Source organism: Methylobacterium sp. CCH7-A2 (assembly GCF_001557075.1).
Lineage (GTDB): Bacteria > Pseudomonadota > Alphaproteobacteria > Rhizobiales > Beijerinckiaceae > Allobosea > Allobosea massiliensis.
Genome location: NZ_LSKN01000033.1, coordinates 1 through 55,391, shown reverse-complemented (window position 1 = coordinate 55,391; position 55,391 = coordinate 1). Strand labels below are relative to the sequence as shown.

Sequence of the window (55,391 nt, the reverse complement as noted above, 5' to 3'; positions counted from 1 at the left end):
GCCCGCGGCGCGAGCGACGGCGGCAGCCTCTCGGCGGTGTCCCGACCGGGCGCGCGACGGCTGCCTCGCTGGTTCAGGACGAGCTGCGGCGCGCGATCCTCTCGATGGAAGCAGTTCCCGGCTCGGCGCTGGTCGAGAAGGAGCTGACCGCCCGGTTCGGCACCAGCCGGACGCCGGTTCGCGAGGCCCTGATCCGGCTCAAGGAGGAGGGGCTGGTCGAGATCTTCCCGCAGGCGGGCACCTTCGTCGCGCGGATCCCGACCGAGGCGATCCCCGAGGCAGTCTTCATCCGCCAGGCGCTCGAATGCGCGACGGTCGATCTCGTGGCTCGCATCGCGACGACGGACGCCATCGGCCTGCTGGACGCCGCGATCGCCCGGCAGCACGAGGCGTTCGAAGCGGGTGAGCAGGAGAGCTTCCACATCGCCGACGAGGATTTCCATGAGGCCCTGGCGATGGTTGCCGGCTATCCCGGAATCTGGAAGATCGCTCATGCCGCCAAGAGCCAGATCGACCGCTGCCGCCGCATGACGCTGCCGGTGCCGGGGCGCATGGCCATGGTGATCCGCGAGCATCTCTCCATCGTCGATGCCGTCCGCAGGAAGGACGCACCGGCAGCGGTTGCGGCGATGCGCAAGCATCTGGGCACGCTGCTGCCGGACCTGGTGCATCTGAAGGCGGAGCACCCCGACTACTTCGCCTGACGCGTCGCCGCGGCGCGGTGCTTGCTTGGTCGCGATGCGGCACGGGTCTGGGGGAGGCGCCCCATGCCACCTGCCGCTCCTTCGCGGCTCGTGTCATGCACGAGGCGAGCCGCCGCCTTAGCCGACCGGAGCCTGCGCCATGCCGAACCCCGCCGATCTCAGTGCCGTCGAGCTGCTCGACGCCTACAGCGCCCGAAGCCTCTCTCCCGTCGAGGTGCTGGAGGCCGTGATCGCGCGGATCGCGCGGTGGGAGCCTCGGATCAAGGCGCTCTATGCCTATGATCCCGAGGCGGCCCTGCGGGCGGCGAAGGCCTCCGAGGCGCGCTGGATGAAGGGCGAGCCGCTGCCGCTCGATGGCGTGCCGGGAACGATCAAGGAGAACATCGCCACCAAGGGCACGCCGATGCCCATCGGCACAGCCGCGCGCGATCTGTCGCCCATGCCGGAGGACGCCCCGGTCGCGGCGCGGCTGGGGGAGGCGGGCTTCGTGATGCTCGCGAAGACGACGATGCCCGATTACGGGATGCTGTCCTCGGGCCTGTCGAGCTTCCACGAGCTCGCCCGCAATCCCTGGGATGTGACGAAAAACCCGGGCGGCTCCTCGGCCGGGGCCGGGGCGGCGGGCGCAGCCGGCTACGGGCCGCTTCATGTCGGGACCGATATCGGCGGCTCGATCCGGCTGCCGGCCGGCTGGTGCGGGCTGGTCGGTCTGAAGCCGAGCTTCGGCCGCGTGCCGATCGACCCGAGCTATTACGGCCGCGTCGCCGGGCCGATGACCCGAACGGTCGCGGATGCCGCGCTGATGATGCGTGAGATCGCGAAACCCGATGCGCGCGACGGCATGAGCCTGCCACCGCAGGAGATCGACTGGCGGTCCCTCGACATCGACGTGAAGGGGCTGCGACTCGGCCTGCATCTCGATCCGGGCATCGGGATCCCCGTCGAGCCGGAGACGAGGGCAGCGATCGAGGCGGCTGGCTGCGCCTTCGCGGCGGCGGGCGCGATCGTCGAGGAGGCGCCGGCCTTCCTGACGCGAACCATGCTGGACGGGCTCGACGATTTCTGGAGCCAGCGCGCCTGGGCCGATATCGGTGCGCTCTCGCCGGACAAGCAGGCGCAGGTGCTGCCCTATATCTTCGCCTGGGCGAAGCGGGGCGACGGGCTCTCCGGCGAGCGCGTCTATCGCGGGATGAGCCAGATGCTGGCGATCAAGGACGCGGCGCTGAAGCAGAGCGCGCCCTTCGATTTCGTGCTGTCGCCGGTTGCGCCGGTGCCGAGCTATGCGGCGGAGCTCGCTTCGCCGATCCATGATCCGGACCGGCCCTTCGAGCACATCGTCTTCACCCTGCCCGCCAATATGTCCGACCAGCCCTCGATCGCCGTGCCCGCGGCGATGACGGCGGGCGGACTGCCGATCGGGCTGCAGATCACCGGGCGGCGCTTCGACGATCTCGGCGTGCTGCGGCTGGCGCGCGCCTGGGAGAGGCTTCGCCCGCCGCTGCCGGCCTATCCCGGCGCGGAGGCCTGATCAGAACAGCAGGCGCGGGGCGACAAGCGCCAGCGCCATGAAGACCAGTGAGAGCGCGCCGAGGCCGCCCGCGGCATAGGCGAGGACTCCGACGCCGGTGATGATCGAGGCCGAGGCGACGACGATGCCGATCTGCAGCAGACCCGAGGCGATCTCGAAATTCTCGCTGCGGGCCTTCTGGTCGTCGCGGATCTGCTCGGTCGCCTTGGCGCGGGCCATCAGCTCCTTGCGGCCCTCCTGCGTCTCCGGCTCGGATTCGTAGCGGGCGACCGTCGCCTTCCAGCTGTCGATGCGCTTCTGCAGCCGCTCGCGCGTGGCGGCGTCGGTGGTGCCGATCAGATCGATCTCCATCGCCTCGGCGGCGGTCCGAACGGTGGTGCCGCGAATGGTCTTGGCCTGGAAGAAGGACCAGAGATTCGAGGCGTCGATGTTCTTGGCGATGGCCTCGTTCTCGGCCTGCTTGCCGCCGATTTCCGACAGCGAGAGCAGTAGCGCCAGCACTGCGATGAGCAGCGCGATCTTCTTGTTGCCGCCCTCGGGCGGCTCGATGTGAGCAGACACGAATCATCCCCCAATGCCGTGGCGCAGCGTCTTATGCCGAAACGGCAGCCAAGGGGAGCGGAAGGGGGTCAACGCCCCGCCTGCGGATGAGCGGCGTCATAGGCCGCCATCAGCCGGGCTGAATCGATGCGGGTGTAGATCTGCGTCGTCGAGAGCGAGGCGTGGCCGAGCAGTTCCTGGATGGCGCGCAGGTCGCCGCCGCGGCCGAGCAGGTGGGTGGCGAAGGAATGCCGCAGCGCGTGCGGTGTCGCGGAATCGGGCAGGCCGAGTGCACCGCGCAAGCTCTCCACCGCGAGCTGGATGATGCGCGGGGAGAGGGGGCCGCCCTTGGCGCCGACGAAGAGCGGGCCCTGCGGCGGCAGAGTCCACGGACAGAGCGCGAGATAGGCGGCGATGGACTCGACGACCACCGGCAGGACCGGAACCATGCGGGTCTTGCTGCCCTTGCCGATGACGGTGAGCGTATCGCCCGCACGGGCCGGGGCCTGAGCGCGGGCCAGGGACAGCGCCTCCGAGATGCGCAGGCCGCAGCCATAGAGCAGCGAGAGAACGGCGGCGTCGCGGGCGAAGATCCAAGGATCGCGGATGTCGCCGGCCCGCGTTTCGGCTTTGGTGACGGCGCGCGCCGCGCGTGCTTCCAGCGGCCGGGGCAGAGCCTTGCCGATGCGGGGGCCGCGTGTCGCGGCGAAGGCGGCGGCGGTGAGCCTTCCCGTCCGCTCGCCGAAGCGGGCGAAGGAGCGCAGCGCTGCGAGCTGGCGCATCAGCGTGCGGTTGCCGACCTCCTCGCGCCGGCGCCGGCCCAAAAAGGCGCGCAGATCGGCCGGCTTCAGGGCGGCGATGTCGGCGACGCTCGGGGCGCCGCCGAGATGGTCTGTGAGGAAGTTCGCGAACTGGCGCAGATCGCGGGAATAGGCTTCCAGCGTCTTCGGCGAGAGCCGGCGCTCATGGGCGAGATGATCGAGCCAGGCGCGGGCGAGGGTATCGAAATCGGACATGATCAGCCTGAGCCTCGCATCGGCGCGGAGCATGACGGCGCAACCTTAACGCCTCGCGAAGGGGCGACCTCAACGCTTCGGGCAGGCGAAGGGCATGAAGGTGCTGGCCATGCCCTGGTTCATGCCCATCACGACCATGATGTTGGCGAGGTTCAGTTCCTCGGCGCTGCGCGGGCAGACCTCGCCCTTGATGCTGCAGCCGGAGGCGAGAAAGGCCTCATGGGCGTCGAGAAAATCCTGGCCAAGTCCTTTCCGCCCCAGCCTCGACAGCGCCTCGGCATAGGCCTTGGTGTAGCGCTCGCATTTGATCGCCGGCCAGTTTTCGGGGGGCGTCGGCTGGGCCTGCACCGGAGCGGCGAAGGTGGCAGCGGAAAGCAGAATGGCGCCGGAGAGGCGGGCGGCGAAGGGCATGGCGGTCTCGGATCTGCGGCCGGAGGGCGGCAGACATCATGCGATCGGGGCCATGGCAAGGCAGGCGGTTGTCGCCATGGCGGGCAGAGGCTAGGCACGGGCGATGAGCGGCGAAGCGGATCGGGCGGAGGATGGTGGCACCGTCGAGGTGCTGATCCCGCTCGCGCTCGACCAGGCCTATAGCTATGCCGTGCCGCCCGGTCTCGTGCTGGCGCCCGGAGATGTGGTGCAGGTGCCGCTCGGGCCGCGCCAGACGGTCGGCGTCGTCTGGGAGCGGGGCGCGGGGCGCGGCGGCAATCTCAAGGCCGTGACGGCCAAGCTCGACATGCCGCCGCTCGACGGCGCGCTGATGAAGCTGGTCGACTGGGTCGCCTGGTACACGCTCGCTCCCAAAGGATCCGTGCTGGCGCTGGCGTTGCGTCGGCCGCCCGAGGACGGCCCAGAGCGCCCGAAGCTGGGCGTCCGGCTCGTCGGCGCGCCCCCGGCACGGATGACGCCGGCGCGGGCGCGGGCGATCGCGGCCGCGGAAGGCGGGCTGCTCATCGCCAAGAGCGCGCTCGCGGAAGCGGCTTCGGTCAGTGCGGCGGTGATCGATGCGCTCGTCGATGCCGGGACCTTCGCCGTCGAGCCGCTGCCACGCGAGGCGGTGGCGGCCATGCCCGATCCGGACCATGCCGCGCCGGCGCTGTCGGAGGACCAGGCGGCGGCGGCGGCGGCGCTCGTCGCCTCGGTCAGGGCCGCGACCTATGGGGTGACGCTGCTCGAGGGCGTCACCGGTTCGGGCAAGACGGAGGTCTATTTCGAGGCGGTTGCCGAGGCGGTGCGGCTCGGGCGCCAGAGCCTGATCCTGATGCCCGAGATCGCGCTCACGGCGCAGTTCATCGACCGCTTCGAGGCGCGTTTCGGCGTCCGTCCCGGGCTGTGGCATTCGGCTGTGACGGGCCGCAGGCGCGAGCGCCTGCAGGCGGCGATCGCCAGCGGCGAGGCGAAGGTGGTGGCGGGCGCGCGCTCGGCACTGTTCCTGCCCTATCGCGATCTCGGCCTGATCGTGGTCGATGAGGAGCACGAGGCCGCCTACAAGCAGGAGGACGGTGTCGCCTACCACGCCCGCGACATGGCGGTGGTGCGCGGGCGCATTGAAAACGCGCCTGTGATCCTGACCTCGGCGACGCCGTCACTGGAAACCCGCGTCAATGCCGAGCGCGGCCGCTACACCCATCTCAAGCTGCCCGAGCGCTTCGGTGGGCGGACGCTGCCGACGCTCGGTCTCGTCGATCTGCGCCAGGACAAGCCGCCGCGCGGGCGCTGGATCTCGGACACGCTGGCGAAGGCGATGACCGCCAATCTGGAGGCCGGCGAGCAGTCCCTGCTGTTCCTGAACCGGCGCGGCTATGCGCCGCTGACGCTGTGCCGCGACTGCGGCCACCGCTTCCAGTGCCCGAACTGCTCGGCCTGGCTGGTCGATCATCGCTTCCGGCGCGCGCTGGTCTGCCACCACTGCGGCCATGTCGAGCGCCGGCCGCATGAATGCCCGCAATGCCATGCGCAGGAGAGCCTAACCGCCTGCGGGCCGGGTGTGGAGCGTCTGGCGGAGGAGGTGGCGACGCTGTTTCCGCAGGCGCGGGGCATCGTGCTGTCGAGCGATTTCCCGGGCGGGACCGAGCGCCTGAAGACCGAACTGATGGCGGTCGCCTCGGGTGAGTTCGACATCGTCATCGGCACGCAGCTCGTGGCCAAGGGGCACAACTTCCCCGGCATGACGCTGGTCGGCGTGGTCGACGCCGATCTCGGCCTGACATCCGGCGATCCGCGCGCGGCCGAGCGCACCTTCCAGGTGCTGCGGCAGGTGACGGGCCGGGCCGGACGTGGCGAAAAGCCCGGCCGCGCCCTGCTGCAGACGCATGACCCGGCCCATCCCGTGCTGAAGGCGCTGGTCTCGGGCGATCCGGAGCGGTTTTATGCCGCAGAGATCGCCGCGCGCGAGGCGGCGGGGCTGCCGCCCTTCGGGCGCCTGGCGGCGCTGATCGTCTCGGCCAACAACCAGCCCGAGGCCGAGGCGCATGCGCGCGCTCTGGCGCGCTGCGCCGAGGCGCCGGAGGGCGTGGCCGTGCTCGGCCCGGCCGAGGCGCCGCTCGCCGTGCTGCGCGGGCGCCACCGCATGCGGCTGATCGTGAAGACGGAGCGGGGTGTGGATCTCCAGGCCTATCTGCGCGGCTGGCTCGCCCGCTGCGGCAAGCCGAAGGGCTCGGTGCGCGTGGCGGTCGATGTCGATCCGCAGAGTTTCCTCTGAAGGTCGGTCGGTTCCGGCCGGCCCTGTCGCCACGCCTCCGAAAGGACCGGCAAAACCGTGTCTTGGATCGGCATCAACGGATTGCGCGCCCCAAAACCACATGCTAGTGCACCGCCACATTTAGGTCGCGAAGCCGTCTTGCCGGGTTCACGTCCGTGATACATCGCAGCGCCGGGACCTTGCACTCCGCCTTCGCCCGAAGGCCGCCGGGGCGGTCCCATGAAACGAGAGATTTGACGCGTGGCTGAAGGCGGATCGCAAGGATCACTGGTTTCGGGCGTGGCCGGTCGCTACGCCACGGCCCTGTTCGAACTGGCCAGCGAGGCCAATGCTGTCGATGCCGTCACTGCCGATCTCGACAGCTTCTCGGCCCTGCTGGCCGACAGCGAGGATCTGCGGCATCTCGTCGGCAGCCCCGCCTTCTCGGCGGAAGAGCAGACCGGCGCGATCAAGGCCGTGCTCGCCAAGGCCGGCCTCACGGGTCTCGCCGGCAATTTCATCGGTCTCGTCGCCAGCAAGCGCCGCCTGTTCGCGCTGCCGGGCATGATCACCGCCTACAAGGCGCTCGTCGCCCAGGCCAAGGGCATCGTCAGTGCCGAGGTCACGCTGGCCGAGACGCCGGCGCCCAAGCGCGTCGACGAGATCCGGGCCGCGCTGGCCGCCGTCGCCGGCAAGGATGTGGACGTCGCGATCAAGGTCGATCCGTCGCTGATCGGCGGGCTCGTCGTGAAGATGGGCTCCCGCATGGTCGACGCCTCGCTGAAAACCAAGCTCAATTCAATTCGTCTTGCCATGAAAGAGGTCGGCTGATGGAAATCCGCCCCGCTGAAATCTCCGCGATCCTGAAGGCCCAGATCTCCAATTTCGGGTCCGAAGCTTCCGTCACCGAAGTCGGCCAGGTTCTCTCCGTCGGCGACGGCATCGCCCGCGTCTACGGCCTCGACAAGGTCCAGGCCGGTGAGATGGTCGAGTTCGAGACCGGCGTGCGCGGCATGGCGCTCAACCTCGAGAGCGACAATGTCGGCGTCGTGATCTTCGGTTCCGACCGCGAGATCAAGGAAGGCCAGACGGTCAAGCGCACCGGCGCCATCGTCGACGTGCCGGTCGGCAAGGAGCTGCTCGGCCGCGTCGTCGACGCGCTCGGCAACCCGATCGACGGCAAGGGCCCGATCAAGGCGACCCAGCGCGCCCGCGTCGACGTCAAGGCGCCCGGCATCATCCCGCGCAAGTCGGTTCACGAGCCGATGGCGACCGGCCTGAAGGCGATCGACGCCCTGATCCCGATCGGCCGCGGCCAGCGCGAGCTGATCATCGGCGACCGCCAGACCGGCAAGACCGCGGTGGCGCTCGACACGATCCTGAACCAGAAGGCCAACAACGAGACCGGTGACGAGAGCCAGAAGCTCTACTGCGTCTATGTCGCGATCGGCCAGAAGCGTTCGACCGTCGCCCAGTTCGTGAAGGTGCTCGAAGAGCGCGGCGCGCTGGAGTACTCGATCGTGATCGCGGCGACCGCCTCGGACGCGGCCCCGATGCAGTTCCTGGCGCCCTTCGCCGGCTGCGCCATGGGCGAGTATTTCCGCGACAACGGCATGCACGCCGTGATCATCTATGACGACCTCTCTAAGCAGGCCGTCGCCTACCGCCAGATGTCGCTGCTGCTGCGCCGCCCGCCGGGCCGCGAGGCCTATCCGGGCGACGTGTTCTATCTCCACTCCCGCCTGCTCGAGCGCGCGGCGAAGATGGGCGAGGACGCCGGCCTCGGCTCGCTGACGGCGCTGCCGGTCATCGAGACGCAGGCGAACGACGTGTCCGCCTACATCCCGACCAACGTGATCTCGATCACCGACGGCCAGATCTTCCTCGAGACCGATCTGTTCTACCAGGGCATCCGCCCGGCGGTGAACGTCGGCCTTTCGGTGTCGCGCGTCGGCTCGGCCGCGCAGACCAAGGCGACGAAGAAGGTCGCCGGCAAGATCAAGGGCGAACTCGCGCAGTATCGCGAGATGGCCGCCTTCGCGCAGTTCGGCTCGGACCTCGACGCCGTGACGCAGCGCCTGCTCAACCGCGGCGCCCGCCTGACCGAGCTCCTGAAGCAGCCGCAGTTCTCGCCGCTGAAGATGGAAGAGCAGGTCGTCGTGATCTATGCCGGCGTCAACGGCTATCTCGACGCCCTGCCGGTCGCCAAGGTCCGCGCCTTCGAGGACGGGCTGCTGGCGCTGGTTCGCGGCAAGCATGCCGACATGCTGGCCGAGATCGGCAAGTCGAAGGATCTGTCCGACGCCAATGCCGCGAAACTGAAGGACATCGTGAGCGACTACGCCAAGTCGTTCTCGTAACCGCCGATACGGGCGCAGCGGGGCAGGCCGTCTCGCTGCGCAGTCGCTCTGGATTGCTTCGTCGCTGAACAGTGACGGGTAGAGGGTCAAGACCGGATGCCGTCCCTTAAGGACCTACGAAACCGCATCGCTTCCGTGAAGGCGACGCAGAAGATCACCAAGGCCATGCAGATGGTCGCGGCCGCGAAGCTGCGCCGGGCGCAGGCCGCGGCCGAGGCCGCCCGCCCCTATGCCGAGCGCATGGAGACGGTGCTGGCCAATCTCGCCTCGGGCGTGACCGGCGCGAGCGCGCCGCGCCTGATCGCCGGCACGGGCTCGGACAAGGTGCATCTGCTCGTCGTCTGCACCGCCGAGCGCGGCCTGTGCGGCGCCTTCAACTCCTCGATCGCCCGCCTGGCGCGCGACAAGGCGGTGGCGCTCAAGGCCGAGGGCAAGACGGTCAAGATCATCTGCGTCGGCAAGAAGGGCTATGACCTGCTTCGCCGGCAGTTCGAGAAGGACATCATCGAGCTGATCGACCTGCGCTCCTTCAAGCAGGTCGGCTACGTCAATGCCGAGACGATCGCCCAGAACGTGCTGTCGCGCTTCGCGGCCGGCGAGTTCGACGTGGCGACCCTGTTCTTCTCGAAGTTCAAGTCGGTGATCTCGCAGATCCCGACGGCCCAGCGGATCATCCCGGCCGAGATCCCCGCCGGGACCAAGACGACCGAGGCGGTCTACGACTACGAGCCGGACGAGGGCGAGATCCTCGAGACCCTGCTGCCGCGCAACCTCACCGTCCAGGTGCTGCGCGCGCTGCTCGAGAACGCCGCCTCCGAACAGGGTGCCCGCATGTCGGCGATGGACTCCGCCACGCGCAACGCCGGCGAGATGATCAAGAAGCAGACGCAGCTCTACAACCGCTCGCGCCAGGCGATGATCACCAAGGAACTGATCGAGATCATCTCCGGCGCGGAAGCGCTCTAACCGCCTGAATTGAGGCCGGCGCGCCGGCTTTGTCGACACGCTGAACGCGAATCCGAGGTTATCACCATGGCCAAAGCCGCTACGAAGAAGACCGCCGCCGAGAAGCCCGCCAACACCGGCACCGGCCGCATCGCGCAGGTCATCGGCGCCGTCGTCGACGTCCAGTTCGACGGCGCGCTGCCGGAGATCCTGAACGCGCTCGAGACGACCAATCTCGGCAACCGGCTCGTCCTCGAGGTCGCCCAGCATCTCGGCGAGAACACGGTCCGCACCATCGCGATGGACTCGACCGAAGGCCTGGTCCGCGGCCAGTCGGTGACCGACACCGGTGCCCCGATCGCCGTGCCGGTCGGCGACGAGTGCCTCGGCCGCATCATGAACGTCATCGGCGAGCCGATCGACGAGGCCGGCCCGATCATGACGACCGCCACCCGCGGCATCCACCAGCCGGCTCCGTCCTATGCCGAGCAGGCCACGGATGCGCAGATCCTGGTCACCGGCATCAAGGTCGTCGACCTGCTGGCTCCCTACGCCAAGGGCGGCAAGATCGGCCTGTTCGGCGGGGCCGGCGTCGGCAAGACCGTGCTGATCATGGAGCTCATCAACAACGTCGCGAAGGCCCATGGCGGCTATTCGGTGTTCGCCGGCGTCGGCGAGCGCACCCGCGAGGGCAACGACCTCTATCACGAGATGATCGAGTCGGGCGTGAACAAGAAGGGCGGCGGCGAGGGCTCCAAGTGCGCCCTGGTCTACGGCCAGATGAACGAGCCGCCGGGCGCCCGCATGCGCGTCGCTCTCTCGGGCCTGACCGTCGCCGAGGACTTCCGCGACAAGGGCCAGGACGTGCTGTTCTTCGTCGACAACATCTTCCGCTTCACGCAGGCCGGCTCGGAAGTGTCGGCGCTGCTCGGCCGCATCCCGTCGGCGGTGGGTTACCAGCCGACGCTGGCGACCGACATGGGCAACCTGCAGGAGCGCATCACCACCACCAATAAGGGCTCGATCACCTCGGTGCAGGCGATCTACGTCCCCGCGGACGACCTGACCGACCCGGCGCCGGCGACCTCGTTCGCCCACCTCGACGCCACCACCGTGCTGTCGCGCTCGATCGCCGAAAAGGGCATCTACCCGGCGGTCGACCCGCTCGACTCGACCTCGCGCATGCTCTCGGCCGACATCGTCGGCGCCGAGCACTACAGCGTGGCGCGTCAGGTCCAGCAGATCCTCCAGCGCTACAAAGCACTGCAGGACATCATCGCGATCCTGGGCATGGACGAGCTCTCGGAAGAGGACAAGCTCACCGTTGCCCGCGCCCGCAAGATCGAGCGCTTCCTGTCGCAGCCCTTCTTCGTCGCGGAAATCTTCACCGGCTCGCCGGGCAAGCTGGTCGCGCTCGAAGATACGATCAAGGGCTTCAAGGGCCTGGTCGAAGGCAAGTACGATCACCTGCCGGAGGCCGCCTTCTACATGGTCGGCTCGATCGACGAAGCCATCGAGAAGGCCCAGCGCCTGGCGGCGGAAGCGGCCTGAGGATCGTCATTCTCGGGCTCGGCCCGAGAATCTCACGACCAGACGACGCTGGTTTCCGGGATGGCCGGGTCAAGCCCGACCATGACGAGCCGAGGAGAGATATACGATGGCCACCTTCAAGTTCGAACTCGTCTCGCCGGAGCGCATCCTGTTCTCGGGCGACGTCGTCAGCGTCATCATCCCGTCGATCGAGGGTGAGATGACGGTTCTGGCCGGCCACGCGCCGCTGGTCGCGACGCTGAAGGCGGGCATCGTGTTCGTCCAGACGACCGGCAACAACGGCAAGGAATTCTTCGTCAATGGCGGTCTCGTCGAGATCAACGCCGCCTCGACGACGATCCTGGCGGAGCAGGGCCGCTTCCTCGAGGACGTCAACGCCGCTGTGCTCGACCAGGAAATCCTGAGCGCCGAGACCAAGCTGACCGGCTCGAAGGACGAGGACGAGAAGAAGCGCCTGCATGACACGCTGGTGCAGCTGCGCGAGTTCAAGCACGTCTTCGAGACCCGCAAGGCAGCCTGAGAGCTACCGCAGGCAAGACGATCGAGGGGCCGCGCGAGCGGCCCTTTCTCGTTGTCAGGCGTAGCTGATGAACTCTAGCAGGGAGCCGTCGGGATCGCGGAAATAGACGCTGGTGCCCGCGCCGCCGCGGCCGAAGCGCTGCACGGGGCCAAGTTCCACCGGCACATTGCAGGCGGCCAGATGCGCGACCGCGTCCGCGATCGGCCCGTCCCAGCGAAAGCACAGATCGCTCCCGCCGGGTGGGACGGGGAGCCTCGCCTTCGGTTCCGGCTGGAGCCCCGGACCGTGGCAGTTCAGCTGCGCGGCTCCGATCCGGTAGACGAAACCCGCCCCGTTCAAGACCACGGCCGCCCCGAGAACATCCCGATAGAAGGCGTTCGAGCGCTCCCAGTCCGAAACATGGATGACGCAATGGTCGAAGCTGATCGCGTCCATGGCCATCCCTCGCTGAACTCGTGCAGTGCCGCCGCCGAGCTTGCGCCTACTCACCCATCGCGATCAAGCTGGCGTTGCCCCCGGCTGCGGCCGTGTTGATCGTCACCGTCTGTTCCGTTGCGAAGCGCATCAGATAATGCGGGCCGCCGGCCTTCGGCCCGGTGCCCGAGAGGCCATGGCCGCCGAAGGGTTGCACACCGACCACGGCACCGATGATGTTACGGTTGACATAGATGTTGCCGGTGGAGAGCCGGCTGGTGACCTGTTCGATCGTGGTCTCGATGCGCGAATGAACGCCGAGCGTGAGGCCGTAGCCGGTCGCCTCGATGTCGTGGATGACCCTGTCGAGTTCGCCGGCCTTCCAGCGCACGACGTGCAGGATCGGGCCGAAGTGCTCGCTTGTGAGGTCGGCGACGCTGCCGAGCGACACGACATGCGGCGCGACATAGGTGCCGCCGAGGGCGGGCGTCTGGCCGGCCCATGCGACGCGGCCGAGCTTGCGCATGGCGTCGATATGGGTGTCGAGCCGGTGCTTGGCGGCGGCGTCGATGACCGGGCCAATATGGGTGTCGATCGCGCGCGGGTCGCCGAGCTTCAGCTCGCGGGCGGCGCCGGTGATCATCTCGATCATCTTATCGGCGACATCGTCCTGGACGACGAGCAGGCGCAATGCCGAGCAGCGCTGGCCGGCCGAGCGGAAGGCCGACATCACGACGTCGTCGGCAACCTGTTCGGCCAGCGCGGTGGCGTCAACGATCATGGCGTTGAGGCCGCCGGTCTCGGCGATCAGCGGGACGATGGGTGAGTCCTTGGCCGCAAGCGCGCGGTTGATCGCGCGGGCGGTCGTCGTCGAGCCGGTGAAGGCGACGCCAGCGACCTCCTTATGCGCGACGAGGGCCGCGCCGACCGCGCCATCACCCGGCACGAGATGGAGCGCAGAAACGGGAATGCCGGCCTCGTGCAGGAGGCGCACGGTCACGGCCGCGATGAGCGGCGTCTGCGGCGCCGGCTTGGCGACGACGCTGTTGCCGGCGACGAGCGCGGCCACGATCTGGCCCGCGAAGATCGCGAGCGGGAAGTTCCAGGGCGCGATGCAGAGGAAGGCGCCGCGCCCGCGGAGGATCAGGCGGTTGTCCTCGCCGGTCGGGCCGGGCAGGGCGGTCGGCGTCGCGAGCTTCGCCTCGGCTTCGGCCGCGTAGTAGCGGCAGAAATCGACCGCCTCCCGCACCTCCGAGAGGGCATCGTCGAGCGTCTTGCCCGCTTCGGCCTGAAGCAGGGCGAGCAGCAGGCCGCGCCGCGCCTCCATCAGGTCCGCGGCCTTGCGCAGGGCGGCGGCGCGCGTGCGGGCCGGGGTGGCGTTCCAGGCGGGGAAGCCCGCCGTCGCCGCCGCCACGGCGCGTGCCGCCGTCGTCGCGTCGGCTTCCGCGACGCGGCCGATGACGTGGTTGTCGATCGGCGAGCGCACATCGCGGGCCGTGCCGCCGGCGCTCGCGCCATCGATGATCGGGGTGGCCTCCGGGAAGGGCTTGGCGACCGCCGCCGCGATCTCCGCCAGCAGGGCTTCCAGGCTCTCCGCATGGCCGAGTTCGACGCCGGCCGAGTTCTTGCGGGAGGGCCCGAAGAGGTCCGCCGGCAGCGGGATGCGGCGATGCCGGGCCGCGCCGGGCTGGCCGATGATGTCCGCCGGCGGGACGAGCAGCTGCGCCACGGGCACGTCGGGATCGCCGGAGACGCTGACGAAGGAGGAGTTGGCGCCGTTCTCGAGCAGGCGCCTCACCAGATAGGCGAGCAGGTCCTGATGCCCGCCGACCGGCGCATAGGTCCGGCAGGCGAAGCCCTCGGGGCCGGCGAGGAGTTTTTCGTAGAGCGCCTCGCCCATGCCGTGCAGGCGCTGGAACTCGAAGCCCTCGGACGATCCCGCCATCTCGGCAACGGTCGCGACCGTTTGGGCGTTGTGGGTGGCGAACTGGGGAATGATGCGCGGCCGCAGGGCCAGCAGCTGGGCGGCGCAGGCCTCGTAGTTCAGGTCGGTCATCGCCTTGCGGGTGAAGACCGGATAGTCGGCCAGGCCGCGCTCCTGGGCGCGTTTGAGCTCGGTGTCCCAATAGGCGCCCTTGACGAGCCGCACCATCATGCGCCGGCCATGGGCCTCCGCGAGCCTGCCGATATGGTCAATGACCGCCGAGGCGCGCTTCTGATAGGCTTGGATGGCAAGGCCGAAGCCGTCCCACTCTGCCAGCGAGGGATCGGCGACGACCGCGTCGATGATGTCGAGCGACAGCTCGAGCCGGTCGGCCTCTTCGGCATCGACGGTAAAGTTGAGGTCGTAGCGCTTGGCCTGGCGGGCGAGCTCGATGACCTTGGGCGTCAGCTCGGCCAGGACGCGCTCGCGGTTGGTGGCGTCGTAGCGCGGATGGAGCGCCGAGAGCTTGACAGAGATGCCCGGCCGGTTCGGCAGCGGGGCATTGCCGGCCGAGCGGCCGATGGCGTCGATGGCCGCGGCGTAGGAGGCGAAGTAGCGATCTGCGTCTCCTTGCGTCCGGGCGCCTTCGCCGAGCATGTCGAAGGAGTAGCGGTAGAGCTTGCCGCTCTTCGAGCCGGCACGCTTCAGTGCCTCCTCGATGGTCTGGCCGAGCACGAAGTGGTTGCCCATGACGCGCATGGCCTGGCGGGTGGCGGTGCGCACCGTCGGCATGCCCAGCCGCTTGGCGAGACCGCCGATGATGCTGGTCGGGGTCTCGCCCGGCTGGATGACCCGGGCCGTGATGCCGAGCGCCCAGGCCGAGGCCGAGACGAGGAAGGCATCCGATTTCGATTCGTGATGGGCGAAGTCGCCCTGGCCGAGCTTATCCTCGATCAGCCGGTCGGCGGTGGCGGCGTCGGGCACGCGCAGCAGGGCCTCGGCCAGGACCATCAGGGCCAGGCCCTCGCGGGTGGAGAGCGAATACTCCCGCAACAGCTCCTCGATGCCGCCGAGCCCGACCTTGCGGCTCCGGATCGCCTCGATCAGCTCCGTCGCGCGGGCATCGATGCGGGCCTTGGCCGCCGGTTCGCGGCGCGCACCGGCCAGCAGCCTTGCGGCGATCGCCCCGTCATCTTCGGCATAGGGGGCACGGAAGGGCGGAAGAGGGGCGGCCATGAAGGGCTCCGAACCGGTGCGGCGGATGATCTGAAGAATCGTCCGGCTTGGACCTCATTTCAATTGGCTGTTTCGGCCATAGAGCTTTATCTTTTCCGGTCTTATCGGCCTCCAGCAGAGTTTCATCCCATGCTCGATCGAACCGACCGCCGCATCCTGTCGCTGATCCAGGGGGATGGCCGCATGGCCGGCGTCGAGTTGGCCGAAAAGGTCGGGTTGTCGCCGACGGCAGCCGGAGAGCGGCTGAAGCGGCTGACGCGCGAGGGCTACATCACCGGCTATCGCGCGGCGCTGGATCCGCTGAAGCTCGGGCTCAACCTGCTCGTCTTCGTCGAGGTCTATCTGGACAAGACCACGCCCGATGCGTTCGAGCGTTTCGCCGCGGCGGTGAAGCGAGCGCCGGAGGTTCTGGAGTGCCACATGGTGGCAGGCGGGTTCGACTATCTGGTCAAGACCCGCGTCGCCGACATGAACGCCTATCGCCGCTTTCTTGGCGAGGTGCTGCTAGCGCTGCCGGCGGTGCGCGAGACACGTACCTATGCGGTGATGGAAGAGGTGAAGACCGACGGCGCGCTGCCATTGTGAGCCGCGCGCCGCCGGGAAGGCGTCACTCCGCTTGATGCGTGACGGCGGGCTGGTTGCGGGTCTTCCAGAGCGAGAAGACCACGCCGCCGAGGATCAGCGCCAGCGTCACGCCGAGCGAGATCGCGGGGTCGACCTTGCCGAAGATCTGGTTCCAGAAGATCTTGCCGCCGATGAAGACCAGGACAAGGGCCAGCGCCGTCTTAAGATACTCGAAGCGGTGAACCATCGCGGCCAGCGCGAAATAGAGCGCACGCAGGCCGAGGATCGCCATGATGTTGGCGGTAAAGACGATGAACGGATCCGTCGTGATCGCGAAGATCGCCGGCACCGAGTCCACCGCGAAGATGAGGTCGGCGATGTTGATCACCACCAGCGCCAGGAACAGCGGCGTGGCGTAGATCAGCGTGCGGCCGGTCACAGAATCCGGCAGCCGGACGAAGAAGCGCTCGCCATGCAGGCTGTCGGTGACCCGCATGTGCTTCTTGAAGAAGATGATGAGCTTGTTCTTCGACATGTCCGGCTCGGCCTCCGGCACGACCAGCATCTTGATGCCGGTCACGATCAGGAAGGCGCCGAAGATGAAGAGGATCCAGTCATACTCCTGCACCAGCGCCGCGCCGATGCCGATCATCAGGCCGCGCAGGATGATCACCGCGATGATGCCCCAGACCAGGGCGCGGTACTGATAGCGGCGCGGGATTGCGAAGAAGGTGAAGATCAGCGAGATGACGAAGACGTTGTCGATCGACAGCGCCTTCTCGATGAAGAAGCCGGTGAAATAGGTCACGCCGGCATGGGTGCCGTCGGTCGTCTTGAGGTTGCCGGTTTCGAAGGCCCACCAGACGACGGCGCCGTAAAGACAGGCGAAGCCGATGTAGAACGCCGACAGCCGCAGGCTCTGGGCGATGCCAATCTCACGGTCGCCCCGGTTGAGCAGGCCGAGGTCGAAAGCGAGCAGGGCGAAAACGATTGCGAGGAAGCCGCTCCACATCCAGAGCGGCTTGCCGAGCCAGTCGGCAAGCAGAAATTCCATGTCCGGGCGCCTATGGGTTTGGGTTGATGTCGAAGGCGGTTCCGACATCGCGGCCATGTCATCCAGACATGCTCCGCCAGAGGGGCCCGGTACCGCCGAGTCGGCAGATGGGGTCGTCCGACCGGACCGACAAGAGGTTCCTCGCCAAATTTTTGCCATGGAGTCGCCTCGCGGCCGGCGCAGGCGGTGATTGGCGCTTGACCGGCGCGGCGGCTCCGTCAGTGTGGAGATCACGGCACGACATTTGCTCCTCGCGCCGACCGATCAGTTTTCGAACCCGACAGGAGAGATCGATGCCCGCCCCGTCCCGCCCGACCGTTCTCGGACGCCTGCGCGCCTGCGCCGGGCGCCTCGTCCTCGCTGCCGGGCTGGCTTCCGCGCTGGGAGGCCTCGCCTCCACCGCGCAGGCGCAGACGCCCGTCCGCTTCACGCTAGACTGGCGCTTCGAGGGCCCGGCCGCGCTGTTTCTGATGGGGATCGAGAAGGGCTACTTCAAAGCCGAGGGGCTCGACGTCACCATCGACACGGGCAACGGCTCGCGCGAAGCGATCCCGCGGGTGGCCTCCGGCACCTATGATGTCGGCTTCGGCGACGTGAACTCGCTGATCCGTTTCCGCGACGAGAACCCGACCATCGACCTCAAGGCGGTGATGATGGTCTATGACAAGCCGCCCTTCTCGATCGTCGGGCGCAAGAGCCGCGGCATCACTTCCGACGCCAAGAGCCTCGAGGGTAAGAAGTTCGGCGCCCCCGCTGCGGACGCCGCCTTCGCGCAATGGCCGATCTTCAAGGCGGTCAACAAGCTCGACGACAGCAAGATGCGGCTGGAGAATGTCGGCTTTCCGGTGCGCGAGCCGATGCTCGCCTCGGGCGAGGTCGACGCCGTCTTCGGCTTCGCCAACTCCTCCTACATCAATCTCAAGTCGCGCGGCGTCCCGGTCGACGATATCGTCGTGATGCTGATGTCGGATTACGGCGTCGAGCTCTACGGCAACGTCATCATGGTCTCGCCGAAATTCGCGGCCGAGAAGCCCGAAGCCGTGCGCGGCCTGCTGCGGGCGATCACGAAGAGCGTGAAGGATACCGTCGCCAATCCCGAACTCGGCGCGCAGCTCGTGATCAAGCGCAACGACGTCGCCAAGGTCGATGTCGAACTCGAGCGGCTGAGGATGACGCTCCAGCAGAACGTGATGACGCCCTGGGTCAAGGCCAACGGCTTCGGCGGCATCGACAAGGCGCGCTGGGCCAAGGCGCTCGACCAGATCGCGCTCACCTTCACCTTCAAGGACAAGGCCAAGGCCGGCGACGCCTTCACCGACGCCTTCCTGCCGGCCTCGGCCGAGCGGGTGTTTTGAGTTTCTGCAAGACGGATCCTCACGAAGACCGACCCTCAACGGTCATCCCGGACAAGCCGCTTCAGCGGCGCCGATCCGGGATCCACGCCTGAACCTTTCCGGCATGGATCCCAGGTCTCCGCGGAGTTCATCCTTGGGCCGATCGACGATCGGACCCCGAGGGCTCCGCCCGGGGTGACGGCGCTTGGAAAGAGCCCGATTGACCGCCTTCGTCGAACTTCACGATGTCACCCATGTCTATGGCGGCGGCGAGGGGCCTCCGGCGGTCGCCGGCCTGTCGCTGAAGGTGCGCGAGGGCGAATTCGCCGCAATCGTCGGCCCCTCGGGCTGCGGCAAATCGACGATGATGAAGCTTGCGACCGGGCTGCAGCGGCCGAAAGCCGGCAGCGTGATCGTGGATGGGCGCGAGGTCGCCGAGCCGATCAAGATCACCGGCATGGCCTTCCAGAACCCGGTGATGCTGCCCTGGCGCACGACGCTGCAGAATCTGCTGCTGCCGCTCGAGATCGTCGAGCCGCATCGCTCGCGTCTGCGCGCGAACAAGGCCGAATATGTCGCCCGCGCCGAGATGCTTCTGGAGACGGTCGGGCTCAAGGGCATGGGCTCGAAGTTCCCCTGGCAGCTCTCGGGCGGCATGCAGCAGCGGGCCTCGCTCTGCCGCTCGCTGATCCACGAGCCGAAGCTCCTGATGCTGGACGAGCCCTTCGGGGCGCTCGACGCCTTCACGCGGGAGGAACTCTGGTGCGTGATCCGTGATCTCCACGCCCAACGTGGGGTCACCGTCATCCTGGTGACGCATGACCTGCGCGAGGCGGTGTTCCTGGCCGACCGGGTTTTCTGCATGTCGGCCCGGCCCGGCCGGATCATCGCCGAGCGCGAGATCGGCTTTGCGCGGCCGCGCGACCTCGACGTGACCTACACGCCCGAATTCGCCGAGATCGTTCACGAACTGCGCGGGCATATCCGCGAGGCGAGGGCCGTGGCATGACCCGCTCGACCTGGCTCAAGCTCGCGCCCTATCTCTTCACCTTCGCCTTCTTCGCGATCTGGGAGATCGCCTGTCGCGCCTTGGCGATCTCGGCCTTCATCCTGCCGCCGCCCTCGGCGATCTGGGCGGCGCTGGTGCAGTACCAGAAGCCGCTCTACACCAACGCCTTCCACACGCTCTGGATGACCTCGCTCGGTTTCGGACTGTCGATCCTGTTCGGGCTGGCGCTGGGGCTGCTGGTCGGCTCCTCGAAGCTGATCTATGCCGGGCTCAACCCCCTGCTGGTCGGCTTCAACTCGATCCCGAAGGTCGCGGTCGTGCCGATCCTGGTGATCTGGTTCGGCGTCGGCTGGCTGCCGCCGGTGCTGACCGCCTTCGTGATCTCGTTCTTCCCGATCGTGGTCAATGTCGCGACGGGGCTCGCCACGATCGAGCCGGAGACCGAGGACGTGCTGAAGGCGCTCGGCGCCAGCCGCATGGACATCATGACCAAGGTCGGCATCCCGCGCTCACTGCCCTATCTCTTCGGCGCGCTGAAGGTCTCGATCACCCTGGCCTATGTCGGCTCGGTGATCGGCGAGCAGAACGCCTCCAATCTCGGCCTCGGCAATCTGATCACGCGCGCCTCGGCGGATTTCAACGTGCCGCTGATCTTCGCCGCGCTGATCGTGCTGGCGATCCTGGGCGTGTTCCTGGTCGCGATCGTCGATGTCGTCGAGAGCCGGATGACGGGCTGGGCGAAGCGCTCGCAGCTCGGCAACGCCTGAGTCACGAAGGGGCGGTGCCCCTTCAGACCATGCCGGTCGATTTGAGCTGCTGGTAGGCCTTCAGGATTTCCTGGAGCGTGCCCTCGCGCGAGCGGTCGCCGCCATTTGCGTCCGGATGGAAGCGCTTCACCAGCTCCTTGTACTTCGCCTTGATCGCCGCGGCGTCGGCATTCTCGTCGAGGCCGAGCGCCTCCAGAGCCTTGCGGGCGACCACGCCGACGCGCGGCTCCGGCTGCGACGCGGTCTGGGCCCGCCGCGCGCCGAAGATGTTGAAGGCGTCCTGGACATCGGGCTGCTCGCCGCCGCCCGCGACCCGGCCGCGCTGCGCCATCCGCGCCGCCTTGGAGTTGACGCCGAGTTTCCAGGTCGGCCGGTGCCCGATCGCCGCCTCCTTGGCGTAAGCCGCCAGCGCGTCGTCATCCATGCCGGCGAAATAGTTGTAGGTCGCGTTGTAGGCCTTCACATGCTCCAGGCAGAACAGGAAGAACTTGCCTTCGCGGCCGCGGCCCTGCGGCGCGCGGAACTCGCCGGCGCGCGTGCAGCCGGGATGGTCGCAGCGTGGCGCATCGCCGTCCTCGACCGCTTCTGCTTCGGAAGGGCCGATCCTGATGCGGTCGAACAGGCGCGAGTTGAAGTTCATGGTCGAACGGTTATGAGACTCGGGAAGCGAACCGGCAAGTGCGACGCAGCATGCATCTGCGGGGCTTGACGGCACGGGCACGAACAGAGGGCGAAAGCCCGACGGACTCGTTCAGAAGGGTGGCGCGATCATGACCGGAATGGCCGAACGGATCGCCGCCAAGCTCGAGGCGGCGCTGTCGCCGGAGCGGCTCAACGTGATCGACGAGTCGCACCAGCATCAGGGCCATGGGGGCTGGCGCGAAGGCGGCGAAACCCATTTCAGGGTCGATATCGTGTCGCAGGCCTTCGCCGGCAAGAGCCGGCTCGATCGTCACAGGCTGGTCAACGCCGCCCTGGCGCAGGAACTCGCCGAGCGGGTCCATGCGCTGGCGATCGTGGCGCGCGCGCCGGGCGAGGGCTGACGGCTCCCTCTCGGGAGACTCGGCGCTCAGACTTTCGGCCGCTCCGGCGTGAAGGCGTAGATCGCCGCCGAAGCCAGCAGGAGCCCCGCGAAGGCCCAGTGGAGATGGGCGAAGGTCGTGGCTGCGTCGAGGCCGGCGGCGCGCTGGCTGGCGATGAACCAGCCGGAGCCCGACTGGGCCAGGGCCGCTCCCGCGATGAAGAGGAAGTTGACCGCCGTCATGCCGCGCCCGAGCAGATGGGCCGGGAAGAACAGGCGCGCATGGGCCATCAGGATGGCATAGGTGAAGCCGACGGCGCCGATCAGGGCGAAGAGGGCGACCGCGAGCAGCGACGAGCCCGCGCCGAAGGCCGCCAGCAGCGCGAAGCAGCCTGCCGTACCCAGCGTGCCCCAGAATACCAGCGGCTTGACCCGCCCGAGCGCCTTTTCGAGGCCGCCATAGATGAAGGCGCCGGCCACCATCGTGACGGCCATCGCGGTCGCGGCGTTGCCGGCCGAGACGGCGTCGAAGCCGTGGATGGACGCCATATAGGGGCCGACCCAGAGGCCGCGTGCGGTCGCCAGGATCGCATAGGCCGTCAGCGTGATCGGCGCGAGCAGCCAGAGCGGACGCAGCTTCAGGATGCTGGCGAGGCCGGTGAGGAGGCCTTCCGCCTTGCCCGATGCGCTCTCGGCGCGGGCAGGGTCGCGGATCAGCAGCGCGGCCAGCGCGGTGGCGAGCAGGAAGCAACCTGCCATGACCAGCATCGAGGGGCGCCAGCCGAACCGCGCGGCGGCGATCGCAAGCGGCGCGGCGCCGACGAGGTTGCCGAGAGAGCCGAGGCCGATGAAGACCGAGGTCAGGAAGGCGAAGCGGCCGGGTTCGGCGGTGCGCGCGAAAAGGAACAGGCTCGCCATGAAAATCGGTGCGCAGCCGATGCCGATCAGAGCCATGGCGAGCGTGCCCGACACGGCGCCGGTCGCCTGCGCGAACAGAAAGGCGCCGGCGCTGCCCACCGCCATGGCGGCGGTCACCGTGCGGCGGGGCCCGAGCCGGTCGAGCGCCCAGCCGATCGGGAACTGCGCGATTGCGAAGGTGGTGAACCAGGCCGCACCGAGCAGACCGAATTCGCCCGCGCCGATCGCGAGATCGCTCATCACCGGCTGGGCGATCACGCTCAGGAACGACCGGTAGAAGATCGACAGGAAGTAGGCTGGCAGCAGCGCGAAGAAGACGATCAACGGCCGACCAGCCTCTGAATTCCGGCGGGCCTCGAGCGGATCACTTGATCCGCTCGAGCACCGAGACGTAGTTCGCCACCGCCGAACCGCCCATGTTGAAGATGCCGCCGAGCCGGGCATCCTTCAGCTGCATGCCTTCCGGCGCTTCGCCGACAAGCTGCATGGCGCTGAGCACATGCATGGAGACGCCGGTGGCGCCGATCGGGTGGCCCTTGGCCTTCAGGCCGCCGGACACGTTGACCGGCAGCTTGCCGTCCTTCTGCGTCCAGCCCTCCTTGATGGCGCGGGCGCCGTCGCCTTCCTTGGTCAGACCCATCGCCTCGTATTCGAGCAGCTCGGCGATGGTGAAGCAGTCATGCGTCTCGACGAAGGAGAGGTCGTCGAGCGTGACCCCGGCCTGCGCCAGCGCCTGCTGCCAGGCGCGCGTCGCGCCCTCGAAGCGCAGGATGTCGCGCTTGGAAACGGGGAGAAAATCCTGGACATGGGCCGTGCCACGGAAGCCGACGGCGCGGCGCATGGTCAACGCCGTCTCCTCGTCGGCCAGCACGAGCGCGGCCGCGCCGTCCGACACCAGCGAGCAATCGGTGCGCTTCAGCGGGCCGGCGACGTAAGGGTTCTTCTCGCTCTCCTCGCGGCAGAAGGCGAAGCCGAGGTCCTTGCGCATCTGAGCGTAAGGATTGTCGACGCCGTTTTTGTGGTTCTTTGCGGCGATCATCGCCAGCGCGTCGGACTGGTCGCCATGGCGCTGGAAATAGGCGGCGGCAATGCCGCCGAACACGCCGGCGAAGCCGCCCTGGGTGCCACCTTCCTCGGGAAGATAGGACGCCTTGAGCAGGTTCTTGCCGATCTCGGGTCCCGGCGTCGTGGTCATCTGCTCGACGCCGACGACGAGCACGATCTTCGCCGCGCCGGCCTTGATCGCGCGCACGCCCTGCTGCACGGCGGCGGAGCCGGTCGCGCAGGCGTTCTCGACGCGGGTGGCGGGCTTGAAGCGCAGCGCCGGGTCGGCCTGGAGCACGAGCGAGGCGGTGAAGTCCTGCGCCGAGAAACCGGCGTTGAAATGGCCGAGCACGATCTCGTCGACCTGGTCGGCGGTGATGCCGGCATCGACCAGCGCATCGGTCGTCACCCGAACGATCAGGCTCTCGATCGTCTCCGCATCCTGCTTGCCGAACGGCGTATGGGCCCAACCGACGATCGCAGCGCTCATGACTTCTCTCCCTGCCGACATTCTTCAGGCGTTGGCCGACTTTACCGTCTCATGTGCGCTTGACGCCCGCACCTCGCAAGCGGGCAGGCGCGCATTTCCGGCGTGCATGGAAAGAGGGACCACAATGCGGAACGAGGACGCCTAAAGGGCGATGGAGAGGAGCAGCGCGACACCGCCTACGATCATCGCCATCCCCGCCATTTCGCGTCGGCTGGTGCCCTCGGCGAAGATGCGCCGCGAGGCGATCTGCGCCAGCGGCACCTCGATCAGGGCGAGCGTGCGGACATTGGCGGCGCTCGTCAGCGAGAAGCCGATGAACCAGCATTGGGAAGCCGCCGCGCCGAGGAACCCGGCCGAGAGCGACTTGCGCCAATTGCGCAGACTGGAGATCAGGGCCGGGCGGTTTGCGGCCAGCATGTAGAGCGTCAGCACCAGCGTCTGGAGGAACAGGCCGAGCGCCAGGATGGTGGTCGCGCGGAGGAAGAAGCCGCCTTCCGGCAAGGCCTGGATGGCGCCGCGATAGCCGATCGCCGAGAGCGCGAAGAAGGCGCCGGCGCCGACGCCGAGCAATGCGGGGCGAAGCCCGGCGCGGGTCAGCTTCTCGCCCGGCTTCCAGGACACCACGACGACGCCGGCGGTGGCGATCAGAACCGCCAGGAACTTCAGCGGCGTCAGCGCGTCGCCGAGCAGCAGCGCGCCGAAGATCGCGACCTGGACGGGCTCGGTCTTGGTATAGGCGGTCGTCACGGCGAATGAGCGCTCACGCATCGCCGCCAGCATCAGGGCCGTGGCCGCGATCTGGGTGAGGGCGCCGGCAATGGTGTAGGCCAGGGACGTTCCGCCGACGGCAGGCGGCAGCCGCCCTGCCACGGCACAGACAATGGCCAGAAACAGCAGCGCGAAGGGCAGGCCGAACAGGAAGCGCACCTGCGTCGCGCCGACGACGCCGATGATGTCGGTCAGCGAGCGCTGGGTCAGGTTGCGGGCGGTCTGCAGCAGCGACGCCGCGATTGTCGCGGGAATCCAGAGAAGGGCGAAGCTCACGCGGAAGGTCCGGGGGGCGAGGTATGGCTGAGCTGTAGTGAACCCTCTGCGGCGGCTAGGCAAATCGCTCCGCTGGGGGTAGGTATGCGTGCCAGGGCGGGACATCGTGCCGGCCGTCTCGAAAATGCCGCACGCGTCGCGTTGAACCCTCTTGCCTTCAACCCTCGTCAAGCCAGGTTCAAGACCCGCCCGATGATCGTCTCCCGCCTCACCGCCGCCCTCGTCTTCGGTTCCGTGCTGGTCGGACCGGCCCATGCCGGCACCAGCCTCGTGATCGATGCCGCCAGCGGCGCGGTGCTCTCGGCGGAAAATGCGGGGCAGCCCTGGCACCCGGCCTCGACCACCAAGATGATGACCGCCTATCTCGCGCTGAAGGCGGTGCGGGAGGGGCGCCTCGGGCTGGAGACCGCGATCCCGGCCTCGAAGCTGGCCGCGAGCCAGCCGCGGGTGAAGGTCTACATCAAGGCCGGCCAGGAGGTGACGCTCGACAACGCCCTGCGGATCATGATGGTGAAGTCGGCCAACGACATCGCCTATGTGATCGCCGAGGGCGTCGGCGGCGATGTCGAGCGCTTCGTCGCGATGATGAACGCGGAAGCCGCACGGCTCGGCATGCGCGACAGCCATTTCGTCAATCCCAATGGCTGGCACCATCCTGACCAGCAGACCAGCGCGCGCGATCTCGCCATCCTCGCCATGGCGCTGATGCGCGAATTTCCGGACTATGCGGATTACTGGAACACGCCTGCCGTGCAGCTGGGCAAGCAGGTGCTGAACAACACCAACGGGCTCGTCGGCCGCTATCCCGGGATCGGCGGCATGAAGACCGGCTATGTCTGCGCCTCGGGTTTCAATGTCGTCGCGACGGCGACCCGTGGCGGGCGCACGCTGATCGCCGTCGTGCTGGGCGCGCTGTCGGGCACCGAGCGCACGATCAAGGCGGCGCAGTTGCTGGATGACGGCTTCTCGAAATGGGGCGGAGGCGGATATACCGTCGCGTCGCTGCCGTCGCAGGGGGGGCGCGCGACCAGCATCTGCGGCGATGTGCAGAGCAGGGGTGGCGGGGTCGCCCTCGCCGACGACGCCGACAGCGCGGGTCCGATCGCGGCCCCGGCCAGCGGCGTCGGCGGCAATGCCGATGATGGCGGACGCTTCGCCACCGCCTCTGCGCCGGCCGTCGGCAGCCCTTCCTCCGTCCTGACGCGCCTGCCCTCCGGCAAGATCTCGCTCGGCCCGCGAGCGGAAACCATTCCGGTTCCGGTCGCCTTCGGTCGCACGCCGGCCTCGGCCAGCGCGCCGCTGGCGGCCAATGTCACGGGCGGTGGCGACAGCCGTGTCGCGCGCGGCGGGTCGCCCGTGATCTCGCCTTCGGCGCCGGTTTCGGCCAGCCTGTTCGGGGCTCAGGGCAGCGGGCTCTTCGCCGATCGCGGACGTACGCCCTCGAGCAATGGCGCGATCCCCGGGGCCACGACCGCCTTTGCGCCGAGCGACCCGGAAACGGCGCAGCCCTCGCAGGCCGGCGGCCCGATGCGGCTGCAGGGTGCGATCCAGCCCGGCGCCGCGGCGCCGGCCAGCCTGCGCGCGGGTGCGGCCTCCGGCATCAAGCCACTGCCGCGCCCACCGGCGAAACCGCTGCTGGTGAAGCCCTCCGGCAAGGCCACCCCCGCCACCGCCTCGGCCAAGCCCGCGGCCGCCAAGCCCGCGCAGGCGTCGGCCAAGCCGCAACCGGCCAGGCCGCCAGCCAAGCCCAAGCCCAAGCCCAACAACGACGCCTGAGCATGACGTCTTGAGCGCTGCGGGGGTCGAAACCGCCCGACGGCAGGGCATGGCGATGGCGCTGGTGGCGGCGGCTGCCTATGGCACCAACATCGTCAGCGCGCAGATCGCCGGCCAAGCTGGGCTGAGCGGGCCCCTGCTGGTCTTCTATCGCGTCTTCATCATGCTGGCACTGGTGGGACTGGGGCTGCTGATCTGGCGCTCGTCGCTCTCGGTTCCGCGCGGGGAGCGGCGGGCGCTCCTGCTCTTCGGCGTGATGAGTTCGCTGGTCGGCTCGGCCTATCTCTCATCCGTCGCCTTCCTGCCGGTCACGGTCGCGGCCGTGGTGTTCTTCACCTATCCGGTGCTGATCGTGCTGGCCGAGCCCTTCGTCACCCGCACTCCCTTCCGGCTCGAACGGCTGCTCGCGGCTTGCGCGGCCTTCGTCGGTGTCGCCCTCGTGGTGGGGCCGGATTTTCATGGGCTCGATCCGCGCGGACTGGTGTTGGCGATACTGGCGAGCCTCGGCGCCGCGACCCAGTTCTTCGCCGGTGCCGCGCTGGCGCAGACACCGCTCGCGGCCCGGCTGTTCTGGTCGCACCTGCTCATCCTGCCCGTGACCGCGCTGATCCTGGCCATCACCGGCGGGTTCCAGTCGCCGGCGGCCTTTGCATTGGCCCCGCTCGCCGCGGCGGTGACCATCGGCGGCTATCTCATCGGCTTCCTCTTGCAGGTGGCCGCGATGACGCGGATCTCGCCGGGGGCAGCCGGGCTCGCCTTCTGCGCCGAGCCGGTCTGCGCCGTGCTGATCGCAGCCATAGTCATCGGCGAGCGGCTGGGGCCGCTGCAATATCTCGGCTGCGCCCTTGTCGTGGCGACGCTGGTCATTAATGTAACATTAGAACATAGGCGGCGCCCGGTGGCGCCGGCCTGAACCCCGCCCGAGGCGAGTGCCGTCGTCATGTCTTCTCCGCAAACCTGTCCCGAGCCGTTGCCGCTGACCCTGCTGACCGGGTTTCTGGGGGCCGGAAAGACGACCCTGCTCAACCGCCTGCTGAAAGATCCCGCGCTCGCGCAGACCGTCGTCATCGTCAACGAGTTCGGTGAGGTCGGGCTCGACCACCTGCTGATCCAGGGTGTCGAGGACGGTATGATCCTGCTCGATTCCGGCTGCCTGTGCTGCACGATCCGCGACGACCTGATCGTGACGATGGAAGATCTGCTGCGACGGCGGGACAATGGCCGCATCAGCCCGTTCAACCGGGTCGTGATCGAGACGACGGGACTCGCCGACCCGGCGCCGATCCTCAACGTGCTGATCAACCACCCCTATCTCGCCATGCGCTTCCGGCTCGACGGGGTGGTGACGCTTGTCGATGCGGTCAATGGCATGGCGACGCTTGACGCCCATGAGGAGGCGCGCAAGCAGGTCGTCGCGGCGGACCGCCTCGTGCTGACCAAGACCGAACTGGTCGAGCACCCGGCCGAACTGGCTTCGCTGCGGCAGCGCTTGGCTCTGCTCAACCCCGGTGTCGCGGTGCTCGGCCCGCAGGCGGCGGCGCGTTCGCTCTTTGGCGCCGGCCTCTACGACCTGGCGCTGCGCCCGGCCGAGATCGGCCAGTGGCTGGCCCGCGAAACCCTGCCGGGCGAGCGGCCGCAGCATGATCACGGTCATGGCCATCACGGTCACGGACATCATCATGACCACTGCGGCCACGATCACAGCCATGATCATCACAGCCATGATCACGATCACGATCACCATCACCATCACCATCACCACGACGTCAACCGGCATGACGCCAGCATCCGCGCCTTCGCGCTGACGGCGGAGAATCCGATCCCGCAGGCGACGGTGGACCTGTTCTGGACGCTGCTGCGCTCCGTCCATGGGCCGAAGCTTCTGCGCATGAAGGGGCTGGTGAAGGTCGCCGAGCACCCCGACCAGCCGTTGCTGCTGCATGCCGTCCAGCAGATCCTGCATCCGCCGGTGATCCTCGAGGCCTGGCCCGATGCAGACCGCCGCTCGCGTCTCGTGGTGATCGTCAAGGACATCGAGGAGAGTGTCGTGCAGCGGCTCTGGGCCGCCTTCCTCGGCCAGGCGGGCCAGACAGCAGCCGCCGGCGGCTGAAGCTGGGGCCGTGCGGCCCCGATCTTGAAGCGACCCTCCCGAACGATCGCGGACGGCGCTGGACCTTGCCGATTCGGCACAGCCCCGCCCCAGATCGACCCAGCGCGGCGGAGGCAGATCGCATGGATCGGGTCATGGCGTTGAAGGGCGCGCCCGCCGCGGGCGTGGAGGGCAAGGCGGCGTCGATGGCGCCGCATCAGCCGGACCAGCCCGTTGTCATCGAGGCCAGGCCGCTCTCGTCCTGCGGCGACATCGTCGAGGCCTGGTCGCATCTGGCTGCACGCGCCCTCGAGCCCAACCCCTTCTTCGAGCCAGGCTTCCTGCTCGCGGCCGCGCAGCATCTCGTCGCGTTCCGGGACGTCACGGTGCTCCTCGCCTGGCAGGGAACCGCGGAGGGCCCGCAGCGGCGCCTGCTCGGCTTCGTCCCGGTCTTTCCCCGCCATGGTTTTTTCCTGCCCGATGCGTTGATTGGGCTCTCGGACCGGCGCATCGCCTCGGGGGTGCCGCTCATCGACCGACAACGGGCTGCGGCGGTCATCGACACGCTCCTCTCGCCACGCCGGCAGCGCCTGATTGACGGGCAGGGACTCGTGCTGCGGGCTATCGATCGAGACGGGCCCCTGGCCGCGACCCTCCAGGAAGTGGCCGGGGGCGATCGGCGTGTTGCTCTCTCCGGAACGGTCCTGCCGGCTGGCGGCATGCCGAGGACGGTCATCTCGGCGCATGCGCCGGACAATCCTGCCGGAGTGAAGCTCGTCGAGCCGCGCGCGCAGGCCGATCTTCGGGACGCGGTCGAGATCATTCTGGCACTGGAAGCCTCGGGGGCGCGTGGGCGCGCCGGTGCCGCGACGCTGCACGACACGCGCGAGGTCGGCTTTCTGCGCGCCATGACGCGCTATCTCGCCCGCGGCCGGCAGTGCCGCGTCGGCCTGCTGATGCGGGAGGAGATCCCTCTCGCCGGGGCCGTTCTCATCGGGCGCGGCGCGCACAGCTGGCTCTATCTCGCCGTGGAGAACGAGGCCGAGGCGCACTGGCAGCCGCTGCACGCGCTGCTCGCGGCCATGAGGCGCGCGATGCCGGCGCGGCGGATCATCCTGCCGGCTGATCTCGCCTGGGAGGGAGAGGGCGGCCTCTCCCTTGCCGATCTGCATCTTGCGAGCGGCGCGAGGACGACGCCGCGGGATCTCGCCGGCCGTGCGCGGGAGGCGATCAGGCGGTCCCTGTCGCGGTTGCCGCGCGGCGGCGGTGGCGGGCTCAAGCCTCCGCGCGCAGGAGCCGCCTGACGATCTTGCCCGTCGTCGTCATCGGCAACTCGTCGCGGAAGGCGATCTCGCGCGGGTATTCATGGGCGGACAGCCTGCGGCGGACGAAATCCTGCAGTTCGGCCGCGAGTTCGGGCGTGCCGCGCAGTCCCTCCCTGAGCACAACGAAGGCCTTGACGATCTCGGTGCGCAGCGGGTCCGGCTTGCCGACGACGGCGGCGAGCGCAACCGCGTCGTGCCGGAGCAGGCAGTCCTCGATCTCGCCCGGGCCGATTCGATAGCCCGAGGAGGTGATGACGTCGTCGTCGCGGCCGACGAAGCGGACATAGCCCTCCGCATCCTGGACCGCCTGGTCGCCGGTCTTCATCCAGGTGCCGGTGAATTTGGCCTGCGTCGCGGCCTCGTTGCCCCAATAGCCCAGGAACATCACCGGGTCGGGCCGCCTCACCGCGATCTCGCCCTGCTCGTCGGGTGCGCAGACGGACCCGTCGGGCCGGATGATCGCGACCTCGTGCCCCGGTACCGCCTTGCCGATGAAGCCCGGACGGCTGACGCCGATGGCGGCGCAGGAGGCGAGGACGAGATTGCACTCGGTCTGGCCATAGGCCTCGTTGATGGCCAGCCCCAGCGCCTCGCGGCCCCAGGCCAGTGTCTCCGCGCCGAGCGCCTCGCCTGCAGCCGCGACCGTGCGCAGATTCAGCGCGAAACGCTCGCGCGGCCGCTCGACGCTGCGCAGCATCCGCAGCGCCGTCGGCGGCACGAAGGCGTTGCGGATCCGCAGATCGGCCATCAGGCGGAAGGCCTCCTCCGGCTCGAAGCGCGTCACGGGCCGCGCCACGACCGCGACGCCGAAATGCAGCGCCGGCAGCAGCATGTTGAGCAGGCCGCCGGCCCAGGCCCAGTCGGCCGGCGTCCAGGCCAGGTCGCCTTGCTGCGGCAGGAATTCATGCGGCATCTGCACGCCCGGCAGATGACCGGGCAGGACGCGGTGGCCGTGCAGCGCGCCCTTCGGATTTCCGGTGGTGCCGGAGGTGTAGATCATCAAGGCCGGATCATCGGGGCCGGTGGGCACCGTCGCGAAGTCCGGCGCAGCCTGCGCGAGCAAAGCGTGCCAGTCGAGTGCGCCGCCATCGGCGCCATCGACCGAGACCGTCAGTGCGAGGTCGGGCAGGGGGTGGGCGATCTGCCGGGTCTTGGCGAACCCCGCTGCATCGGTGACGAGAACCTTCGCGCCGGAATCCGTCAGCCGATAGGCGAGTGCGTCGACGCCGAAGAGGGCCGCCAGCGGCACGGCGATGGCGCCGAGGCGATAGGCCGCGAGATGGGCGGTGAGGACGCTGCGGCCCTGCGGCAGCAGGATCGCGATCCGGTCGCCGCGGCGCACGCCGCGGGCCGCCAAAGCACTCGCCAGCCGCATCGAAGCGTCACGCAGCGCGCCGAAACTGACCGGGGCGACCTGCCAGTCCCGCGACACCTCGATGATCGCGGTGCGGTCGGGGTCCAGCGCCGCCCAGCGGTCGCAGACATCCTCGGCGATGTTGTAGCGGGGCGGGATCTGCCAGCGGAAGGCGCGGCGCAGCGCCTCATGGTCGCGAAAATCTGGAAGGATCAAGTCGATGGTCCGGAGGGAGGCGGCAAAATAGGCAGGCGCAGCGGCGCTGTCACCCTGCCCCTACGACAAGCGGCCTCGCCATCCCGGTCGCGTCATGGCAGGCTCCGCTGGACGCATGGCGCGGGGGCGCCGGGCGAGACGAGGCCGAACGATGCAGGATGCCGCCGCTTATCTGGTGATCATGGCCGTTCCGCTGATCGCGGTCATCGCCCTGATCCGCCGCGCCGCGCGCGCGGGAGAGGCGCCGACGAGTGGTGACGGAGGCTGGCTCTCGCGCAACGACGACGGCGACGGCGGGGATGGTGGCGGCGGAGGCGACTGAAGCCTGAGCCACCCTCAGGGTCGCTCCTTCGCCGCGAGCCCGGCGACATCGGCAATGATGCCGTCGAGCTCGAAGTTCTTCGGGGTGTAGACCGCGGCGACGCCCATGTTGCGCAGCGCGTTCTCGTCCTCGGGCGGAATGATGCCGCCGACCACGACCGGGACATCCATGCCGGCGACGCGCAGGCGGGCGGTCACATCGCGCACCAGCGGCAGATGCGAGCCCGAGAGGATCGACAGCCCAATGATGTCGGCTTCGGTCTCCTGCGCCTGGGCGACGATCTCCTCCGGTGTCTGGCGAATGCCGCCATAGCTCACCGCCATGCCGGCATCGCGCGCGCGCACCGCGATCTGCTCGGCGCCGTTGGAGTGACCGTCCAACCCCGGCTTGCCGACGAGGAAGCGCGGCGTGCGGCCGAGCTTCTCGGTGGCGCGGGCGACTGCGGCCTTGACGGTGGCGAGCCCCTCATTGCTGCCGAGTTTGGTCGTGTCGACGCCGGTGGGAGCGCGGTACTCGCCGAAAATCTCACGGAGACTCTGCGCCCATTCGCCGGTGGTGACGCCGGCCTTGGCGCAGGCGATCGAGGCTGGCATGACATTGCGATCTTCCTTCGCCGCCGCCGAGAGCTCGGCCAGCGCCGCTTGCGCCGCCTTGGCTTCCCGGGCCGAACGCCAGGCCTTGAGCCGGCCGATCGCTTCCAGTTCGACGGAATCGGGCACCGTCACCACGCTGCCCTCGCCGGCCGACAGAGGAGAAGGCTCGCTGTTGGTGAACTTGTTGACGCCGATGACGATCTGCTCGCCGCGCTCGATCGCCTCGATGCGGCGCGCGCCATTCTCGACCAGCGCCTTCTTCATGTAGCCGGTCTCGATGGCGGCGAGCGCCCCGCCCATGGCATCGATCGCCGCCAGTTCCGCCAGCGCTGCCGCCTTCAGCTCGGCCACCTTGGCGTCGATCACGGTCGAGCCGTCGAAGATGTCGCCGAACTCGAGCAGGTCGGTCTCATAGGCCAGGACCTGCTGCATGCGCAGCGACCATTGCTGGTCGAAGGGGCGGGGCAGGCCGAGAGCCTCGTTCCAGGCCGGCAGCTGCACGGCTCGCGCGCGGGCCTTCTTCGAGAGCGTCACGGCCAGCATCTCGATGAGGATGCGGTAGACGTTGTTCTCGGGCTGTGGCTCGGTCAGCCCCAGCGAATTCACCTGAACGCCATAGCGGAAGCGGCGCATCGCCTCATCTGCGACGCCATAGCGGCCGAGCGTGATCTCGTCCCACAGCTCGACGAATGCCCGCATCTTGCAGAGCTCGGTGATGAAGCGCATCCCGGCATTGACGAAGAAGGAGATGCGGCCGACGAGCTCGGGAAACTCCTCGGCCGAGACCTCGGGCCGGGCGCGGATCGAATCCAGCAGCGCGATCGCGGTCGCCAGCGCGAAGGAGAGCTCCTGCACCGGCGAGGCGCCCGCCTCCTGCAGATGATAGGAGCAGACGTTGGTCGGGTTCCACTTCGGCATTTCGCGGGTGGTGAACACGACGATGTCGGTGGTCAGCCGCATCGAGGGGCGCGGCGGAAAGACGTAAGTTCCGCGCGAGAGGTATTCCTTGACGACGTCGTTCTGCGTCGTGCCCTGCAGCGCCTTGCGGTCGGCGCCCTGCTCGTCCGCGACCGCGATGTAGAGCGAGAGCAGCCAGGCCGCCGTCGCGTTGATCGTCATCGATGTGTTCATCTGCGCCAGCGGGATCTGGTCGAACAGCGCCCGCATGTCGCCGAGATGGGCGATGGGCACGCCGACCTTGCCGACCTCACCGCGCGCCAGCACATGGTCGGGGTCGTAGCCGGTCTGCGTCGGCAGGTCGAAGGCGACCGAGAGGCCGGTCTGCCCCTTGGCGAGGTTGTTGCGGTAGAGCCGGTTCGATTCCGCAGCGTCTGAATGGCCGGCATAAGTGCGGAAGATCCAGGGCTTGTCGCGCTGCGGGGCACGGCCCGCGGTGGGGTCGATCGCGTTCATGCCGTTCCACCCTCTTTTCAGAGCAATCTCAATGTTGCACTGCGGCGAGGATAACGCCAGAGGGCCGGCGAAGTCGCTTGCGACCTTCGGATGAGCGCGAAAGGCGCCTCAGACCGGCCGTTCGACGCCGAAGGTGGCGGTCAGCGTGAAGCTGCGCTCTGCTCCGGGGGGCAGCGTGATCGCGCCCTCGCGCTGGTCGAGCGGCTCGTCGGGATCGGCGGGCGAGGTCAGGCCGTGCCAGGGCTCGATGCAGATGAAGGGGCCGTTCGGCTTGGTCCAGATGCCGAGCTGCGGCAGGTCGGCGAAGGCGAGCGCGATGCCTGGGTGGCCCTCGGCGCCATACCAGCAGCGGCTTCCGGCTCCCTCCGGGATGATCAGCGCATCGGCCGCGAAGAGTGCGTGATCCAGCGTGAGCACGCCGTCGACGAAGGCGGAGGGGTGCAGGTCTGGCGCGCGCTGGCCATCCGCGTTCAGTCGCTGATGGCCTGGGCTCGCGCCATTGGCGAGATGGATGCGGTGGGGCCGCCCGGCGCCGTCCGGGAGCTGCCAGGGGAAAGCGGGGTGATAGCCGAAGCAGAAGGGCATCGGCGCTGCGCCAGGATTTTCGATCCGCGCCGTCATGGCGAGCGAGGCGCCCTCGAGCCGGTAGGTCATGTCGAGGATGAAGGCGAAGGGATAGGCCGAACGCGTCTCTTCGTCTTCGGTCAGCCGCAGCGTGCAGGAGGTCGCGTCCTGCGAGACCACCCGGAACACTGCGGTACGGGCGACGCCATGGCTCTTGATCGGATAGCGCCTGCCGTCGATCAGCACCTGCCCGCCCGGATGTTTGCCGATCACCGGAAAGAGCAGCGGCGACCGCCCCGCCCAGATCGCCGGATCGCCGCTCCACAGCCAGTCGCGGCCCAGCGAGTCCCGGACGGATTGCAGCTCCGCTCCGAGCGGGGCGATCTCGACGGAGAGGGCGTCGTTGCGCAGGCTGATCATCGGCGCATCAATGCCCGGCATCCGGCAGGCGCGGCAGCGGCAGGAACTCGACGCCTTCCTCATGCAGCATGCGGGCATCCTCCAGGCTGGCCTCGCCATAGATCGCGCGGTTGTCGCTTTCGCCGTGATGGATCTTCAGGGCCTCTTCCGCAAAGCGCTTGCCGACATGCTCGGCGTTCTCCGCCACCTGCCGGTGCAGTTCGGCCAGCATCTGGCGCAGCGCGATCTCCTTCTCGCCCATCAGCGCGACAGGAGCGGCCTCAGGCGCCATCGCTGCGACAGCCGGACCGGCCGCCGGGGACGGCGCCTCGATCATGGTCTTGCCGCGGTCGGTGCGGGCGACATGGGGCGCCATGATCGCGCGCTCGACCTTGATGCTGTTGCAGACGGGGCAGGAGACGAAGCCGCGCCTGGCCTGTTCCTCGAAACTCGCAGAGTTGGCGAACCAGCTTTCGAAGTCGTGGGACTGGTCGCAGATGAGGGCGTATTTGATCATGGCATGACAGAAGGCGACCGGCCGGAGCGGCCGGTGTCGGTGTTCGTGAGTGGAGCAGCCCTCACGCGGCCAGCAGCTTGTCGAGTTCGCCGCGGGCGTCGAGGGCGTGAATGTCGTCGGAGCCGCCGACATGCGTCTCGCCGATGAAGATCTGCGGCACCGAGGTGCGGCCGCCGGCCCGGGCGGTCATCGCCTGGCGCAGCTCCGGCTTGCCATCGACGTCGATCTCGTCGAAGGCGACGCCCTTTTTCGTCAGCAGCGACTTGGCCGCTTTGCAATAGGGGCACCAGGAGGTGGTGTAGATCGTGACCGGAGGCATCGCGAAGGTCCATCGGGTTGGGGCTGCACCCCAATGTAGGGGCTCGTCACGGTTTCGTCACCGGGCGTGACGCTCCTCAGGTGCCGTCCGAGACGACGCGCGCGAAGGTCAGGATGTCGACCGCGCGCGCGCCGCCGCGCAGCAGGGCCCGTGCCGCGGCATTGCCGGTCGCGCCCGTGGTCAGGACATCGTCGATGAGCAGCACGCGCCGGCCCTCGATCTGCGGCCGGATGACGGGCGGCACCTTGAAGGCGCCCTGCAAATTGTCGGCCCGCTGCGCGCGCGTCAGCCCGACCTGCTGGCGCGTGCGTTTCACCCTCGCCAGGGCGACCGGCGCCAGCGGAACGCCGGATCCGCCCGCGACCACCTGCGCCAGCGCCGCCGCCTGGTTGAAGCGCCGCGTCCAGAGCCGGACCCGGTGCAGCGGCACGGGCACGATCACATCAGCGTCGTGTAGCAGTTCGCGGCCGGCCTGCCGCATCATCCGGCCCATCGTCAGAGCGAGGTCGGTTCGGTCGCCATATTTCAGCCTGTGCACGAGTTCGCGGGCTGTGCCGTCGAAGCGGCAGACGGCGCGGGCCCGCGCGAAGACCGGAGGGTCGGCGATGGCGGCGGGTGAGACCATGCCGTCGCCGAGATCGACGGCGAAGGGCGTGCCCAGACGCTCGCAATAGGGCCGCTCGATGAAGCGCATCTCGCCCCAGCAGGCGGGGCAGAGTGCCTGCGCCTCGCCGGTCGCCGCCTGACAGGCCACGCAAGAAGGCGGGTAGACGATATCGACGGCCGCCCGCAGACCGGCTCCGAGCCAGCCCGCAGCCGGCCGAAGAGCGTGGCGCAGAAGCAGCCCGGAGATGGTCTGCTTCGTCCCGGCCTCGGTTTGGAGGCGATCTGCGCCGAAATCGAGATCGATCGGAGGGCAATCGTCCTGTTCACGAAAGCCTGAACGGGCAGCCCTGTCATGCTGCATTGCAGCACCTATCTTGAGGGCGTCCGGCGGCCCGGCCCGCGGCCTCGCCCGCGCCGGTCGTCATGATCACGCTTCCCTTCGGCCGCATCGCGGCCCCTCCAAGGACCACCCCCATGACCCGATCCGATCCGTCCAGCCCCAAGCTGTTCTCGCCGCTGCGCCTCGGCGACATCGAACTGTCCAACCGCGTCGTCATGGCGCCGCTGACGCGCAACCGCGCGACCCATGGCAATGATGCGCCCAATGCGCTCAATGTCGAGTATTATCGCCAGCGCGCCGGCGCCGGGCTGATCATCTCCGAAGCGACGCAGATCTCGCAGCAGGGCCAGGGCTATGTCTGGACGCCCGGCATGTACACGGCCGAGCAGGTCGAAGGCTGGAAGGCCGTGACCGACGCCGTCCATGCCGAGGGCGGCAAGATCATCGCCCAGCTCTGGCATGTCGGGCGCATCAGCCATGTCTCGCTGCAGCCGGGCGGGCAGGCGCCGGTCGCCCCCTCCGCCATTCCCGCCAAGGGCAAGACCTATGTCGAGAGCGGCTTCGTCGACGTCTCGGCGCCGCGCGCGCTGGCGCTGGAGGAACTGCCGGGGATCGTCGCCGACTATGCGAAGGCGGCCGAGAACGCCAAGGCCGCCGGCTTCGACGGCATCGAGATCCATGCCGCCAACGGCTATCTGCTCGACCAGTTCCTGCGCGACGGCACGAACACCCGCAGCGACGCCTATGGCGGCTCGATCGAGAACCGTGTCCGGCTGACGCTCGAGGTGGTCGATGCGGTGGTGAAGGTGTTCGGCAAGGGGCGCGTCGGCATCCGGCTGTCCCCCGTCACGCCGGCCAACGATGCGCGCGACAGCAACCCGCAGCCGCTGTTTGCCCATCTCGTCGCCCGGCTCGACGCGGCGGGGCTCGCCTTCATCCACGTCATCGAGGGGGCGACCGGCGGGCCGCGCGACTTCCTGCCCTTCGATTACGACGCGCTGCGCAAGGCCTTCCGCGGCGCCTATATCGCCAATAACGGCTTCGACCGCGCCTCGGCGATCGAGGCGGTCGAAAGCGGGCGCGTCGATGCCGTCGCCTTCGGGCGGCTCTTCATCGCGAATCCCGACCTGGTCGAGCGCCTGCGCCGCGATGCGCCGCTGAACACGCCCGAGCCTTCGCTGTTCTATGGCGGTGACGGCAAGGGCTATACCGACTATCCGACGCTGCAGGACGCCGCGGCCTGACGCGGGCCTGCCTGCTTACGCCCGAACGTTCCGGGGGGCGGCAACCCGTCCCCCGGCAATTTTCGTCCGCGATCTGCAAAAACAGTTGCAGAGCCGGCGAGGGCCGATTAAACAGCAGCCCTTACCGCGCTGCTCCCATCGTCTAGCGGTCAGGACGTCGCCCTCTCACGGCGAAAACTGGGGTTCGATTCCCCATGGGAGCGCCAGCAAAATCAACGAGTTAGCCGATCCCTCGTTGAGCGTGTCCAACACATGACCAATATGCCGGGCTGAGCCGCATTAGACAGCGGTGGTCAGCGAGACGGCTTTTCGTCGGTCAAGTCGCTACCGGTTGAGAGGTAGCGGATCAGCCACTCGACCACGCGAAGCTCGGCCTGCAGTCGTGACAGCTCCCGAGCCTTGGCCTCGCCGAATCGATCTTGCCGCGGGTTCCGGCCGGCGAGCCTGGAGCGCGCGGTCATAGCTCGCACTGCTCCCACCGCCCGTCCTGATCCCCAATGCCGTTGTCGTCCTGCGAGGGGTGAGCCGGGTCGTCATCCTCCGCGTCTTCGTGCTGGGCGCCGCCGGCCACCCATCCCCGGCCAGCCGTCTCCGGCCATGAGCTATCACGCTCGTCGCCATCCTCCGCGTCGGGGTCGCCGTCGAGATCGTCCAGAAGCTCGATCATCCGCGCGACCACTTCCTCGACCCGCGCCCGTGCGTCGCGCTGGAGCCGCCTCTGGGCGCGCAACTGGCTCACGGCCTGATCAAGTGCTGCAAGGCCGCTGGCGACCTCCTGAGGGTCAGCCGGCGGCCGTCGCGGGAAGGGGATGACCGGGCTCATAGCATCGCCACCTCGACCCGTGCGACGAGGCTGCGTTCGCAGACCTCGCGCTTGATGCGGGCGAGCGCGCGCCGGGGATTGTTGACCGCGCCTTGGTCCGGCCAGACGCCCAGGAAGCCCGGCAGGTCGGGGTCGTCGAGTTCCTGGATCCAGACCACCTTGCTCGTGCCCGGCGCGTCACGCGCGCCGCGCCAGAGCATCCGGTACCAGCCCGGCCCGGTGAAGCTGCAGCCGCTCATGACCGCGACCCGGCGGGGCGGTTGGCGACTTCGGCGATCACTTCGGTGCTCTCGTAGACGCGCACCTCCTCCAGCATGAGGACGCGGTGCATGCCCTCGGGATCGGTCGCCTTGGCGTCCAGCGCGCGCTCGGCGATGCTATTGGCGGCCGACGTGATGAGCTGGTCGATCTCCGCGAGATAGAGGCCGGCATCGTTCAGACCACCGATGCGGTCCTTCTGAAACCGCGGCTGGCACTGGAGCCCGCAGCAGACGTCGGAGAAGGTCAGCAACGCGTCGTGCAGGTTTGCGAGGTCGCTCCATTCGAGATCGAGCGGCGCCGGCACCGGGCCGGGCGTGAGGGGCTTGATCGACTGCGTCGGCATGATCTTGGACATGGCGTCACTCCTAATGGTGATATTCACACCACTAGTGATAATTCCATGTTTGGTTTGATGTCAATAACAAATGGTGATAATCACACCATATGAAGCCAGTTCAATGTCGCATGGCCCGCGCGGCCCTCTCTTGGAGCACCACCGAACTCGCCAGCAAGGCGGGGGTCGGGTCCAACACGGTCAATCGGTTCGAGGCCGGCCAGGACGCGCGCGTGAGCAGCGTCGACAAGATGCGCGCCGCGCTCGAAGCCGCCGGCGTCATCTTCGTCGCCGAGAACGGCGAGGGGCCGGGCGTGAGGCTCAGGAAGGCGCGGGAGGGCTGACAGCCCCGTGTGCTCGACACCGATCTGGCGGCGGCGCTCGGCTTGAAGCGCGAGTACGACATCCGCTCGACCATCAAGGCCAATGCCGAAGAGCTGGCATCGTTTGGTCCACTGCCCGTTACCAGCGGGCAGTCGAGAGGGCAGGCCTTCACCGCCTTCCATCTCAACGAAGAGCAGGCGCTCCTGATCTGCATGCTCTCCCGCACCGAGCGGACGAAGCTGGCCAGTTTGTCGCGTTGAACCGCCGGCGCGGCCGTCGCATCGTGCCGGAGCCCGTAGCTGCTGCCCCCCAGACGCACGGGCCGGCCGTCAGCGGAATGGAGAGATCCGGCCCGCTGGCGGCTCGTCGGCGGGAGGCGGCGCCGGCTCCACCGGCTTCCGGCCGATGTTCTCGACCTTCATCGTCGAGACCGTGCCGTGGCGGGTTGTGAAGGTGCGGTCCTCTGACTGCGAACGGTTCGCAGTGAGGCCGCCGCGCACGTTGTTGACGAAGCGGTCGGAGACCGCGCACCGCCTCGCGATCTCGCGGTCGCTCCACTTGGCCCACTCCTCATCGTTCAGGAGCGTCAGGACCGCGCTGCGCTTCCGGGCGCGCTCCCATACCCCATCCCGGTCCGCTCGCGCATGACCGCATAGTGGTCCATCACGCTCGGCCTGGACGACAGGTTGCGACTACCGCACGCGGAGCACCGGAAGCGCAGGCAGAGGTCAGGAACGGGCGTGTCAGCGGGGAAGCGGTCGATCGCGACCTCGGCGTGATGGTGGCACCCGTTGCACCAGATCTCGGCCCTGCCGATGCCGGCCGCCAGCAATCCGCCGACCGTCTCCGGCGCGACCTCGCGGCCTTGGGCGTCATAGCAGCGGCGGGGATTCCTCATTTGAGGCAGGCTAAAGCGGGGCGCCGGGCGCGGGCAACGGGGATCCCGCGTGTGTGCATTTGCGCGCTAATCGATCCGGAAACGCGCTTCTACCATTGCATTTTCGCACAGATTGGCGCCGCCCGATGAGGGGCCGTGTAACGCTTTTCTAGGCGTTTGCAACGGATCCCCAGATTCTTGGATCCGCGTTACCAAACCTTCGATCTCTGTTACATTTTAACCGAGTAACGGGGGCGTTTGGCACCCTTCGGTTTCGAGGTCTGCCGCGGCCACGCCAAGGATGAGCGCAGTTTGCTCCGGAGGGGCAGTCCGATGATCAACTGGCGCCGCCTGTTTGGGGAGGCCAAGCGCCCGTCGCTTGGGATCGAGGGCGACTTCCCTCCCGAGATGACGCAGCGGGCGCGTCGGCCGCGGCGATCGAAAGGCATGACCGCCGAGGAACGGGCCGCAGAAGAGCAGCGCTACATTGAAGAGCGCAGGCGCATTGCGTCCGTGACATCGGCCTCCAACCGGCAACGCGCGATCGAAGCGGGCATCACCCGATATCGCTGGAGCAGTTGCCTCGATAATCGCACTTGCGAGCGCTGCCGGCGCAATGAGGGCAAGATCTTCTCACATCTCAACGCGCCGAAGGGCGGGCATCCAGGGGAAGGGGACTGCCCCGATGGGGCTTGCAGGTGCGTCGCGATCGCCGTGATCGACTTCTGATGGGCGCAGATGCGCATACGACTTACTATGTGCGTATATCGCTTGACGAGCGCCAATTATACGCATATACCCCATCATGTGCACACAAGAGGTTAGGCCATGGCGCGTATGAGCATCTACGTCCCCGACGACATGAAGGAACGCATGGATCAGGCGGGGGAACTGAACTGGTCGGGCATCGCGCAAGCCGCATTCGCCTCGGCCATGGTGACCAACAGCTTTCAGAAGGAACCTGTCATGGAAGACGTTATCGAGCGCCTGCGGGCGTCCAAGGCTGAATACGAGCAGTTCGAGACAACGGAGGGATCGCGGGCCGGGCGCGAATGGGCGATGAAGTTCGCCGCGTACCCCGACCTTAAGGCCATGGGCGAGATGGACCTGGACAGCTATTACGGCGATGAGCCCCTGCACCACGTGGTTGATCGCCACTTGGGGCACGACGGCGATCGCGACGAAAGCCTGTTCTTCGATCACGATACCCGCAAGATGGCAGGCGACGAGTACGTGAAGGCATTCGTCGCGGCTGCGGCTGAAGTCTGGCAAGAGGTGAGCGAAAAGCTCTGAAGAGGGCTCCCGCCGGCGCCGATACATCCACGGTCGCCGGCGGCTCCTTGAAGGCGCGCCACCCTGAAAACGCGCCTCAATTGGTCAGCGCACCGCCCCCTGCACGTTCCGGATCAGCCCGCCGTTGACCCGCTCCTGCGCGCCGGCGACTTCACGGGCCGTGGCCTGCGGGTCGCTGCCGCCCAGGATCGTGATCTCCGTGCGCTGGTTCATGTCGACGTTCGTGTTCGACGCCGGCGGCGGGGTCAGCGCCGTGATGCCGCCAAGGCCGAACCCGCCGACAAGGGCCGCGTTCGCCTGGACCCGCGCCGGGTTGACCGCGTTGAACCGCGACATGTCAAACGGCTTGGGCTGCTCGGGCATCTTCTTGCCCGTGAACTGCTCAACCCACTGCCCGACGTGGTCGGGGTATTTCTCCCGGTCACTCGCCAGATCGCGCCCGCTCTTGCGCTTGTATTCGGCGGCCAAGTCGTCGTTGGCGGCTGGAGTAGCTACGGGCGGCGCGGGCGGCTGAACGCCTCCCTGCCTTTCCAGGCGCGACAGAGCGCCCTTGTGGCGGCCCATGGTGGCGACCTTGTCGGCGACTGTGCCGGGCGCCCCGCCGTTGTGCGCGTCGGTCGCGTTGATCTTGCTGGCATGGCCGGCATTGATCGCGGCGTAGACCTGCAGGAGCCCGTCGCCGGGCTTCACCCCACGGTCGCGGAGATAGCGCGCCGCGGCCATGAGCTGGTCGGTGATCGAGGTGTTCGCATCGACCCCGTACTTGCGCGCCTGCGGCTCGCCCCACTGGATCAGGCCGCGATGCCTGCCCCACTGCGTCCGCGGCCCCTTCTGCCACGGGTCCATCGTGCCGCCGGTCTCGTACGAGATCGCCGTAGCGAGATCGTCGGGAGAGATACCGATCGACTTGGCCGCGGCCTGAATGCCTCGCGCCATCTCGGCGGCCTGGTCCGGTGTGAGGCGATTGTTTCGAGCACCGCCGCCCGCGCTGCGACGGCTCAGGGCGGCCGGATCGGCTTGGGCGCTGTCGCCGAACCCAAGCTTGCGCTTGACCCAATTCCAGCCCTCGCGGGCATAGCGCGCCGCGCCTGTGGCCTGACGGACGTCGGGGTCGGACCCGACGCCGTTCTGGCGCAGCGCCTCCGCGCCGGGGCCGTAGCCCATGGCGGTCGCGCCGATACCGAGGGCGGCGGCCGGGATGCCTAGCTTAAGCAGCATCGCCGCGAAGCCCGACCCGACCTTGGCGAACGAGCCCAGCACCGAGAGCAGGAATGCGCCGCCGAGGAAGGCCGCGAGCGCCGCGAACGCGGTCTGCATCTTTTCGACGCCCTTGACCATCTTGTCGAAGAACTCGACCAGCGGCCCCTCGCCCTTCTCGACGAGTTGGATGAAGGCGTTCAGCAGCTTGCCGACCCACTCGGCCGCCTTTTCGAAGAAGGCAACGATCTTGTCGGCGTTGCGGACCAGGAACGCGTCGATCCGGTCGACGAAATCCTTGATGCCCGGACCGAGCGACTGCAGCAGCTTGTCGCCGACCGCGGCGGCCGTGGCGCCGAGCGAGCGCCAGGCGTTGGTGAGGTCTTTCCCGATTTCGGCCGCGCGGGTCTGAGAGACGCCGAGCGCTTCCTGCTTGCGGCGATACTCCTCCGTGAAGCGGACCAGGTCGCCGGACGCCAGCGCCTTGTAAGTGGCCTCGTCGATCCCGAGCGCTTCGAGGTACTGCAGCCGGACGTATTCCGGCTTGCGTGACAGCGCGCGGGCCAGGTCCGTCATCAGGACGGTGGTGTCCTTGAGCCGGCCGTTCTCGCGCGTGACGACGCCGAGGCTCTTCGCCATCCCCTCATAGCCGGGGTTGGACCGCATCTTGAGCGCGAAGGCTTCGATCGACGCGACCGCGCCCTGATACGAGCCGCCGAGCTGCGAGACGGCATACCCAACGCTTTTGATGTTCTCGGCGCTAGCCTTGGTCCGCTGCGAGGCGTAGTAGAGGTCATCGAACCCGGCCGCGATCTTCGTGACCGCCGCCGTGACCGCGGTCGTAACTGCCGCGACGGCGACGCCCAGCCCGACAACGGCTTTCGTGGCGCTTTCGACCGAGTTTCGGAACCGCTGCTCCGAATTCCCGTCGATTTTGTACCCAATTCCGACCAAAAAATCGCGCACGGTCTCAGCCATGGAACTGCCTCACGATGGGAGCCTGCATGGCCGCCTTGGGCATGCGCTCAAGCAGCGACAGGAAGAAGGGCGCCAGGTCCGTCGCCAGGACCGTGAACGCGATCTCAATGATGTCGGCGCCGGTGATGCCATCGACCGTCAGGCTGCCGCGCTTGTCGTTCCAGATCCGCTCCCACCGGCCTGTCGGCCCCAGCCGCTCGACCTTCGCGAGCGTGGCGTTGAGGAGGTAGTCATGCGTCTCTGTCGTCATGACGCTCAGGAACTCGATGAGCGGCATCGCCCGGTCGATCATCCCGGGCAGGCCCTGCTCACTCGGTAGGAGCGGCTTTCCGCCTTGCAGGAGCTGCTTGAGCATTGGCGCCAGGCCGTCGGCGAGCGGCATCAGGCGCCGCGCGACATGGCCCTGCGCGACCGGGTCGATTCCGCCCGAGCGGTAGAGCGTGCCGCGGACCGTGAATTCGTGATGCGTCATGGCGCGACTGCCTTTCCGTCGACCTCTTCGGCGACGATGTTCTGGCTGGCGATGTTGAAGTAGATGCCCTCGCCATCGGCGCGGTGGCAGATGACTTCTGTGTACCAGGCATTTCCGTGGGTATCGCCGTGGTGCTCGACCACGACGATCTTGTAGAGGCCGTCTGCCGCGATGCCCTTCGCCAGGTTGCTGTTCCCCAGCGCCCCAGGAATGCCCGGCGTGAACGCCGCCGCGTCGATGCTGGCCTCATCGATTTTGATCAGCGCGTTGGGCTTCACGCGCGGGTTGATCAGCATTCGTGCGATCACGCCCTCGAACGTCTGGACCGGGCGCCCGATCATGCCGGTCTGCGAATTGAGGACGATGACGTCGCCCGGCTTTGTCTCGCCGAACTTCACCACGTCGAGCTTGCCGTCCTGGATGGTCCAGTTGGCGCCGGCCGAGATTGCAATGTCTCGCATCGCGTCGCGCGCCATGCCGAACAGCGTGCGAGCGCGGGGCATCTTCTTGGCGCCGAGGTCCGAGATGTAGCCCTTCGTCACGCCGTGCGGCTTCATGGCCTCCAGCACGACGTCGACTTGGTCTTTGAATGTCGAGCCGGCCGCGAGCGTCTTGCTGACCGTCGCGAAGTTGTAGGCGATGTCCCCGTCCTGGGCGACGATCGCGAGGTAGGTGTCGACCGGGTTCTCGCGCCCGACCCGCTTCTGGATGATGTTGCCGGTGAAGGCGATCGACGGCCCGCCCTGGTAGCCAACGGTCAGCGAGACCTTCTGCCCCTCCTTGCGGATTTTCTGCGCCGTCGCTTCCGACAGGTTCGTGACGAGGATTTCGGCCGAGTTCGGCGACTGCACCACGGCCAGCCGCACCCGGAACCGGCCGCGAAGCTGAGACACGTCGATCGTCTCGCTGCCGGTGTCGATCGACAGCCCGAACTCCCTGATCCACTGCCTGGTCACGACCGGCCGCCTCTCACGCCTTGAGGTCTTCGAGCTGACGGCCGAGGGCGCGGTCGATCAGCTCATCCCGATCCTTGTGGGAGAGCGCGTCGATCACGCCGGCGATACCCGCGATGTCGACCTCGACGGGAGCCGGCTTCTTGGCGAACTGGGCGTCGACCGGGGCCGCGGCGCCGGCGAAGAACGCCTCGAACTCCTTGCCGTGCTTGTTGAACTCGGCGACGTCCCGAAGCTCGTCGGTTGCGGCCCTCAGGATGGTGTCGACCAGTTCGATCGCCTCGTTCGCCTCGCGCATCCGCTCCATGGAGACCGGGTCGCGTTCCTCCAGGCGCCGCTCCTGCAGCTCGGCCGTGAAGTCGGCCGGGACCGGGACGAAGGTTGGAAGCTCGCGCCAGGCGTCATAGACTCGCGGGTCGCCGTCTAGGAGCAACTTCATCCGCTGCCCCTGGTCCATCGCTTCGAGCTTGGCGCGGATCTCCTGCCGCACCATCGCGCCGACGATGTCCGTCCGGTCGATCGGCGGGTCCATGAGGCGCTTGCGCTGAAGCGCGACGTTGGCCCTGGCTTGCTCAAGGGCGTAGTGAGCGCGCCGCAGATCAGGGATGGTCGCCGCGGCGAGTTCGCGCGTCTTCTCCCGCACGCCCAGGACCGACAGCTTGCCGCCGGCGATGTGCTCAGCCTTGACCGCCGCCACCGACGTCGGCGCCTCGGCGATGCGATCGATGTGGATGCTCAGGCCGGCGACGGACGGCAGGGTCGTCCATTCCGGCTTCCAACGGGCCTTCAGGGCCTGGTAGACATTTTTCGGCGGTGCCATGTTGCGCCTCCTCAGGCCGCAGTGGTGGTTTTGATGATCGGCTCGGCCGCGGCGATGATCTCCTTGCGCCACCCATGCGTGCGCGACGCCTGGTAGACGGGGTGGACGAGTTCAAGCGGCAGTTCGTCGAGAGTGAGCGGGCCGAAGCCCCGTACGGGCCGCTGCGGGCCGGGGGTCGGGACGTCGTTGTTGTCGAGCGCCATGTCGATCGCGGCCAGCGCGATATAGGCGGCCTTCAGCTCCGTGACGGCGTCGGCGTAGCGGCTGCCGGCCGTGGCGCGGTCGGCTAGAACTTGGGTGATGGTGGCCATGGGCAGGGCTCCTTTAAATCCTGAGGGGGGTGCAGCTGATGGTGTTGGGACGGGCGCCGACGAGGCCGACAAGGCAGCCGGCGACGGCGTTCGCGAGGTCGTCGTGACCGCCCGGCCCGTGGTCGATTGAATCGCGGCCACCGCGCGACGTGCGCCGCTCCAGGCCGACCAGTTGCGTCGTCAGTCGGGGCAGATCGAGCAAGTCGACCTCGCCAGAGTTCAGCTTGGGCAGCAGATCCTTGTAGAGGTCCGACTTCGGCGCAGCGCTGGCCTCATAGGTGATGCCGTGGCCGCGGAACGCCTCGCGGGGCCATTCGCCGGCGTACCGGTCACCGACGACCTTGGTGATGCCGTAGGACTTCAGCAGCGCGGCGAACTCTGCGACCACCTCAGACGGGACGAAGGGCGGCTTGCGCTCGCGCACCGCGTCCAGGATGCCGACCTTGCCCTCGGCGTGCCCGATCGCCAGCGTGAAGCTGTCAGCAGAGCCGCCAGACGGGTCGACAAAGCCGAAGTAGCGATGAGCCGATGCGCGGGGCCGCTCATACAGGCCGGGCGTGGTGCACGCCTCCACGGCCTCGCGGCTCACGAAGCTCTCGACGTCGGTTCGGAAGATCGCCCCGTACTCTGCCGACGCCGCCGCCGGGTCCCGCTCCATCGCCTCGTCGATGACGCTCTGACGGACGCTGGGGTTCATCGTGCGGGTCGCCGCCTGCCACACTAAGGCGGGGGCGTCTGGCTTGCCGTAATACCGCTTGTACGCGTCCCAGAGCGCGCCCTTTCGGGCGTACGGGCTCGAAGCCATCAGCATCACGGCGTTCGGAATCGTCGCCATGCCGGGACGCACGGCGTCGATCACCTCATAGTCGGGCGAGGCGCTGTCCTCAGCAGGCCAGAACGCGACCTCGTCACCCAGCATCGCCACCAAGGTCCGACCGCGTACGGCCTTGAACGACGCGGTGCCGATCTCGATCGTGATCCGGTTCGACAGGTCGATCTCTTCCGACCGCTCGGCCTCGACCATGCGCTTCAGCATGTCGACCTCGGTCAGCAATGCGCGGGCGTAGCGGAAGATCGTTCGGGCCTGCCTGCGATCGGTGGCGATGATGAGGATGACGCCGCGCTCGCCCGGCGCGAGGAACTGCCGGTACTCGCGAAAGCATCCGAGGTAGACTGCAATGAGGGCGAGCACGAAGCTCTTGCCAGCGCGGCGTCCGCAGACCAGCCAGGCTTCCGACTGAGCCTCCAGCGGCGGGCCTCCGTTGTGACCGCAGCACGCACGATAGGTCGCAAGCTCATCGTCGGTCATGGCATAGCCGAACAACGCCGCGATGAAGGCGCGCCAGGCAGACCAGCTCTGGGGGTTGCGCGCGAACCAGGGCGCGAAGAGCTTGGGGTCGTCCATGGCCGCCAAGAGGGTCACGCTCATGACGCAGCGGCCTCCTGGGCCTTGCTGGCGAGATAGTCGCGAAGGTCGGGCGTCACGTCCTTGGCGCGCCTCTTCGTGCCGAGGATTTCGAACATGCGCCGCTGGGCGTTGATGACCGTCGTGTAGGTGACCGGGTCGATCTCCGCGCCGCCGATCCACCTCGTCTCGATGTCTTCGAGGATCGCGCCGAGAACGCCCGCACGCTGGACCATCTGCCGCTCCGCAGTCGACAAGAGGTCGCCCCCGCCGAGGTCATCTTCGATCGCGGCGATGATCTGGCGAGTGTTCTTGTAAGCGGCGGTGCGGCGGTCGACGTCGGCAAGCGTGAGCATTCGGGCCTTGCCCTTTGCGCCGTCGCCGTTTCCGCCGCCTATCTCCGTCGCGCTCACGCCCGAAATCCCATGCATCCGCGCCCATTATTGGACGAATGTTGGACATTCTAACGCGAGAACGGTTCTAAGTCATTGATAATGAACGTCTAAGCCTGTCCGTCATCATACAAACTATCGCCTTGATACGGCGGATTGCGGGCTTTCGAGGAGGAATGAGAAAAAGCCGGCTCAAATCATGAAATCGGCTGGCCCTCGCCAAGACGGGGTTCCCTGACCTTCTGCCCCACCTCAACAAGGTGCGGCGCGGCAAGGTGCGGCAGTAGGGCGCCCAAGTTGCCCCACCCCACCCCCTTATAGGGGGGGGGAGGTGGGGCGCGGCAGGCGAAAGTGGAAAGTGAGGTGCGGCAAACCTCAGTCATCGGCTGGCTCGCCAACCTTGACGAATTTGCGCTTCTCGCGTTTGGCGTCCGGGGCTTCATAAACCTCGAACATGCCGTTGCTGATCCACACGGCGAGCGCGGCTTTGACCTTGGCCGCATCCGCCTTGGAAAGCTTGCCGTCGGGGCTGACCTCTAACCCCATCGCCCGGCCGATCGGGAGCCCGACCCAATCCGCTGCCTGGCTGTTCTCGCGATATGGCCCGCCCGCATTGACGGCGGCCTGAGCGCGCCTGAGGTGGTCGACCGTGACGGCATCCATGGGGTTCGGAAACTCCCACGCTGTGACGACGCCGACGCTGTCGCCGGTGCCGCCCTGGCTGCCATTCATCAGGGGGACCGACTCGATCTTGACCCAAGCGCTCTTCTCGGCGCGCGGCGCGAGATTGGCCTTGCCGTCGTCGATCCGAACGTATCGGAAGCGGTGTTCCACGCCGGCCCGCTCGGCCTCCGCCGTCGACATGGGGTTGAGCACTCGTCCGACGCGCGCGGCGTTGATCAGCGCGCCGCCGCCGCGGGCGTCGTCGATGCTGATCTCGTTCCCACCGGTCTTGCGGACGTGGTGGATCAGATGCACTGCAGCGCCGGTTCTGGCAGCGACCCTCGCCCATGCCTTTGCCACCCGGTCCATGGCGGGATTGTCGTTCTCGGGGACCTCGTGGGACGACACGAATGGATCGATGACGATGACGTCGATGCGTTTGCCTCTGAGTTCCGCGACGAGCTTTTCCTGCACAGGCTCCACGATGGTGGTGGCACTGCCTGTTTGCTTGGCAAGGACGATGGGGCAGTCGAGGCCGCTGTCGACAAACAGACCGCCAATCTCGTCGCGGGAGATGCCGTGAAGCCGCGCGGCAGCCATGATACGCCGCTGCAGTTCGTCTTTCGGATCTTCGCCATTCCATAGCCACACGCGGAGCTGCTTGGCCGGGGCGTCATGCAGGAGCGGGCGGCCTGACACCATCGCTAGCGCCTCGACGATCGTGAGCGAGGATTTGCCGACCCCGCCGGGCGCGACCGTCACGGTCACATACCGGCGGATAAGCGTGCGTCCGTAGATCCACTCGCGCTCGGGGATGTTGTGGCAGTCCAGCCATGAGAACGGCGTGGCCCCGATCGCCGCGGCAGCTGCCTGGTCGGGCTGGGGCGCCGATTCGCTCTCGATCGCGGCCGGGGGGCTGCTCATCATGCCCAACGCTTGCCGCTCGAAATCCTCGAATGAGAGAATCGGCGGAATGCGGGCGGGCTCTTGGGCCAAGGGGTCCAATGTCATGGAGCAGGGGACCTTTCCGGCGCCTGGAGCGGCAGTCGCTCGTCACCCCACATATTCGTCGGGTCGGAAGCGATCGCGGCTACCGCCTTGATCATGTCGGGGTCGGAGGTGCGGTCGCTGGCCCGCGCGATGATGGCCATTGCGGTTCGTTCGATCCCGACCTCATCGAGATCAGCCAGCACCACAGCGAGGAAGCGCCGGGCTTCTGCGTTGCTCGGCGCGCTCATCGCGAAGCCTCCAATGAGAAGGCCAGCGCCGCGACCACAGCGGCCAGGTGAGGTGAGAGACCGAACCTCTCGCGAATGCGTCGCACTTGCATTTCGAGGGCTGTTGCGGCAATTTGGGAGCTGTTCGCCAGAACACATTCCCGAGGCTCACGCGCGCTCGCCGGCGCCGTGGGCCTCTTCACTTTGGGGTGCATCAGGCCGCGACCTCGCTGGCCTTGCGCCACTCCTGGTCAGCCTCGACTGAGATCCGGACGAGCTTGTTCAGCTTGATGGTCTTGGGCGCCCGGCCGGCCTTCTGCATGTTGTAGAAGGTCGCGCGGCAGATGCCGTAGCGGCGGCACCATTCGTCGATCGAATAGGCGGCGGGCTGCGTGGCAATATTGGTCGGATTGGTCATAAGCACACCTGCTCCGTTAAGGGGTGCGCTTAGACTTGCTTATACGTAGCTTCTGTTCCTATTTGTTCGTGGTTCCTATTTGTTCATGATCCGCTCTCGAAGCGACTCTTTGCTGCGCCAAGGGCATTGCGAACCGTCGATCGGCTGATGTCCAATCCATCAGCATTGAGGTCTGCGGTCCTGCTCTCCTCGGTAGCTGCAGGGTCGTACAGCCATTCTTTGCCCTTCGCGATCATTGCGGCGATCGCTCTATTCCGCTTATCAGGCCTTGGTCCACGGCTAACCTTCGCAACACCCCCCTCAGCTTTGGGGTGCGCAATCTGGATCATGTAGCGTTCAATTTCATCGCGCTTGAAATAAATCCCCGACGCGACGTGAGCGATCAACTCACCTTTCTCGTCGGTAACCACAGTGTAGGCGTTATTTCCGTCGCTATCTATTCCTGAATTGTTGGCGGCCTGCACGACTGAATACCAAAACCATTGCGGAATAGGATGGGCTAAGTGTTCCGTAGTCGTGCCCCGCCCTCCGTCCATGAAGGGGCGGATGCGCAGGACTTCCGCATACCCCGTGATAATGTTTCTCAGGAGCAGCCTGGCGAGGTCAGCGTTTATGAGCCCATCAGCGGTGTCCGGTGCAAATCGCCGCGCCACCTCTGACAGGTCGATCGTCGGGTCATTTGCGAGCATCTGCGATTCCCGTGATGTTCGAATTTGTTCCGATTGCGAACCGCGGCGCGCCGGCGCGAATCGCATCGGCAACGAAGCTGGGGGCGAGGTGCCCGTAGTGCTTCTCGACCATGCGCGTGTCAGCATGACCGAGGTTCTTGGCGACGACCATCAACGGCATTCCGTTCATGACGCTGTGGCTCGCCCAGGTGTGCCGCAAGCCGTGGAATGAGATCGGCGGGGTGATCTTGCCGTTCTTGCAGGCTTCCGCCATCGGCTTGTTCTGATGCGAAGAGCCCCATGGGGCTCCGTTCTTGACGAACATCGGCTCGGCGCCGTCACGCCCCATAGCGAGCTGTTTGAAGGCGGCGATGCCTTCGTCGGTCAAGACGATATGGCGCGGCTTGCCGCCCTTGGACTGGCGCACCGCGAGCGTCCCCGAGTCAGGGTTGAAGTCGGCGACCTCAAGCCGGCAGAGTTCGCCGTAGCGCGCGCCAGAGTGGAGCGCGGCCAAAGCAATCTTGCGGAAGTCCGGATCGGCCGCGTTGATGAGGCGCTGTGCCTCCGCAATGGAGAGGTAGCGGACCCTTGCGGCTTCCACTCCCTTGAACGGCTGGACGCGTCGCCACGCCTCATCGGATCTGACCTTCCCGGCCCGCCATGCCCGGTTCAGAGCGCCTTTCAAGACGGTGAGAGTCCGGTTCGCTGTCGATTTCCGACGACGCCGAGCTTCGGGGTCTGACGGCGCCGCCTTGTGCTTCTGATCGTCGCCGTCCTTTGTCCGGATCCGTGCTGGGGACTTCGCGAGGTCCGCGTGCCATTTGGCGATCCGATCGGTCGTCAGGGTCTCGACCTCGGCGTCTCCCAGCGACGGCAGAATGAACGCATTTGACCGTGAGCGCGCGTCGACCGCGGACTTGCTGTTGTTCTCCAGGTAGTCGAGATAGTCGCCGATCGCGTCCTTGACGGTGAGCGGCCCTGTAATGCCGGCGGCGGCGTGGGCTCGCCGCTTCATTCGCTCCCGTGCCTCGTTCTGCGCTTGAGCGAAGCTCAGGATCGCGACGCCATCCGCGTCTGAGAAGTCGTCAGCGACCGCGATCGTCTCGACCTCGTATTTTCGGTCGCCAACGTAGTGTCGGACAACCCATTTTCCCGACCCGGATTGAGGCTTCCGGTAGCCGAGGTGCAGCTCCGGCTCAATGGCGCGGTAATACGGCTTGCCGCTGGCTTTCAGCTGAGCCCGTGCAGTCCTCGTCTCGAGCTTGGCATCGCGCACGCTCCGCGCCATCACCGCCTCCCATGTCCAATTGATGTCCAATATATGGGGTTGGACATCACTAGGCAATGATAGCCTCTTCTGTCCCTATAATATTGATATATCGAGTTTTTGGGCAACTAGAATTGTCTAGCTCCGTCCATAATCAACGCCCTCTCACGGCGAAAACTGGGGTTCGATTCCCCATGGGAGCGCCACTGCGCGCGCTTTTCATTGATTTATAACGGTTTTTCTGCGATTGTCAGCCCGTTCGGCGCTGGCTGGTCAGAATTCTGGTTAGAATCCTGGTTAGAATCGGCCTTCGAGAGAGGTGCCGATGGGCCGCTTCAACAGCAATGGTAATCCGTTCCTGATCGAGCGCCCCGAGGGTGGGTTCACCTATTTCCGCAATGTTCCACCCCGGTTGAAGTCCGTCCTGTCGGGTGAGGTCAAACTCCCTTGGAATGGGGTGAGGCGGTCCATCGGTGGACGAGGGACAATCAAGATCGCGCTGGGGACCCGCGATCTCCAGCTGGCCCGCAAGCGCTGGCTCGACGTCCATCCTCAGGTGGAAGGTCACGTGGAAGCGGCGACGCTGCGAACGATGCAGACCGCCAGGCCTATCGCTGTTCGGGCGGTATCGGGGCTCTCGCCTTCAGAGATCGAGCACATCGCCAACCGATACTATCGGCAAATCCTCAGCGGTGACGACGATGAGGTTCTCCGGCGCGACCAACTCGCTGACCGGACCGAGTTGGTCCTCGAGGAACACGAAGGGCTTGCCACCGACCGCGATGCGGTTATCGCAGCCCGCCGGATTGCCCATTTGCGGGAGCTGGATGTTCTGAGGCGAGCACTCCAGGATCCAGAGCGCTTTGACTTTGACGGGTCATCGCACATCCCGACACTCGACGCGCTGCGTGCGGAGGGGCACTCAGACGAGAGCGCTCGCGCGATCAGGCAGTCCTTCGAGGATGTCCTTGCCGAAAGCGAGATCGGCGAAGTCCTTGCCGACAATGGAGTGAGCCTGCCGCGCGACCATATCGATCGGGCGCGATTGTCGCTGGCCATCGCACGTGCTGGTGTCCGAGCCCATGAGGACGTCCTGCGGCGGCTCGATGGAGCGCCTGTCGAAACCCCGCCGCCGCTGCCGGTCCTCATGCCGCCGGTCATGGATGCTGGCCCTTCACTGCGTGATGCCCACAAATCCTGGATCGACCAGCAAAGCCCTTCCGCCAAGACGGCGGAGGAGTATGGCGTCTACGTTGAGCGCTTTATCTCAATCTGTGGTGACGTACCCATCCGTTCCATCACCAAAAAGCATGTGCTGGCCTATCGTGATGCCCTGAGCCTGTTTCCCCGCAACATCCCCTCAGACCTCCGCAGTGCCAGCGTGACGGCGATCCAGGAGTGGACCGCGAAGAACAACGCAAAGCTGCTCGCCCGCAGCACAATCAACGACAAGGCGATCGGATCGATCTCGGCGATCCTGGCTGTTGCCTTGAAGCACGACCATATCCAGACCAATCCCTGCCTCGGCACGAAGTTTCTTCTCAAGGAGGGTGAGGTCGTCGAGCGGCTGCCCTATTCCGACGACGACCTGAAGGCTTTGGTGAGATCGCCTGTCCTGGCAAAGGGCAAACGGTATAAGGCGGGAGGAGGGGAGGCTCAGAAGTGGCTGCCGCTCATCGCCATGTATACCGGTGCGCGGCTTGAGGAGATCGGACAGCTTCGCGTGATCGACGTCCTCTTCGCCTCGAAGCCTGGGGATGTGTCCTTCTTCGACATGGAGACGATTGACGACACGCCAGGCCAGGAAACGCGTCGCAAGACGCGGTCGTCGCGACGCTGCGTTCCGATCCATAAAAAGCTGATTGACCGCGGGTTCGCTGGCTATGTCGAAGCCCAGCGAAAGGCAGGCTCTGTTCGACTGTTCCCAGAGCTCAGCCCCTATCGCGGTAAGATCACCCACGGGTTCAGCAAGTGGTGGGGTCGCTACGCGCGGAAATCCGTGAAGGACAGCCGCAAGACCTTCCATAGCTTCCGGCACCGGGTCACCGACCAGTTCCGGAACCAGGTCCGCCCGTCTGACGGCATCCTGCAGGCCATCCTCGGACACGACAAGACGGATACCACCTCGGGATATGGGTCTGGCTTTGATCTCGAGACCCTGAACGAGGCGCTCCAGCGGCTCGACTACGGTCCCGAAATTTAACTGCCCTGCCTACTCGCTCCGGAAACCTAACCCCGTCTTCTGTGAGCGCTACCGCCAGGAGACGCGAGGTCTCGGCCCGGGCAGTGTCATGACGTGCTGGAAGATGATGGCTGGATGAGCCCCAAGAGGTAGTCTGCTATCGGACTGGGGCCGGTAAGAGCAGGCGTCGGCCTCGTCCGCGCACCAGATGCCGTCGTCAGACGCTTAACCAGCGCCGGATCGATACCCAGTCGGGCACAGATCCTGCAACAGATTTCCTGAAGCCAGCTAAGGATTGACGGGGGCAAGCGTGGCGGGCCCGCTGTTGGCCGCCTCGCATCACCCGTCGCCTTCATCGAAAGGCTCGTCACTGACGCCGGATAGCGGAGATAGGCAAGGCTCCTGCGGGCGGAGGCTCTCGAGCAATGGCACTTTCCGCGTTGCCGATAGGGGGGAGAGTTTCTGGACAGGCCGGGATCAGGAGCCGGCAGGACTGCAGCTCCTCGATCGCCGGCCTTCTGGCGATGCAGGATCCTCACGCCGTCAGACGGCCCTTTCCTTCTCGATGCCCTGTCCGCGCGACAGAAAGCTCACATTCGCCACCGCAGCCCCGAGCGTGACGTGCCGATGGATGATGACTTCGATGATCCTGATCAGGCGATCGACATCGTCGGTCTTGGGCCGGAAGAAGTAGATCTCGTTTGCGACCGAGCGACGCCAGGTCGCGTTGAATCCGTAGGTCGAGTAGCGCCGCAGCGTCCGGCGATCGATGTCGGCCATGTTGCAATGGGCGATG

57 protein-coding genes and 1 tRNA gene (1 of these 58 running past the window's edge) are annotated in these 55,391 nt (G+C 67.4%); 25 read left to right on the top strand and 33 right to left on the bottom strand.

The window, feature by feature from the left end:
* Together AX750_RS03235 and AX750_RS03230 are read left to right on the top strand one after the other, a co-directional pair.
* Positions 1–704 carry the 3' portion of a GntR family transcriptional regulator gene (locus tag AX750_RS03235; RefSeq protein WP_082735167.1) on the top strand. The gene continues 31 nt to the left of window position 1, outside the view, so 704 of the gene's 735 nt are visible here — the last part of the coding sequence; its start codon lies beyond the left edge, outside the window; its stop codon occupies positions 702–704.
* Between the two features lie 139 nt (positions 705–843).
* Positions 844–2,232, top strand: coding sequence for an amidase (locus AX750_RS03230; protein ID WP_066717879.1), 1,389 nt, complete (start codon positions 844–846; stop codon positions 2,230–2,232).
* Here AX750_RS03230 and AX750_RS03225 read toward each other — a convergent pair whose 3' ends face one another.
* From AX750_RS03225 to AX750_RS03215, 3 genes are all read right to left on the bottom strand, one after another.
* Positions 2,233–2,793 (bottom strand): DUF4337 domain-containing protein, encoded by a 561-nt coding sequence (locus tag AX750_RS03225; RefSeq protein ID WP_066717876.1) that lies wholly within the window; start codon positions 2,791–2,793, stop codon positions 2,233–2,235.
* A 68-nt stretch (positions 2,794–2,861) separates the two neighbouring features.
* Complete coding sequence (locus tag AX750_RS03220) at positions 2,862–3,821, bottom strand: tyrosine recombinase XerC (RefSeq protein ID WP_066717873.1); 960 nt, start codon at positions 3,819–3,821, stop codon at positions 2,862–2,864.
* A gap of 36 nt (positions 3,822–3,857) precedes the next feature.
* Positions 3,858–4,199, bottom strand: coding sequence for a hypothetical protein (locus AX750_RS03215; RefSeq protein WP_066717863.1), 342 nt, complete (start codon positions 4,197–4,199; stop codon positions 3,858–3,860).
* A 103-nt stretch (positions 4,200–4,302) separates the two neighbouring features.
* On the opposite strand from AX750_RS03215, the gene AX750_RS03210 reads away from it, so the two are divergent.
* The 6 genes from AX750_RS03210 (at position 4,303) to AX750_RS03185 (ending at position 11,844) form a co-directional block, all read left to right on the top strand.
* Positions 4,303–6,489: a primosomal protein N' gene (locus AX750_RS03210; RefSeq protein ID WP_066717860.1), complete on the top strand. Its 2,187-nt coding sequence runs from the start codon at positions 4,303–4,305 to the stop codon at positions 6,487–6,489.
* 240 nt (positions 6,490–6,729) lie between these two features.
* Positions 6,730–7,299, top strand: coding sequence for a F0F1 ATP synthase subunit delta (locus AX750_RS03205; RefSeq protein WP_066717857.1), 570 nt, complete (start codon positions 6,730–6,732; stop codon positions 7,297–7,299).
* Positions 7,299–8,828, top strand: a complete 1,530-nt coding sequence (gene atpA / locus AX750_RS03200) for a F0F1 ATP synthase subunit alpha (protein ID WP_066717854.1) — start codon at positions 7,299–7,301, stop codon at positions 8,826–8,828. The genes AX750_RS03205 and atpA overlap by 1 nt, the downstream gene beginning before the upstream one ends.
* A gap of 96 nt (positions 8,829–8,924) precedes the next feature.
* On the top strand, positions 8,925–9,794 hold the full coding sequence (locus tag AX750_RS03195; protein ID WP_066717850.1) for a F0F1 ATP synthase subunit gamma: 870 nt from the start codon (positions 8,925–8,927) through the stop codon (positions 9,792–9,794).
* A 66-nt stretch (positions 9,795–9,860) separates the two neighbouring features.
* Positions 9,861–11,324 carry a F0F1 ATP synthase subunit beta gene (atpD, locus tag AX750_RS03190; RefSeq protein ID WP_066717848.1) on the top strand — a complete coding sequence of 488 codons (1,464 nt, stop codon included), beginning with the start codon at positions 9,861–9,863 and terminating at the stop codon, positions 11,322–11,324.
* A 106-nt stretch (positions 11,325–11,430) separates the two neighbouring features.
* Positions 11,431–11,844, top strand: coding sequence for a F0F1 ATP synthase subunit epsilon (locus AX750_RS03185; RefSeq protein WP_066717845.1), 414 nt, complete (start codon positions 11,431–11,433; stop codon positions 11,842–11,844).
* 54 nt (positions 11,845–11,898) lie between these two features.
* Here the strand turns inward: AX750_RS03185 and AX750_RS03180 are convergent, their stop codons facing one another.
* Positions 11,899–12,279, bottom strand: coding sequence for a VOC family protein (locus tag AX750_RS03180; protein ID WP_156446434.1), 381 nt, complete (start codon positions 12,277–12,279; stop codon positions 11,899–11,901).
* A 46-nt stretch (positions 12,280–12,325) separates the two neighbouring features.
* Positions 12,326–15,418, bottom strand: coding sequence for a bifunctional proline dehydrogenase/L-glutamate gamma-semialdehyde dehydrogenase PutA (gene putA / locus AX750_RS03175; protein ID WP_066717840.1), 3,093 nt, complete (start codon positions 15,416–15,418; stop codon positions 12,326–12,328).
* Between the two features lie 129 nt (positions 15,419–15,547).
* Between putA and AX750_RS03170 the strand changes: the two genes are divergently transcribed.
* The gene (locus AX750_RS03170; RefSeq protein ID WP_066717837.1) at positions 15,548–16,003 is read left to right on the top strand and encodes an Lrp/AsnC ligand binding domain-containing protein; all 456 of its coding nucleotides are present in this window, start codon (positions 15,548–15,550) and stop codon (positions 16,001–16,003) included.
* Between the two features lie 22 nt (positions 16,004–16,025).
* Here the strand turns inward: AX750_RS03170 and AX750_RS03165 are convergent, their stop codons facing one another.
* Positions 16,026–17,036: a TerC family protein gene (locus AX750_RS03165; protein WP_066717834.1), complete on the bottom strand. Its 1,011-nt coding sequence runs from the start codon at positions 17,034–17,036 to the stop codon at positions 16,026–16,028.
* Between the two features lie 293 nt (positions 17,037–17,329).
* On the opposite strand from AX750_RS03165, the gene AX750_RS03160 reads away from it, so the two are divergent.
* The 3 genes from AX750_RS03160 to AX750_RS03150 all read left to right on the top strand — a co-directional run bounded on the left by AX750_RS03160 (position 17,330) and on the right by AX750_RS03150 (position 20,146).
* Positions 17,330–18,391 (top strand): ABC transporter substrate-binding protein, encoded by a 1,062-nt coding sequence (locus AX750_RS03160; protein WP_082735163.1) that lies wholly within the window; start codon positions 17,330–17,332, stop codon positions 18,389–18,391.
* A gap of 199 nt (positions 18,392–18,590) precedes the next feature.
* On the top strand, positions 18,591–19,379 hold the full coding sequence (locus AX750_RS03155) for an ABC transporter ATP-binding protein (RefSeq protein ID WP_066722885.1): 789 nt from the start codon (positions 18,591–18,593) through the stop codon (positions 19,377–19,379).
* Positions 19,376–20,146: an ABC transporter permease gene (locus tag AX750_RS03150; protein WP_066722882.1), complete on the top strand. Its 771-nt coding sequence runs from the start codon at positions 19,376–19,378 to the stop codon at positions 20,144–20,146. Before AX750_RS03155 ends, AX750_RS03150 begins: the two co-directional genes overlap by 4 nt.
* Positions 20,147–20,168: 22 nt before the next feature.
* Here the strand turns inward: AX750_RS03150 and AX750_RS03145 are convergent, their stop codons facing one another.
* Positions 20,169–20,786, bottom strand: coding sequence for a J domain-containing protein (locus AX750_RS03145; protein WP_066722878.1), 618 nt, complete (start codon positions 20,784–20,786; stop codon positions 20,169–20,171).
* Positions 20,787–20,925: 139 nt separating this feature from the next.
* Between AX750_RS03145 and AX750_RS03140 the strand changes: the two genes are divergently transcribed.
* Positions 20,926–21,189, top strand: coding sequence for a BolA family protein (locus AX750_RS03140; protein WP_066722875.1), 264 nt, complete (start codon positions 20,926–20,928; stop codon positions 21,187–21,189).
* A gap of 26 nt (positions 21,190–21,215) precedes the next feature.
* Here the strand turns inward: AX750_RS03140 and AX750_RS03135 are convergent, their stop codons facing one another.
* From AX750_RS03135 to AX750_RS03125, 3 genes are all read right to left on the bottom strand, one after another.
* The gene (locus tag AX750_RS03135) at positions 21,216–22,409 is read right to left on the bottom strand and encodes an MFS transporter (RefSeq protein WP_197426669.1); all 1,194 of its coding nucleotides are present in this window, start codon (positions 22,407–22,409) and stop codon (positions 21,216–21,218) included.
* A 40-nt stretch (positions 22,410–22,449) separates the two neighbouring features.
* Complete coding sequence (locus AX750_RS03130; protein WP_066722872.1) at positions 22,450–23,619, bottom strand: acetyl-CoA acetyltransferase; 1,170 nt, start codon at positions 23,617–23,619, stop codon at positions 22,450–22,452.
* 141 nt (positions 23,620–23,760) lie between these two features.
* Positions 23,761–24,663, bottom strand: a complete 903-nt coding sequence (locus AX750_RS03125) for a DMT family transporter (protein WP_066722870.1) — start codon at positions 24,661–24,663, stop codon at positions 23,761–23,763.
* A gap of 192 nt (positions 24,664–24,855) precedes the next feature.
* Here AX750_RS03125 and AX750_RS03120 point away from each other — a divergent pair, with 192 nt between their 5' ends.
* The 4 genes from AX750_RS03120 to AX750_RS03105 all read left to right on the top strand — a co-directional run bounded on the left by AX750_RS03120 (position 24,856) and on the right by AX750_RS03105 (position 29,832).
* Positions 24,856–26,439, top strand: coding sequence for a D-alanyl-D-alanine carboxypeptidase family protein (locus AX750_RS03120; protein WP_066722867.1), 1,584 nt, complete (start codon positions 24,856–24,858; stop codon positions 26,437–26,439).
* A gap of 10 nt (positions 26,440–26,449) precedes the next feature.
* Positions 26,450–27,352: a DMT family transporter gene (locus AX750_RS03115; protein ID WP_156446601.1), complete on the top strand. Its 903-nt coding sequence runs from the start codon at positions 26,450–26,452 to the stop codon at positions 27,350–27,352.
* A gap of 27 nt (positions 27,353–27,379) precedes the next feature.
* Positions 27,380–28,549 carry a GTP-binding protein gene (locus AX750_RS03110; RefSeq protein WP_082737667.1) on the top strand — a complete coding sequence of 390 codons (1,170 nt, stop codon included), beginning with the start codon at positions 27,380–27,382 and terminating at the stop codon, positions 28,547–28,549.
* Between the two features lie 122 nt (positions 28,550–28,671).
* Positions 28,672–29,832, top strand: a complete 1,161-nt coding sequence (locus tag AX750_RS03105) for a hypothetical protein (protein ID WP_066722859.1) — start codon at positions 28,672–28,674, stop codon at positions 29,830–29,832.
* On the opposite strand, the gene AX750_RS03100 is transcribed toward AX750_RS03105, so the two are convergent.
* Positions 29,804–31,420 (bottom strand): AMP-binding protein, encoded by a 1,617-nt coding sequence (locus AX750_RS03100; RefSeq protein WP_082735166.1) that lies wholly within the window; start codon positions 31,418–31,420, stop codon positions 29,804–29,806. The two genes, AX750_RS03105 and AX750_RS03100, sit on opposite strands and share 29 nt — an antisense overlap.
* 154 nt (positions 31,421–31,574) lie before the next feature.
* Between AX750_RS03100 and AX750_RS25815 the strand changes: the two genes are divergently transcribed.
* On the top strand, positions 31,575–31,745 hold the full coding sequence (locus AX750_RS25815) for a hypothetical protein (RefSeq protein WP_156446600.1): 171 nt from the start codon (positions 31,575–31,577) through the stop codon (positions 31,743–31,745).
* A 14-nt stretch (positions 31,746–31,759) separates the two neighbouring features.
* Here AX750_RS25815 and AX750_RS03095 read toward each other — a convergent pair whose 3' ends face one another.
* The 5 genes from AX750_RS03095 to AX750_RS03075 form a co-directional block, all read right to left on the bottom strand.
* A complete protein-coding gene (locus AX750_RS03095; RefSeq protein ID WP_066722853.1) occupies positions 31,760–33,751 on the bottom strand; it encodes a protein meaA in 1,992 nt (663 codons plus the stop codon).
* 108 nt (positions 33,752–33,859) lie between these two features.
* Positions 33,860–34,735, bottom strand: coding sequence for an aldose 1-epimerase family protein (locus AX750_RS03090; RefSeq protein ID WP_197426668.1), 876 nt, complete (start codon positions 34,733–34,735; stop codon positions 33,860–33,862).
* A 7-nt stretch (positions 34,736–34,742) separates the two neighbouring features.
* The gene (locus AX750_RS03085) at positions 34,743–35,231 is read right to left on the bottom strand and encodes a DUF1178 family protein (RefSeq protein ID WP_066722842.1); all 489 of its coding nucleotides are present in this window, start codon (positions 35,229–35,231) and stop codon (positions 34,743–34,745) included.
* A 61-nt stretch (positions 35,232–35,292) separates the two neighbouring features.
* A complete protein-coding gene (gene grxC, locus AX750_RS03080) occupies positions 35,293–35,550 on the bottom strand; it encodes a glutaredoxin 3 (protein ID WP_066722841.1) in 258 nt (85 codons plus the stop codon).
* 76 nt (positions 35,551–35,626) lie between these two features.
* The gene (locus tag AX750_RS03075) at positions 35,627–36,517 is read right to left on the bottom strand and encodes a ComF family protein (protein ID WP_082735158.1); all 891 of its coding nucleotides are present in this window, start codon (positions 36,515–36,517) and stop codon (positions 35,627–35,629) included.
* Between the two features lie 113 nt (positions 36,518–36,630).
* On the opposite strand from AX750_RS03075, the gene AX750_RS03070 reads away from it, so the two are divergent.
* Positions 36,631–37,740 carry an alkene reductase gene (locus AX750_RS03070; protein ID WP_066722839.1) on the top strand — a complete coding sequence of 370 codons (1,110 nt, stop codon included), beginning with the start codon at positions 36,631–36,633 and terminating at the stop codon, positions 37,738–37,740.
* Between the two features lie 131 nt (positions 37,741–37,871).
* Positions 37,872–37,946 (top strand) — tRNA-Glu (locus AX750_RS03065).
* Positions 37,947–38,033: 87 nt separating this feature from the next.
* Here AX750_RS03065 and AX750_RS25810 read toward each other — a convergent pair.
* From AX750_RS25810 to AX750_RS03050, 4 genes are read right to left on the bottom strand one after another with little or no spacing between them, the layout of a single operon-like run.
* A complete protein-coding gene (locus AX750_RS25810; RefSeq protein WP_156446599.1) occupies positions 38,034–38,201 on the bottom strand; it encodes a hypothetical protein in 168 nt (55 codons plus the stop codon).
* Positions 38,198–38,563 (bottom strand): hypothetical protein, encoded by a 366-nt coding sequence (locus AX750_RS03060; protein ID WP_066722838.1) that lies wholly within the window; start codon positions 38,561–38,563, stop codon positions 38,198–38,200. The genes AX750_RS25810 and AX750_RS03060 overlap by 4 nt, the downstream gene beginning before the upstream one ends.
* Entirely contained in the window at positions 38,560–38,802 is a 243-nt protein-coding gene (locus AX750_RS03055; protein WP_066722836.1) for a hypothetical protein, read from the bottom strand. Before AX750_RS03055 ends, AX750_RS03060 begins: the two co-directional genes overlap by 4 nt.
* A complete protein-coding gene (locus tag AX750_RS03050; protein WP_066722834.1) occupies positions 38,799–39,179 on the bottom strand; it encodes a hypothetical protein in 381 nt (126 codons plus the stop codon). Before AX750_RS03050 ends, AX750_RS03055 begins: the two co-directional genes overlap by 4 nt.
* Positions 39,180–39,289: 110 nt before the next feature.
* On the opposite strand from AX750_RS03050, the gene AX750_RS03045 reads away from it, so the two are divergent.
* The 4 genes from AX750_RS03045 (at position 39,290) to AX750_RS03025 (ending at position 41,652) form a co-directional block, all read left to right on the top strand.
* On the top strand, positions 39,290–39,502 hold the full coding sequence (locus tag AX750_RS03045) for a helix-turn-helix transcriptional regulator (RefSeq protein ID WP_066722831.1): 213 nt from the start codon (positions 39,290–39,292) through the stop codon (positions 39,500–39,502).
* Positions 39,503–39,511: 9 nt separating this feature from the next.
* On the top strand, positions 39,512–39,742 hold the full coding sequence (locus tag AX750_RS03040; RefSeq protein WP_066722828.1) for a hypothetical protein: 231 nt from the start codon (positions 39,512–39,514) through the stop codon (positions 39,740–39,742).
* Positions 39,743–40,692: 950 nt separating this feature from the next.
* Entirely contained in the window at positions 40,693–41,088 is a 396-nt protein-coding gene (locus AX750_RS03030; RefSeq protein ID WP_066722822.1) for a phage minor head protein, read from the top strand.
* 108 nt (positions 41,089–41,196) lie between these two features.
* On the top strand, positions 41,197–41,652 hold the full coding sequence (locus AX750_RS03025; RefSeq protein WP_156446598.1) for a hypothetical protein: 456 nt from the start codon (positions 41,197–41,199) through the stop codon (positions 41,650–41,652).
* 84 nt (positions 41,653–41,736) lie between these two features.
* Here AX750_RS03025 and AX750_RS03020 read toward each other — a convergent pair whose 3' ends face one another.
* The 12 genes from AX750_RS03020 to AX750_RS02965 form a co-directional block, all read right to left on the bottom strand.
* Positions 41,737–43,827 carry a hypothetical protein gene (locus AX750_RS03020; RefSeq protein ID WP_066722817.1) on the bottom strand — a complete coding sequence of 697 codons (2,091 nt, stop codon included), beginning with the start codon at positions 43,825–43,827 and terminating at the stop codon, positions 41,737–41,739.
* On the bottom strand, positions 43,820–44,299 hold the full coding sequence (locus AX750_RS03015) for a phage tail assembly chaperone (protein ID WP_066722814.1): 480 nt from the start codon (positions 44,297–44,299) through the stop codon (positions 43,820–43,822). The genes AX750_RS03020 and AX750_RS03015 overlap by 8 nt, the downstream gene beginning before the upstream one ends.
* A complete protein-coding gene (locus tag AX750_RS03010) occupies positions 44,296–45,255 on the bottom strand; it encodes a hypothetical protein (RefSeq protein WP_066722812.1) in 960 nt (319 codons plus the stop codon). The genes AX750_RS03015 and AX750_RS03010 overlap by 4 nt, the downstream gene beginning before the upstream one ends.
* Before the next feature lie 13 nt (positions 45,256–45,268).
* Positions 45,269–46,072, bottom strand: a complete 804-nt coding sequence (locus AX750_RS03005; protein ID WP_066722809.1) for a hypothetical protein — start codon at positions 46,070–46,072, stop codon at positions 45,269–45,271.
* 11 nt (positions 46,073–46,083) lie between these two features.
* Positions 46,084–46,383 carry a hypothetical protein gene (locus AX750_RS03000; protein WP_066722807.1) on the bottom strand — a complete coding sequence of 100 codons (300 nt, stop codon included), beginning with the start codon at positions 46,381–46,383 and terminating at the stop codon, positions 46,084–46,086.
* A gap of 13 nt (positions 46,384–46,396) precedes the next feature.
* Positions 46,397–47,812, bottom strand: coding sequence for a hypothetical protein (locus tag AX750_RS02995; RefSeq protein WP_156446596.1), 1,416 nt, complete (start codon positions 47,810–47,812; stop codon positions 46,397–46,399).
* Positions 47,809–48,201 carry a hypothetical protein gene (locus AX750_RS02990; protein ID WP_156446595.1) on the bottom strand — a complete coding sequence of 131 codons (393 nt, stop codon included), beginning with the start codon at positions 48,199–48,201 and terminating at the stop codon, positions 47,809–47,811. Before AX750_RS02990 ends, AX750_RS02995 begins: the two co-directional genes overlap by 4 nt.
* Before the next feature lie 354 nt (positions 48,202–48,555).
* Entirely contained in the window at positions 48,556–49,839 is a 1,284-nt protein-coding gene (locus tag AX750_RS02985; protein WP_245282290.1) for an AAA family ATPase, read from the bottom strand.
* Positions 49,840–49,850: 11 nt separating this feature from the next.
* Positions 49,851–50,081 carry a hypothetical protein gene (locus tag AX750_RS02980; RefSeq protein WP_066722803.1) on the bottom strand — a complete coding sequence of 77 codons (231 nt, stop codon included), beginning with the start codon at positions 50,079–50,081 and terminating at the stop codon, positions 49,851–49,853.
* A gap of 193 nt (positions 50,082–50,274) precedes the next feature.
* A complete protein-coding gene (locus AX750_RS02975) occupies positions 50,275–50,478 on the bottom strand; it encodes a hypothetical protein (protein ID WP_066722800.1) in 204 nt (67 codons plus the stop codon).
* Between the two features lie 83 nt (positions 50,479–50,561).
* The gene (locus AX750_RS02970) at positions 50,562–51,167 is read right to left on the bottom strand and encodes a hypothetical protein (protein WP_067253508.1); all 606 of its coding nucleotides are present in this window, start codon (positions 51,165–51,167) and stop codon (positions 50,562–50,564) included.
* Positions 51,154–52,434, bottom strand: coding sequence for a site-specific integrase (locus AX750_RS02965; protein ID WP_066722797.1), 1,281 nt, complete (start codon positions 52,432–52,434; stop codon positions 51,154–51,156). The genes AX750_RS02970 and AX750_RS02965 overlap by 14 nt, the downstream gene beginning before the upstream one ends.
* A 304-nt stretch (positions 52,435–52,738) precedes the next feature.
* On the opposite strand from AX750_RS02965, the gene AX750_RS02960 reads away from it, so the two are divergent.
* On the top strand, positions 52,739–54,616 hold the full coding sequence (locus AX750_RS02960; protein ID WP_066722794.1) for a tyrosine-type recombinase/integrase: 1,878 nt from the start codon (positions 52,739–52,741) through the stop codon (positions 54,614–54,616).
* Between the two features lie 522 nt (positions 54,617–55,138).
* Here the strand turns inward: AX750_RS02960 and AX750_RS26380 are convergent.
* The coding region (locus AX750_RS26380) for a hypothetical protein (RefSeq protein ID WP_197426667.1) at positions 55,139–55,391 on the bottom strand (253 nt) is incomplete at its 5' end.

Bases quoted from the DNA above. Each gene is read 5' to 3' on its own strand.
- AX750_RS03230 (WP_066717879.1), top strand. From the start codon at position 844: ATGCCGAACCCCGCCGATCTCAGTGCCGTCGAGCTGCTCGACGCCTAC.
- AX750_RS03220 (WP_066717873.1), bottom strand. From the start codon at position 3,821: ATGCTCCGCGCCGATGCGAGGCTCAGGCTGATCATGTCCGATTTCGAT.
- AX750_RS03215 (WP_066717863.1), bottom strand. From the start codon at position 4,199: ATGCCCTTCGCCGCCCGCCTCTCCGGCGCCATTCTGCTTTCCGCTGCC.
- AX750_RS03210 (WP_066717860.1), top strand. From the start codon at position 4,303: ATGAGCGGCGAAGCGGATCGGGCGGAGGATGGTGGCACCGTCGAGGTG.
- atpA (WP_066717854.1), top strand. From the start codon at position 7,299: ATGGAAATCCGCCCCGCTGAAATCTCCGCGATCCTGAAGGCCCAGATC.
- AX750_RS03195 (WP_066717850.1), top strand. From the start codon at position 8,925: ATGCCGTCCCTTAAGGACCTACGAAACCGCATCGCTTCCGTGAAGGCG.
- atpD (WP_066717848.1), top strand. From the start codon at position 9,861: ATGGCCAAAGCCGCTACGAAGAAGACCGCCGCCGAGAAGCCCGCCAAC.
- AX750_RS03185 (WP_066717845.1), top strand. From the start codon at position 11,431: ATGGCCACCTTCAAGTTCGAACTCGTCTCGCCGGAGCGCATCCTGTTC.
- AX750_RS03180 (WP_156446434.1), bottom strand. From the start codon at position 12,279: ATGGACGCGATCAGCTTCGACCATTGCGTCATCCATGTTTCGGACTGG.
- putA (WP_066717840.1), bottom strand. From the start codon at position 15,418: ATGGCCGCCCCTCTTCCGCCCTTCCGTGCCCCCTATGCCGAAGATGAC.
- AX750_RS03170 (WP_066717837.1), top strand. From the start codon at position 15,548: ATGCTCGATCGAACCGACCGCCGCATCCTGTCGCTGATCCAGGGGGAT.
- AX750_RS03165 (WP_066717834.1), bottom strand. From the start codon at position 17,036: ATGGAATTTCTGCTTGCCGACTGGCTCGGCAAGCCGCTCTGGATGTGG.
- AX750_RS03160 (WP_082735163.1), top strand. From the start codon at position 17,330: ATGCCCGCCCCGTCCCGCCCGACCGTTCTCGGACGCCTGCGCGCCTGC.
- AX750_RS03150 (WP_066722882.1), top strand. From the start codon at position 19,376: ATGACCCGCTCGACCTGGCTCAAGCTCGCGCCCTATCTCTTCACCTTC.
- AX750_RS03145 (WP_066722878.1), bottom strand. From the start codon at position 20,786: ATGAACTTCAACTCGCGCCTGTTCGACCGCATCAGGATCGGCCCTTCC.
- AX750_RS03140 (WP_066722875.1), top strand. From the start codon at position 20,926: ATGGCCGAACGGATCGCCGCCAAGCTCGAGGCGGCGCTGTCGCCGGAG.
- AX750_RS03130 (WP_066722872.1), bottom strand. From the start codon at position 23,619: ATGAGCGCTGCGATCGTCGGTTGGGCCCATACGCCGTTCGGCAAGCAG.
- AX750_RS03120 (WP_066722867.1), top strand. From the start codon at position 24,856: ATGATCGTCTCCCGCCTCACCGCCGCCCTCGTCTTCGGTTCCGTGCTG.
- AX750_RS03110 (WP_082737667.1), top strand. From the start codon at position 27,380: ATGTCTTCTCCGCAAACCTGTCCCGAGCCGTTGCCGCTGACCCTGCTG.
- AX750_RS03105 (WP_066722859.1), top strand. From the start codon at position 28,672: ATGGATCGGGTCATGGCGTTGAAGGGCGCGCCCGCCGCGGGCGTGGAG.
- AX750_RS25815 (WP_156446600.1), top strand. From the start codon at position 31,575: ATGCAGGATGCCGCCGCTTATCTGGTGATCATGGCCGTTCCGCTGATC.
- AX750_RS03095 (WP_066722853.1), bottom strand. From the start codon at position 33,751: ATGAACGCGATCGACCCCACCGCGGGCCGTGCCCCGCAGCGCGACAAG.
- AX750_RS03090 (WP_197426668.1), bottom strand. From the start codon at position 34,735: ATGATCAGCCTGCGCAACGACGCCCTCTCCGTCGAGATCGCCCCGCTC.
- AX750_RS03085 (WP_066722842.1), bottom strand. From the start codon at position 35,231: ATGATCAAATACGCCCTCATCTGCGACCAGTCCCACGACTTCGAAAGC.
- grxC (WP_066722841.1), bottom strand. From the start codon at position 35,550: ATGCCTCCGGTCACGATCTACACCACCTCCTGGTGCCCCTATTGCAAA.
- AX750_RS03075 (WP_082735158.1), bottom strand. From the start codon at position 36,517: ATGCAGCATGACAGGGCTGCCCGTTCAGGCTTTCGTGAACAGGACGAT.
- AX750_RS03070 (WP_066722839.1), top strand. From the start codon at position 36,631: ATGACCCGATCCGATCCGTCCAGCCCCAAGCTGTTCTCGCCGCTGCGC.
- AX750_RS25810 (WP_156446599.1), bottom strand. From the start codon at position 38,201: ATGACCGCGCGCTCCAGGCTCGCCGGCCGGAACCCGCGGCAAGATCGA.
- AX750_RS03060 (WP_066722838.1), bottom strand. From the start codon at position 38,563: ATGAGCCCGGTCATCCCCTTCCCGCGACGGCCGCCGGCTGACCCTCAG.
- AX750_RS03055 (WP_066722836.1), bottom strand. From the start codon at position 38,802: ATGAGCGGCTGCAGCTTCACCGGGCCGGGCTGGTACCGGATGCTCTGG.
- AX750_RS03050 (WP_066722834.1), bottom strand. From the start codon at position 39,179: ATGTCCAAGATCATGCCGACGCAGTCGATCAAGCCCCTCACGCCCGGC.
- AX750_RS03045 (WP_066722831.1), top strand. From the start codon at position 39,290: ATGGCCCGCGCGGCCCTCTCTTGGAGCACCACCGAACTCGCCAGCAAG.
- AX750_RS03030 (WP_066722822.1), top strand. From the start codon at position 40,693: ATGATCAACTGGCGCCGCCTGTTTGGGGAGGCCAAGCGCCCGTCGCTT.
- AX750_RS03025 (WP_156446598.1), top strand. From the start codon at position 41,197: ATGAGCATCTACGTCCCCGACGACATGAAGGAACGCATGGATCAGGCG.
- AX750_RS03020 (WP_066722817.1), bottom strand. From the start codon at position 43,827: ATGGCTGAGACCGTGCGCGATTTTTTGGTCGGAATTGGGTACAAAATC.
- AX750_RS03015 (WP_066722814.1), bottom strand. From the start codon at position 44,299: ATGACGCATCACGAATTCACGGTCCGCGGCACGCTCTACCGCTCGGGC.
- AX750_RS03005 (WP_066722809.1), bottom strand. From the start codon at position 46,072: ATGGCACCGCCGAAAAATGTCTACCAGGCCCTGAAGGCCCGTTGGAAG.
- AX750_RS03000 (WP_066722807.1), bottom strand. From the start codon at position 46,383: ATGGCCACCATCACCCAAGTTCTAGCCGACCGCGCCACGGCCGGCAGC.
- AX750_RS02995 (WP_156446596.1), bottom strand. From the start codon at position 47,812: ATGAGCGTGACCCTCTTGGCGGCCATGGACGACCCCAAGCTCTTCGCG.
- AX750_RS02980 (WP_066722803.1), bottom strand. From the start codon at position 50,081: ATGAGCGCGCCGAGCAACGCAGAAGCCCGGCGCTTCCTCGCTGTGGTG.
- AX750_RS02975 (WP_066722800.1), bottom strand. From the start codon at position 50,478: ATGACCAATCCGACCAATATTGCCACGCAGCCCGCCGCCTATTCGATC.
- AX750_RS02970 (WP_067253508.1), bottom strand. From the start codon at position 51,167: ATGCTCGCAAATGACCCGACGATCGACCTGTCAGAGGTGGCGCGGCGA.
- AX750_RS02965 (WP_066722797.1), bottom strand. From the start codon at position 52,434: ATGGCGCGGAGCGTGCGCGATGCCAAGCTCGAGACGAGGACTGCACGG.
- AX750_RS02960 (WP_066722794.1), top strand. From the start codon at position 52,739: ATGGGCCGCTTCAACAGCAATGGTAATCCGTTCCTGATCGAGCGCCCC.